The 57,396-nt window shown below is 65.5% G+C and carries 50 protein-coding genes (1 of these 50 only partly in view); 17 read left to right on the top strand and 33 right to left on the bottom strand.

The window, feature by feature from the left end:
• From ACRECX_RS11020 to ACRECX_RS11000, 5 genes are all read right to left on the bottom strand, one after another.
• Window positions 1–888, bottom strand: the 5' portion of a protein-coding gene (locus tag ACRECX_RS11020) for a type III PLP-dependent enzyme (protein ID WP_431558886.1). 303 nt of this gene lie to the left of the window's left edge; 888 of the gene's 1,191 nt are visible here — the first part of the coding sequence; the start codon lies at window positions 886–888; its stop codon lies beyond the left edge, outside the window.
• 124 nt (window positions 889–1,012) lie between these two features.
• On the bottom strand, window positions 1,013–2,782 hold the full coding sequence (locus ACRECX_RS11015; RefSeq protein WP_431558885.1) for a caspase family protein: 1,770 nt from the start codon (window positions 2,780–2,782) through the stop codon (window positions 1,013–1,015).
• A gap of 223 nt (window positions 2,783–3,005) precedes the next feature.
• Window positions 3,006–5,297, bottom strand: coding sequence for a DUF4384 domain-containing protein (locus ACRECX_RS11010; protein ID WP_431558884.1), 2,292 nt, complete (start codon window positions 5,295–5,297; stop codon window positions 3,006–3,008).
• 88 nt (window positions 5,298–5,385) lie between these two features.
• On the bottom strand, window positions 5,386–6,339 hold the full coding sequence (locus tag ACRECX_RS11005; protein WP_431558883.1) for a c-type cytochrome: 954 nt from the start codon (window positions 6,337–6,339) through the stop codon (window positions 5,386–5,388).
• 68 nt (window positions 6,340–6,407) lie between these two features.
• The gene (locus tag ACRECX_RS11000; RefSeq protein ID WP_431558927.1) at window positions 6,408–7,037 is read right to left on the bottom strand and encodes a glutathione S-transferase family protein; all 630 of its coding nucleotides are present in this window, start codon (window positions 7,035–7,037) and stop codon (window positions 6,408–6,410) included.
• A gap of 235 nt (window positions 7,038–7,272) precedes the next feature.
• On the opposite strand from ACRECX_RS11000, the gene ACRECX_RS10995 reads away from it, so the two are divergent.
• The 4 genes from ACRECX_RS10995 to ACRECX_RS10980 all read left to right on the top strand — a co-directional run bounded on the left by ACRECX_RS10995 (window position 7,273) and on the right by ACRECX_RS10980 (window position 10,191).
• Window positions 7,273–8,016: a DUF1045 domain-containing protein gene (locus ACRECX_RS10995; protein WP_431558882.1), complete on the top strand. Its 744-nt coding sequence runs from the start codon at window positions 7,273–7,275 to the stop codon at window positions 8,014–8,016.
• A 101-nt stretch (window positions 8,017–8,117) separates the two neighbouring features.
• Window positions 8,118–8,306, top strand: coding sequence for a hypothetical protein (locus ACRECX_RS10990; protein ID WP_431558881.1), 189 nt, complete (start codon window positions 8,118–8,120; stop codon window positions 8,304–8,306).
• 203 nt (window positions 8,307–8,509) lie between these two features.
• The gene (locus ACRECX_RS10985; protein ID WP_431558880.1) at window positions 8,510–9,211 is read left to right on the top strand and encodes a 2OG-Fe(II) oxygenase; all 702 of its coding nucleotides are present in this window, start codon (window positions 8,510–8,512) and stop codon (window positions 9,209–9,211) included.
• A 107-nt stretch (window positions 9,212–9,318) separates the two neighbouring features.
• The gene (locus tag ACRECX_RS10980; protein WP_431558879.1) at window positions 9,319–10,191 is read left to right on the top strand and encodes an NAD(P)-dependent oxidoreductase; all 873 of its coding nucleotides are present in this window, start codon (window positions 9,319–9,321) and stop codon (window positions 10,189–10,191) included.
• Window position 10,192: 1 nt separating this feature from the next.
• On the opposite strand, the gene ACRECX_RS10975 is transcribed toward ACRECX_RS10980, so the two are convergent.
• The 3 genes from ACRECX_RS10975 to ACRECX_RS10965 form a co-directional block, all read right to left on the bottom strand.
• Entirely contained in the window at window positions 10,193–10,672 is a 480-nt protein-coding gene (locus tag ACRECX_RS10975; RefSeq protein ID WP_431558878.1) for an Lrp/AsnC family transcriptional regulator, read from the bottom strand.
• Between the two features lie 112 nt (window positions 10,673–10,784).
• Window positions 10,785–11,396 (bottom strand): uracil-DNA glycosylase family protein, encoded by a 612-nt coding sequence (locus ACRECX_RS10970; RefSeq protein ID WP_431558877.1) that lies wholly within the window; start codon window positions 11,394–11,396, stop codon window positions 10,785–10,787.
• Window positions 11,397–11,404: 8 nt separating this feature from the next.
• Window positions 11,405–12,148, bottom strand: a complete 744-nt coding sequence (locus ACRECX_RS10965) for an MBL fold metallo-hydrolase (protein ID WP_431558876.1) — start codon at window positions 12,146–12,148, stop codon at window positions 11,405–11,407.
• Between the two features lie 239 nt (window positions 12,149–12,387).
• Between ACRECX_RS10965 and ACRECX_RS10960 the strand changes: the two genes are divergently transcribed.
• The 6 genes from ACRECX_RS10960 (at window position 12,388) to ACRECX_RS10935 (ending at window position 17,826) form a co-directional block, all read left to right on the top strand.
• On the top strand, window positions 12,388–13,941 hold the full coding sequence (locus tag ACRECX_RS10960) for a sensor histidine kinase (protein WP_431558875.1): 1,554 nt from the start codon (window positions 12,388–12,390) through the stop codon (window positions 13,939–13,941).
• A gap of 95 nt (window positions 13,942–14,036) precedes the next feature.
• Window positions 14,037–14,231, top strand: a complete 195-nt coding sequence (locus ACRECX_RS10955; RefSeq protein ID WP_431558874.1) for a DUF1289 domain-containing protein — start codon at window positions 14,037–14,039, stop codon at window positions 14,229–14,231.
• A complete protein-coding gene (locus ACRECX_RS10950; protein ID WP_431558873.1) occupies window positions 14,228–14,929 on the top strand; it encodes a retropepsin-like aspartic protease family protein in 702 nt (233 codons plus the stop codon). The genes ACRECX_RS10955 and ACRECX_RS10950 overlap by 4 nt, the downstream gene beginning before the upstream one ends.
• 36 nt (window positions 14,930–14,965) lie before the next feature.
• Window positions 14,966–15,517 carry a retropepsin-like aspartic protease family protein gene (locus ACRECX_RS10945; protein ID WP_431558872.1) on the top strand — a complete coding sequence of 184 codons (552 nt, stop codon included), beginning with the start codon at window positions 14,966–14,968 and terminating at the stop codon, window positions 15,515–15,517.
• Between the two features lie 95 nt (window positions 15,518–15,612).
• The gene (locus ACRECX_RS10940) at window positions 15,613–17,115 is read left to right on the top strand and encodes a phosphomannomutase/phosphoglucomutase (RefSeq protein WP_431558871.1); all 1,503 of its coding nucleotides are present in this window, start codon (window positions 15,613–15,615) and stop codon (window positions 17,113–17,115) included.
• A gap of 87 nt (window positions 17,116–17,202) precedes the next feature.
• On the top strand, window positions 17,203–17,826 hold the full coding sequence (locus ACRECX_RS10935; RefSeq protein ID WP_431558870.1) for a methyltransferase family protein: 624 nt from the start codon (window positions 17,203–17,205) through the stop codon (window positions 17,824–17,826).
• Between the two features lie 91 nt (window positions 17,827–17,917).
• Here ACRECX_RS10935 and dusA read toward each other — a convergent pair whose 3' ends face one another.
• Together dusA and ACRECX_RS10925 are read right to left on the bottom strand one after the other, a co-directional pair.
• Window positions 17,918–18,916, bottom strand: a complete 999-nt coding sequence (gene dusA, locus ACRECX_RS10930) for a tRNA dihydrouridine(20/20a) synthase DusA (protein WP_431558869.1) — start codon at window positions 18,914–18,916, stop codon at window positions 17,918–17,920.
• Between the two features lie 71 nt (window positions 18,917–18,987).
• The gene (locus ACRECX_RS10925; RefSeq protein ID WP_431558868.1) at window positions 18,988–19,305 is read right to left on the bottom strand and encodes a winged helix-turn-helix transcriptional regulator; all 318 of its coding nucleotides are present in this window, start codon (window positions 19,303–19,305) and stop codon (window positions 18,988–18,990) included.
• A gap of 109 nt (window positions 19,306–19,414) precedes the next feature.
• Here ACRECX_RS10925 and ACRECX_RS10920 point away from each other — a divergent pair, with 109 nt between their 5' ends.
• On the top strand, window positions 19,415–21,862 hold the full coding sequence (locus ACRECX_RS10920) for a 2Fe-2S iron-sulfur cluster-binding protein (RefSeq protein ID WP_431558867.1): 2,448 nt from the start codon (window positions 19,415–19,417) through the stop codon (window positions 21,860–21,862).
• A gap of 11 nt (window positions 21,863–21,873) precedes the next feature.
• The gene (locus ACRECX_RS10915; protein ID WP_431558866.1) at window positions 21,874–22,830 is read left to right on the top strand and encodes an alpha/beta fold hydrolase; all 957 of its coding nucleotides are present in this window, start codon (window positions 21,874–21,876) and stop codon (window positions 22,828–22,830) included.
• A 54-nt stretch (window positions 22,831–22,884) separates the two neighbouring features.
• Here the strand turns inward: ACRECX_RS10915 and ACRECX_RS10910 are convergent, their stop codons facing one another.
• Window positions 22,885–23,763 (bottom strand): c-type cytochrome, encoded by an 879-nt coding sequence (locus ACRECX_RS10910; protein ID WP_431558865.1) that lies wholly within the window; start codon window positions 23,761–23,763, stop codon window positions 22,885–22,887.
• A gap of 105 nt (window positions 23,764–23,868) precedes the next feature.
• On the opposite strand from ACRECX_RS10910, the gene ACRECX_RS10905 reads away from it, so the two are divergent.
• Window positions 23,869–26,196: a heavy metal translocating P-type ATPase gene (locus tag ACRECX_RS10905; protein ID WP_431558864.1), complete on the top strand. Its 2,328-nt coding sequence runs from the start codon at window positions 23,869–23,871 to the stop codon at window positions 26,194–26,196.
• A 10-nt stretch (window positions 26,197–26,206) separates the two neighbouring features.
• Here ACRECX_RS10905 and ACRECX_RS10900 read toward each other — a convergent pair whose 3' ends face one another.
• Entirely contained in the window at window positions 26,207–26,404 is a 198-nt protein-coding gene (locus ACRECX_RS10900) for a hypothetical protein (RefSeq protein ID WP_431558863.1), read from the bottom strand.
• Window positions 26,405–26,426: 22 nt separating this feature from the next.
• Window positions 26,427–26,594, bottom strand: coding sequence for a peptide ABC transporter permease (locus ACRECX_RS10895; protein WP_431558862.1), 168 nt, complete (start codon window positions 26,592–26,594; stop codon window positions 26,427–26,429).
• Window positions 26,595–26,727: 133 nt separating this feature from the next.
• Between ACRECX_RS10895 and pepN the strand changes: the two genes are divergently transcribed.
• The 3 genes from pepN to ACRECX_RS10880 all read left to right on the top strand — a co-directional run bounded on the left by pepN (window position 26,728) and on the right by ACRECX_RS10880 (window position 33,178).
• Window positions 26,728–29,382: an aminopeptidase N gene (pepN, locus tag ACRECX_RS10890; RefSeq protein ID WP_431558861.1), complete on the top strand. Its 2,655-nt coding sequence runs from the start codon at window positions 26,728–26,730 to the stop codon at window positions 29,380–29,382.
• A 147-nt stretch (window positions 29,383–29,529) separates the two neighbouring features.
• Window positions 29,530–31,818, top strand: a complete 2,289-nt coding sequence (locus ACRECX_RS10885) for an ATP-binding protein (protein WP_431558860.1) — start codon at window positions 29,530–29,532, stop codon at window positions 31,816–31,818.
• Window positions 31,819–31,966: 148 nt separating this feature from the next.
• Window positions 31,967–33,178, top strand: a complete 1,212-nt coding sequence (locus ACRECX_RS10880) for an EAL domain-containing protein (RefSeq protein ID WP_431558859.1) — start codon at window positions 31,967–31,969, stop codon at window positions 33,176–33,178.
• Window positions 33,179–33,198: 20 nt separating this feature from the next.
• On the opposite strand, the gene ACRECX_RS10875 is transcribed toward ACRECX_RS10880, so the two are convergent.
• The 19 genes from ACRECX_RS10875 to ACRECX_RS10785 all read right to left on the bottom strand — a co-directional run bounded on the left by ACRECX_RS10875 (window position 33,199) and on the right by ACRECX_RS10785 (window position 55,745).
• On the bottom strand, window positions 33,199–36,108 hold the full coding sequence (locus tag ACRECX_RS10875) for a bifunctional [glutamine synthetase] adenylyltransferase/[glutamine synthetase]-adenylyl-L-tyrosine phosphorylase (RefSeq protein WP_431558858.1): 2,910 nt from the start codon (window positions 36,106–36,108) through the stop codon (window positions 33,199–33,201).
• Window positions 36,105–37,565 carry a sensor histidine kinase gene (locus ACRECX_RS10870; protein WP_431558857.1) on the bottom strand — a complete coding sequence of 487 codons (1,461 nt, stop codon included), beginning with the start codon at window positions 37,563–37,565 and terminating at the stop codon, window positions 36,105–36,107. The genes ACRECX_RS10875 and ACRECX_RS10870 overlap by 4 nt, the downstream gene beginning before the upstream one ends.
• Window positions 37,549–38,229, bottom strand: a complete 681-nt coding sequence (locus ACRECX_RS10865) for a response regulator transcription factor (RefSeq protein WP_431558856.1) — start codon at window positions 38,227–38,229, stop codon at window positions 37,549–37,551. The genes ACRECX_RS10870 and ACRECX_RS10865 overlap by 17 nt, the downstream gene beginning before the upstream one ends.
• 104 nt (window positions 38,230–38,333) lie before the next feature.
• The gene (locus ACRECX_RS10860; protein WP_431558855.1) at window positions 38,334–39,902 is read right to left on the bottom strand and encodes a Do family serine endopeptidase; all 1,569 of its coding nucleotides are present in this window, start codon (window positions 39,900–39,902) and stop codon (window positions 38,334–38,336) included.
• A gap of 185 nt (window positions 39,903–40,087) precedes the next feature.
• Entirely contained in the window at window positions 40,088–40,573 is a 486-nt protein-coding gene (locus ACRECX_RS10855; protein WP_431558854.1) for a cytochrome c-type biogenesis protein, read from the bottom strand.
• Between the two features lie 2 nt (window positions 40,574–40,575).
• Entirely contained in the window at window positions 40,576–42,561 is a 1,986-nt protein-coding gene (locus tag ACRECX_RS10850; RefSeq protein ID WP_431558853.1) for a heme lyase CcmF/NrfE family subunit, read from the bottom strand.
• Window positions 42,561–43,028 carry a cytochrome c maturation protein CcmE gene (gene ccmE, locus ACRECX_RS10845; protein WP_431558852.1) on the bottom strand — a complete coding sequence of 156 codons (468 nt, stop codon included), beginning with the start codon at window positions 43,026–43,028 and terminating at the stop codon, window positions 42,561–42,563. Before ccmE ends, ACRECX_RS10850 begins: the two co-directional genes overlap by 1 nt.
• Window positions 43,025–44,167, bottom strand: a complete 1,143-nt coding sequence (ccmI, locus tag ACRECX_RS10840) for a c-type cytochrome biogenesis protein CcmI (RefSeq protein WP_431558851.1) — start codon at window positions 44,165–44,167, stop codon at window positions 43,025–43,027. Before ccmI ends, ccmE begins: the two co-directional genes overlap by 4 nt.
• A 119-nt stretch (window positions 44,168–44,286) precedes the next feature.
• Window positions 44,287–44,751 (bottom strand): RT0821/Lpp0805 family surface protein, encoded by a 465-nt coding sequence (locus ACRECX_RS10835; RefSeq protein WP_431558850.1) that lies wholly within the window; start codon window positions 44,749–44,751, stop codon window positions 44,287–44,289.
• 233 nt (window positions 44,752–44,984) lie between these two features.
• A complete protein-coding gene (locus ACRECX_RS10830; protein WP_431558849.1) occupies window positions 44,985–46,349 on the bottom strand; it encodes an ATP-binding protein in 1,365 nt (454 codons plus the stop codon).
• Window positions 46,339–47,010: a response regulator transcription factor gene (locus ACRECX_RS10825; protein ID WP_431558848.1), complete on the bottom strand. Its 672-nt coding sequence runs from the start codon at window positions 47,008–47,010 to the stop codon at window positions 46,339–46,341. Before ACRECX_RS10825 ends, ACRECX_RS10830 begins: the two co-directional genes overlap by 11 nt.
• A 40-nt stretch (window positions 47,011–47,050) precedes the next feature.
• A complete protein-coding gene (locus tag ACRECX_RS10820; RefSeq protein ID WP_431558847.1) occupies window positions 47,051–47,335 on the bottom strand; it encodes a PepSY domain-containing protein in 285 nt (94 codons plus the stop codon).
• A 94-nt stretch (window positions 47,336–47,429) separates the two neighbouring features.
• Window positions 47,430–47,630, bottom strand: a complete 201-nt coding sequence (locus ACRECX_RS10815) for a hypothetical protein (protein WP_431558846.1) — start codon at window positions 47,628–47,630, stop codon at window positions 47,430–47,432.
• Between the two features lie 100 nt (window positions 47,631–47,730).
• Window positions 47,731–48,180, bottom strand: a complete 450-nt coding sequence (locus ACRECX_RS10810) for a TIGR02594 family protein (RefSeq protein ID WP_431558845.1) — start codon at window positions 48,178–48,180, stop codon at window positions 47,731–47,733.
• Window positions 48,181–48,256: 76 nt separating this feature from the next.
• On the bottom strand, window positions 48,257–48,508 hold the full coding sequence (locus ACRECX_RS10805; protein WP_431558844.1) for a hypothetical protein: 252 nt from the start codon (window positions 48,506–48,508) through the stop codon (window positions 48,257–48,259).
• A gap of 64 nt (window positions 48,509–48,572) precedes the next feature.
• Window positions 48,573–49,055 carry a tail fiber assembly protein gene (locus ACRECX_RS10800; protein WP_431558843.1) on the bottom strand — a complete coding sequence of 161 codons (483 nt, stop codon included), beginning with the start codon at window positions 49,053–49,055 and terminating at the stop codon, window positions 48,573–48,575.
• Between the two features lie 21 nt (window positions 49,056–49,076).
• Window positions 49,077–50,804 carry a tail fiber protein gene (locus tag ACRECX_RS10795; RefSeq protein WP_431558842.1) on the bottom strand — a complete coding sequence of 576 codons (1,728 nt, stop codon included), beginning with the start codon at window positions 50,802–50,804 and terminating at the stop codon, window positions 49,077–49,079.
• Between the two features lie 259 nt (window positions 50,805–51,063).
• Entirely contained in the window at window positions 51,064–55,128 is a 4,065-nt protein-coding gene (locus tag ACRECX_RS10790; RefSeq protein ID WP_431558841.1) for a baseplate multidomain protein megatron, read from the bottom strand.
• Window positions 55,129–55,259: 131 nt separating this feature from the next.
• Window positions 55,260–55,745 (bottom strand): peptidase P60, encoded by a 486-nt coding sequence (locus tag ACRECX_RS10785; protein ID WP_431558840.1) that lies wholly within the window; start codon window positions 55,743–55,745, stop codon window positions 55,260–55,262.
• 58 nt (window positions 55,746–55,803) lie between these two features.
• Here ACRECX_RS10785 and ACRECX_RS10780 point away from each other — a divergent pair, with 58 nt between their 5' ends.
• On the top strand, window positions 55,804–56,430 hold the full coding sequence (locus tag ACRECX_RS10780; protein ID WP_431558839.1) for a cupin domain-containing protein: 627 nt from the start codon (window positions 55,804–55,806) through the stop codon (window positions 56,428–56,430).
• Window positions 56,431–56,432: 2 nt separating this feature from the next.
• Here the strand turns inward: ACRECX_RS10780 and ACRECX_RS10775 are convergent, their stop codons facing one another.
• Window positions 56,433–57,329, bottom strand: a complete 897-nt coding sequence (locus ACRECX_RS10775; RefSeq protein WP_431558838.1) for a DUF2163 domain-containing protein — start codon at window positions 57,327–57,329, stop codon at window positions 56,433–56,435.
• Window positions 57,330–57,396: the final 67 nt, after the last annotated feature.

The raw sequence follows: 57,396 nt of genomic DNA, 5'->3' as shown, positions 1-57,396 counted from the left end.
GCGGAAGCCCGAATAGCAGGCGTCGAAGAGCGTGCCGAACGCACCGTCATTGACGTAAAGCGCTTGCCCCCGCCGCGCATCGACCCTCACGATCACCGACTCGGCCTCGGCCACGAGCGCGCGCCCCGGCTCGCACAGAAGCTCGCAAGAATGCTTGACGGCAAGCTCGTCTGCTGCGCGCACCACTTCATCCATAAAGTCGGCAAGCTCGGGCGGGTCGGAATGCGGATAGCGGCTCGGAAAACCGCCGCCGATGTCGATGGCGTCGACCAGGACGCCTGAGGCTACGATCAGCTGCCCGACCTGGCGGAGCGCCTCGCCGAAGGCAGCGGGCACCACGGCCTGCGAGCCGACATGGAAGGTGATGCCGAGACGGGCAGCGCGCTGGCGGGCTTTCAGGAGCAGCGCCGGCGCCTCTTCTTGCGACGCGCCGAACTTGCCCTCGAGCGGTATGAGGCTGTGGGTGTTGGGGCAGGCGATCCTGAGATACAGGGTGAGGTCGTCGGCCCCGCCGGTCTCGTCGATGACCTTGTCCAACTCGTCGCTGGAATCGAAGGCGAAGCGCCGGACGCCATAGTCGCGGTAGGCGGTGGCAATTGCGCCGCGCGACTTTATGGGGTTCATGAAATAGAGCTCGGCGTCCTCGACTTGCGCCGTCCGCGCGATCTCCACCAGGGAAGCGACGTCGAACGCGCGGATGCCGGCCTTGACCAGCGCGTCGATTATCACAGGCGCGTCGTTGGCCTTGGCGGCGTAGAGCACCTTGCCCGGAAAGTTGGCCAGGAACCACTTCGCGGCGCGATGCGCGGCGTGCGGCCTCAAACCTAGGACCGGGCGCTCCGGACGATGATGACGGAGAAGCTCCGCGGCAGAAGTGAAAACGTCCATCCCATGTCTACTCCCACACGAGATTGCCGGTTGTCATGCTGCCCTTGAGCGAGTTCGCTTACCGAGCCGCGTGGTGCGTAAGAAAATCTCGGGTCGTTGTAAAGCGGTTTTCGCCCCTCGCCCATTAATTAGGCTTCGCGGCGACGGCGCCTGACAGCACGGGGGTGGCCCCGCTCGAATAGACCGGCTGCTGCAGCAACCCGAAGGTCTTGCGCGCGGCGAGCCTCACCATGGCGGCGGCGTAGACAAAGCTCTCGGCACTGTCGACCATGCCGTCGCCGTTGCCGACGGGATAGAGATCGGCGGCGCCGGCCAGTCCCTCGATGAGGTAGCGGGTGAACAGGCCGACGTCATAGCTCGTGTCGATCAGCTTGCGTTGCCCGCGGTCGGTGGCGGACAGGACCGTGACGTTAGTGTAGGGCGCTTGCGGCACTGCCGAGTTGGTGGTCTCCGGCAGGTTGGGCGGCAGCACATAGGCGCCGTGATCGCGCCCATACTCGCTCTCCAAGAGGACGAGCACTGATTTCGCCTTGAGAGCGGCGAGGTTGGCGTAGAGCGTCGATAGCGGATAGCCGCTAAGCTCCTCGCGGTAAGGCTCGGCGTCGGCCGGCAGGAGATATGTCTCGCTGTGGTCGCTGTTGGTCCCGCCGTGGCCGGAGTAGTAGACGATCACTTTGGCGTTGGGCTGCGCGCGAACGAGGCGGGCGAGCTCCCCGTCGGAACCGGGCACCGGCCCGAATAACCGCTCGAGGTCCGCCTTCCGCGCATTCCGCACGTCGATGATATTGTCCTGGCGGTGGCCGAGATGCTCCGTCAGGAAGAAGTACATCGCGCCGGCGTCGTTGGCCGCCGTCTCCGCCGGCGGCAGCTTGTCGTAAGTGCCGTTGCCGATGATGACAGCGATCAGCGCCTGATCCTCCGCGGCGGGCGTCTGCTCCCGGTACAGCTCGCGGATACGGGTGAAAGACTTCGCCACATTGCCGTTGCCGATCCCCGGACGGGGAAGATGGCGTGGCGGCATGGCGCAGAGCTCGAAATCGCCCGCGCCTTCGATGCGCCAAATATCGGGAAGCGACAGATGCCCCTCGATCTGCACGCAGTCTCGGCACCACGCCACGCCGAAGCGAGCTTGCAAATCGTCGAGCTGAGCCTGGCTGAGCCCCGCCGGCGACGGCAGGCAACCGGGCGTGCAGGCGCGCGCCCGCACGCTGTCGCCGTGCGCCGCGCGCAAATGGCCGATCAGGTCCTCCGGCAGGCAGTCGGTGTCGATCCGGGCGAGTGGCGGCGGCTCGACCGGCTCCTCCTCGGCGGCCGGTTGAGGCTCTGCCGCGGGGGCAAGCGCGACGGTCACCTGCTCTTCGTTCGTCTGCACATCGGGCTCTGCCATTGGCTCCGCTAGGGGCTCTGGCTCGGCCGCTTGCGTCTGAGGTTCGGTCGCTTGCAGAGGCTCGGGTGCGGCCGCGGGAGCAGGCTCGGACTCGGCCGCTTGTGCAGCCTCTGGCTCCGTCACAGGCTCAGGCTCGGTTGCTGGCTCAGGTTCAGCCGCAGACTCGGGTTCCGGCGCGGCCGCCACCTCCTCCTTGCACAACTCGCGCAGCTTCTTCTGGACTGCGTCGGCGAGAAAATCGCCGTAGGCCTTCAACCCGTGATCGTTCTTGAAGTACCAATGCGCGGTCCAGGTATCGTCGTTCGCCTTGCCGTCGATCGGACCCTTGTAATAGCCGAGCTGGGCGAAGCAGCGTTGCACCCGCGATATGGCCTCGGCGCGCGCAGTGGGGGCGGCTGGCGGCGCGCGTTCCGCTCCGGTCTCAGGCGTGACCACGGCAATGACGGGGCCGTTCAGGGGTCTTGCGGCTGGATCCAACGGCTCGGCCACGGGCGCGAAAGCTGTCACGCCTACAACCGCAAGGGCGAGCCCGAATGCGAGGCTCCGCCCGCCTCCCGATCTCCCCGCCATGGATATCCTCAACGCGAAACCTGTGCGCTGCCGAACGCACGCGCACCACTGCAACACAATGATCCCGATCCGGAGCAAGCGCTAGGCCAAACCGCACCCTCGTCAGATATCGGAAACGACGGTAGGGCCCGATGGCGGCAAGAGATTGGCGAAGCGCCAATCATCGGACGACCAGCTTGATCGCGGTCCGGGCTAAGACCTCATCATCCCCAGATGCGGCGGCATCTTTCGGTGTTTTCGGGTCGTCGGCGGCCGCCTTGTCCTTCTGACCCGCGGCGATCTTCGAGGCTCCCTCCACGACGATCTTCCGGGTCAGGAAATTGCGATAATTGCCCAGCGGCGTGAACTGCCGCGTCTTGAAATCGTGCTCGATCCCGTCGGCTGCGACCCCTGTCGCATTGCAGATGGCGATGACCGTCTCCGTGCCCGGGTCTTTTAGGCGGAACTTGAACGGCGCGTCGTCGCCGGGGAACTTCACCTCGGTGTTGGCCGGGATGAGACTGTCCTGCTGGAACGTGTTGGGAAAGATCACCGTGCCGTCGCCGTTCGCCTCTACATTGATCAGAGTGAGGTGACAGTCCTTGGCAGACGATATGGTGAAGATCGGAAGCTCGTTGACCCGGTACGTGCTCTTGTCGGAGGTGAGGGCGAGGTCGAAATCGTGGAATTCTTCCTCGGGATCTTCGCCGGGGCGCGCCACCGGCACCGGCCCGAGCGACGCGATCTCGATGGGCTTGTTGGGCGAGACCTTGGCGACCAGGTCCTTGAACTCTACTTCGAGAATTTCGCGCGGCAGGACGCCCTGCTCGAGCCGGCGCTTCATGCGCCCCGCTTCGCCGCCCGCCTTGGCGAGACCTTCCGCCAACGCCTCGGCCGTCAGGCCGTACTCGGCCGCGGCGATCCTCAAGTCGACCGATTTCTCATAGGCCTTCGACAGAACGTTGATGCTCTCGACGCCCACCGTCTCAGAATCGAGATCGGGATTGAGGCCGGCGCTGAGCATTGCCTCGCGGAAGCGCGCCGCATCGCGATCGAGCAGCGTCTTCATTTCCTCCGGCGGCGCGTAGAGCGCCGCCACCGCCTTGCGCACATGTTCGGGGAAGCTGTTGTCGTGCAGCACGTGCCGGCGAATGTCGTCGCTCGCCTGGCGAATGCCCTGGTTGTGGCAGCCGAAGCAGGAGATGGCATTGGTTACGGCGCGGTCGCGCTGACTGTCGTCGAGCACGATCTCGGTCGGGCCTTTGCTCAGCCGCTCACCGTCGGCGGTGTTGAGATAGTAGGCCTGGAAGCCGTTCGGCAGGCTGAACAGAGTCTCGCCGCCGTCGTGCTTGAAGGCGTCATCGCCGTAGGGCCCGAGCGGATGGACGAACAGGCTCTGCGCCGGCTTGTCGCCCTTGAAGTCATAAGATGTCCAGAAATAGCCGGTGGGAATCGAATGCCGCTCGATCAGCCGGTTGTGCTTCGACACGCCCGACTTCTGAAAGCCGGCGCGCCGGGCAAGGAACGCCTCGATATTGGCTTTGACGTCGACCCCCTCCTTCCGCTCGAGCGCGGCGAACGACTCCGGCAGCTTCAGCAGATCGTAATAGAGCGGCGCCCGCGACGCGGCGAAGGCGAGCCAGTCGCCGCGGACCCAAGGCAGCTTCGAGCCGGTGACCGCGGCGGCTGCGTTATAGGCCATGACGTCAGGCTGCATCCCGTAGGGATAACCGCCGACGATCCTCGCCCAATCGTCGCCGGTCCAGGCGAGATCGGCGAGATTGAAAGCGATGATCGTCTCCTGCGGATCGATCGTGCGCATCTTCAAGGCTTCGGGGTTACGGCTCAGACTGTTGAGCAGCTTCACCACCCCTTGCCGATAGCGCGCCATGTCGCCGTCCGCGGCGCACGCATTATAGAAGTGCGTTAGCGTGACGTAGCGCATGCCCTTGCGCCGGCGCTCTTCCTGCGCCCCAATGTCGCTCGAGATCGAGCTGACGATCGCCGCTTCGTCGATCGGCGCACGGTCCGCGCACGCGGCGGTAACCTGGTCGCCGAGATCCTTGATCCAATCATAGACCGCCTTGACGTCGGTCTCCGTGGGTTCGGCCTCGCAGTCGAATTCCTGATAGCAGTCGTACGGCATATCCTTCTTGGCGATCTGAATGAACAGACCGGAGCCGTCCGGATTGCCGGGCAGGATCAAGTCAGGATCGCGCGCGATCTCGTCGAGCTTCAGAATGTTGCCGAAATTCTTGGCCGGCTTCTGTCGCTTCAGATTCGGTCCGGCCTGGTGGCAGCGCGCGCAATGCTTGTCGAGCGCATCGAAGGCGGCGCGTGCCGCCGGGTCGGCTGGCGCTGTGACATTTGTCTGCGCGGAGGTCACCTCCTCGGCGTGTGCGCGGCCGAAACCAACCGCCATGCCGGGCAGCATGGCGAGCGCAAGAAGCGCCGGCGCCGAGCGCCACCTCATCAGGGCCTCCCTTGGCCTGAGACCGGACTCTTCCCGCCCTTTTTAGGCGATGACACCTGAACCTCCTATGAACGGACGTCCGCCACCGTCACTCGGACTTCTCGGCCTTCTTCTTAACCACGGCGTCAGGGCGCGGCGGCAACGACTTGAGGAAGGCGGCGATCGCCTTGCGGTCCTCGGGCGAGAGTTTCGCCATGTTCTCCTGCACGGGGACCATAGTCTCGCCGATCGTGTCGAAATCCGGCTTGTTGCCGGTCTCGAGTAGGTACGCAATGTCCTCTTCGCTCCATTCGCTGATCCCGTCATCGCTCGGCGTAATGTTGGGCACCGTGCCGTCGCCTTCAGGGTTCCTTGCGCCGGCAAATTCCTTCGATGACATGATCCCGCCAAGAACATTGCGGGGCGAGTGACATTCGCTGCAATGGCCCGCACCTCGCGCGAGATAGGCGCCTCGATTGATTTCGTCGCTCGCGTCCGGATCGGGACTGAAGTCTTCGCCGTCGACGTAGAGACGCTGGTACAGGCCAAGCCCCCGGCGAATGTTGTACGGAAAGCCGAGCTCGTGCGGAGGAGTCTGGTTGCTCACCGCCGGCAAGGTGTCGAGATAGGCCTTGAGGTCGATCAGGTCCTCATAGGTCATGCGCTGATAGGACGTGTAGGGAAATGCCGGATAGAGATGAACGTCGCCCGGCGCGACTCCCCGCTTCATCGCCGTGACGAAATCGAGCGTGCTCCACGTGCCGATGCCGGTCTTCTTGTCGGGGGAAATGTTGGGCACATGGAAAGTGCCGAACGGAGTCTTGAGACAGCGACCGCCCGCCAAGACCTCCTCGTCCTCAATATCGAGATCGTCGCAGGAGCCGGCCGGCGCGGCGTGACAGTCGGCGCAGCCGCCGGCCGTGAACATGTACTTCCCATTTTCGGCATCAGGTGTGTGATTGGGCAACGCCGAGGCCGGCACCGTCACGGGAATGGTCAAGAAGTAGAAGGCGATTGCAGCCGCGGCGGCCAGCGCAAGCAGCGCAAGAAGGGCTCTGCGCACGTTTCAGTCCTCTTCACATCCGACGCCGCGTCATCCTGCCATGCTCGCATACCACCTTCCACTCACGCTCACGGCATGGGCAGCTTGCGTCCCTCGCCGATCACGTCCCATCCCCGCTGCACGGCCGGCCGCTCGGCGATCGCCACGTACCAGCGCTTCACATGCGGGTAGTCGGCGAAGTCCACGGTCTGCCAGGCGAAGCGCGAGATCCACGGCCAGATCGCGATGTCGGCGATGGAGTAGTCGCCCGCGACATACTCGACCTCGCCGAGACGGCGGTCGAGCACGCGCCACAGCCGCTTCGCCTCCTTGGCGTAGCGCTCCTCGGCGTAGGCGCTCTTGCCGGGATTGAACTTTACGAAGTGATGGACCTGGCCGAGGAACGGCCCGATACCGCCCATCTGCCACATGAGCCACTCGACCACCCGCCACTTGGTGGGAAAGTCCTGCCCCCATAGCTTCCCGGTCTTCTCGGCGAGGTAGAGCAGGATCGCCCCGGACTCCATGAGGTGCAGCCCGTTGTCGGTATCGACGATGGCCGGGATCTTGTTGTTCGGCGACACCTTGAGGAAGGCCGGGTCGAACTGATGATCCCTGGTGATGTCGATCGGGTGGACGCGGTAGGGCAACCCCACCTCCTCCAGCATGATCGAGACCTTCTGCCCGTTCGGCGTCATCCAAGTATAGAGCTCGATCATCGTCCCCTCGTCGCCTTGCTGCGATGCAAACGTCTGCACGTGAACGGCCTCGCCGTCAAAAGTGCTGCACATGCACACAAACTTCCTTCGCACTTGCGGTAAATTTGATTCACCAAGTCTTCATTCCATGGCCTCCCTATCGCCAAGAACCTGTCGCGCCGCCGCCACAGGCTGCTGTTAGCCATGTTTAATGAGCGCCGCGTGATTCAATGCGCGCCTAAAGGGGAGGCCCCAGATGCTTAATTGTGCCCGTGTCGCCAGTGAACCGGGGGTCGCCCCGACTTGCCGAGCGGATTTCGCCCGTTATGCCATCTTCTACACGCCGCGGCCGGGAACGGCGCTGGCGGCATTCGGCCGCTCGTGGTTCGGCCGCGCGAACGACGGCGTGACCTTGCAGGCCTTCTCCGCCGCGGGGCTCTCGGGCTCGGGCTTCGCAAAGATTCCGCACGCACCGGGTCGCTACACGGGGCTCCACGCCACTGTCCGCGCGCCCTTCGCCTTGCGCGATGGCGTTGGCCTCGACGAGTTGAAGTCTCGGCTCATCGCCTTCGCCGCACGCCGCGAAGCCGTGGAGACCGGCCCCTTGACGCTCGCGCGTTCCGGCCGCTACCTCGTGTTGCGTCCCGTCGAGCCCCGGCCGGCGCTCGACTGGCTCGCCGCACAGTGCGTCAACGCCTTCGAGGACTTCCCCGTATCACCCGACGACGAGGACGGCGACGACGTTCGCCACCTCACCGATCACCAGCGTCTGCTCTTGAAGAGCTTCGGCCATCCCCACGTGATGAGCGAGTATCGCTTCTCCATCACTTTGACCGGGCCACTCGACAAAGCCCATATGGACCGCGTGTCTCAAGCGCTGTGGCCGGTCATCGAGGAGATTTGCGCATCGGGCGTCACCGTCGATGGCCTGTCGCTGTTCGGCGACGCTGGCGGGCGCACGCCTATGCGCATGATCGGCCGCTATCGTCTGGGCAGCTAGTTCGAACGCCATTGCGCCGATTCGGGGCACTTTGGCCCGAGCCTAAGTTTTGACACACCGCTCGCCCACCCTCGTTTCGCTGGGGAAATACGGGGGTTCCAATGCCCGATTATGGGGAGATCCTGGCGTTCCTCGCCGCCAATCCGCCGCAGGCCGAGGCCGAGCGAGAACTGCACGCCTCGCTGCTCGAACTCCTCGCTCAATGCCTGCGCGCCGAGCAGGTGGCCACCGGCGATGACGGCGAGGAGGATCTCGACCCAGGCGAAATCCGCTGGGTGAGCGTCAACTAACCGCCGGCGCGGAATTGACCCTTATCAAGGCGTGGGGCCCTGGCTGATCTAGGCCATTTCCGTGTGGATCCGGCCAATGAAGGCCAGCCCTTGGCATTTGCACGCAAGGGCACCGGGGTGCTATTTGAGCTTTGGTTGGGTCTGCCTGGGCGCTGGATCGGCCAGCATTTTTTTGCACCGTTTTGAGGGAGTTGACCTACGCCATGAGGGAAAGCGTCGCGGTACAGCAGCCACCTGCTGAAGCTGAGAAAAGCTCGGCGGAAGACATCATCCGGGCCTTCACGCAAAGCGTCGAGAACGGCAAACGCTCCGATCAGCCCTATCCCCATTGGATCGTGCGCGCATGTTTGCCCGCCGACACTGTGGACGACATCCTGGCCCTTCCCTTCGAGGCCCCGTCTCTCGAAGGTGTGTCGGGCAAGCGCGAGCTTCACAACAACACGCGCAAATATTTCGACGTCGAGAACCGGAAGGCCTTCCCTGTCTGCGAGGCGGTCGCGCAGGCCTTCCAGGACGAGCGCGTCATCAACCAGATCGAGAGCACCTTCGGCACCGATCTTACCGGAACCTATCTTCGCATGGAGTTCGCCCAGGACATTGACGGTTTCTGGCTCGAGCCGCACAGCGATTTGGGCGTCAAGCTGTTCACCATGTTGCTCTACCTATCGAAGGACCCGCGCCACGGCGATCTCGGCACGGACATTTACGATGGCGACAAGCGCCATGTGGGCCGCTCGCCCTTCGAGCCCAATGCCGCGATGATCTTCGTGCCCGCGGATAACACCTTCCATGGCTTCGAGAAGCGCCCGATCAAGGGCGTGCGCACATCGCTCATCATCAATTACGTGACCGACGAGTGGCGCGCCCGGGAGCAGCTCGCCTTTCCGGAGGCGCCGATCGCCTGATCGCGCCAATCGTCATACCGGCGAAAGCCGGTATCCAGTGCAGCCTCGTACATCGAAAGTTGGATTCCGGCTTGCGCCGGAATGACGGAGACGGGCAGACTTGGCGCATGAGCAAAGTCGCTTGGATTGGGCTCGGCGTCATGGGCTATCCCCTCGCCGGCCACCTCAAGACGCGCGGACACCATGACGTCGTCGTGTTCAATCGCACCAGGGCGAAGGCCGAGCGCTGGGTCGCTGAGTTTGGCGGGAGCCTTGCCGGCACGCCCGAAGAAGCCGCGACGGGCGCCGATTTCGTTTTCACCTGTGTCGGCAACGACGACGACCTGCGCGAGGTGACGCTCGGCCCGGGCGGCGCCTTTCAAGCGCTTGGCACACGGGCGGTCTTCGTCGACCACACGACCGCCTCGGCAACGATCGCCCGGGAATTGCACGCGGCAGCGCGAGTGCGCGGCGCCGGCGCGCTCGACGCGCCGGTGTCCGGCGGCCAGTCGGGCGCCGAAGGTGGCACGCTCTCTGTGATGGTGGGCGGCGACGAGAGCGACTTCGCCACGGCGCGGCCGCTGATCGACACCTATGCGCGCGCGGTCAATTTCATCGGGCCTTCGGGCGCGGGCCAGCTCACCAAGATGGTCAATCAGATCTGCATCGGCGGTTTGATCGAGGGCCTCGCCGAGGCACTCCACTTCGCCAGACGCGCCGGGCTCGATATCGAGAAGGTCATCGACACGATTTCCAAGGGCGCCGCCCAATCCTGGCAGATGGACAATCGCTGGCGCACGATGATCGACGGCAAGTTCGATTTCGGCTTCGCCGTCGATTGGGTACGCAAGGATTTCGCCATTTGCTTCGACGAGGCGCGCCGCAACGGCGCGAGCCTGCCGGTCACCGCGCTCGTCGATCAGTTCTATGCAGAGATCCAGGAGATCGGCGGGCACCGCTGGGACACGTCCAGCCTGATCGCGCGGCTGGAGCGCAAATAGCTCAGGCCCGCTTCTCCTCGGCGGCGTAGTCGAGCGGCAGGGCCGTGGTGAACTTGATCTGCTCCATGGCGAAGGCCGAGCTGACATCCGACAGCTCGATCTTGGCGATCAGCCGCTTGTAGAACTCGTCGTAGCGCTCGATGTCGGGCACCACCACCCGAAGCAGATAATCCACCTTCCCGCTCATGCGGTAGAACTCGACCACCTCCGGAAAGTCCTCGAGCACGGCGTGGAACCGCTCGAGCCAGTCTTGCGTGTGATGGCTGGTGGTGATGGAGACGAACACCGTCACCCCGGCATTGACCTTCTTGGGATCGAGCAGGGCCACGCGGCGCTCGATCACGCCCTGCTCCTCGAGCTTCTGGATGCGCCGCCAGCACGGCGTCGTGGAGAGCCCGATCTGCTTGCCGATCTCGGCCACCGGCAGGGTGCAATCCTTCTGCAAGATGTCCAGGATCTTGCGGTCCATGCGGTCCAGCATCGTAGTGCCTTAAAAAAATACCGGGAAATCGCGGTAAACCGCGAAACAGCGTTCCACAAACCCGGCCCTATCGCACGATTAATAGATTATTTTTCCAAGACCCGCAAGGGCGCTAAAGCAGCCGCCGCACTTCGCGCCGGAGCACGGGCAACAGCTCCGCCTCGAACCAGGGGTTCTTCTTGAGCCACCCGTTGTTGCGCCAGGAGGGATGCGGCAGCGGCAAGACGCGAGGTCGCCGCTTCGCTTTAAGATGAGTGCGCCAGGCGAGCATCGTTTCCTGCAGCGTCTTGGCCCGGTCGGCACCGAGATGGAAGTCTTGAGCGTAGGAACCGACCGCGAGCACCAGCTCGATCTGCGGTAGAGCCGCGAACAGCTCGCGGTGCCACAGCGCGGCGCACTCGCGCCGTGGCGGCAGATCGCCGCCGTGGGAGTCCTGCCCGGGAAAGCAGAACCCCATGGGCACGATGGCCACCCGCGCCTCGTCGTAGAACTCCTCCGGCGTGACCCCCATCCATGCGCGCAAGCGGTCGCCGGACGCGTCGGTAAACGGCGTGCCCGACAAATGCACGCGCGTGCCCGGGGCCTGGCTGCACACCGCAAGCCACGCCGTGGCGCTCGCCCGCAGCACGGGCCGCGGCTCATGCGGCAGAGGCTGTCCTTGTGGCGTCTCGACGCAGTGGCGGCAGGCGCGGATAGCGGCGAGCATCTGGTTTAGCTCAGCCATGGCGGCGATTATAGGTCGAGAACCATGCCGTCTTCAGCAACGAGATAGCGCGATCTGTCGACCGTCCCCACCTGAGCCAGCATGGCCTCTCCCATATGGGTCAGGAGCACCCGCTTGGCGCCGAGCTTCGCGTAATTGGCGTCGATCGTCTTGTAATCGAGGTGGATCGGCAGCGTCACATCGTATTGAAAGCATTCGCTGATGAGGAGGTCGGCGCCACGCGCCACGTCGCACAGCACATCGACCCAGCCCGTGTCGCCGGTAAACGCGAGCGCCTTCCCTTCGACGTCAAATCTCAGAGCATAGGGCGGCGCGCCGGAGGGGTGCTTCACCTCGAACGGCGTCACCGTCACGCCGCCGACCTCGAGCGGCTTCTGCTCCTCGTACTCGACGAAGCTGAGATCGAAGCCGCGCTCGACCGTGGTGGAGTTCGGATAGAGCGCCTCCGCCGCGGTGACGAACCGCCTCTCGATGCCCTTGGGGCCGGTGACCACTAAGGGCCGCGTGCGGTTGCTCACATATTTGGCGTCGATCAGGAGCCAGGGCAGGCCGCCGAAGTGATCGCCGTGCAGATGGCTGACGAACACCGTGTCGATGTCGTTGGGCCTGATCCCGAGCCGGCGCATGCCGATGAGCGACGTGACCCCGCAGTCGATGAGGAACGTCGAGGGCCCCGCACGCACATGGAATGAGGTTTGGAGGCGGCTGCCTGCTCCGAAGGCGTCGCCGCAGCCGATCACGGTTAGTCGCATGGAGGGTCCATCTTAACCAAAGCCCGCGCCGCTTCGCGAGCCTCTTCGTCGCGCCAGCCGCCGGCCATGGGAAAACCCTGCGTTTCAGCGCGGGGCGACAGTAAACGGGCCGTTAGGGATTTCCGCTGATAGTTCTCGTTAAGCCTAAATCGGGGGTCGGGCCCGGCGACGCCATAGCGTTATGCCATTGACCCTCAACGGCTTTTTGTCAGTGGGTCAGTCGCGGGTCTAAGTTGGTCATGTCAGGAGGCGCGTCAGCCGAGGCCCCGCGGGCCCAATCGGGACCGGCCAGCAACGTCAAGCGCCGCGCCTATCGCAGCGTCCAAGAAGCCCGGGAAAAGCTCACCTACAAATCAGGCTACAAGCCGGAGTTCGAATACGAGCTCCTGATGATGTTCGTGAAGAACGAGCTGTCGGCCGCCGTGACCACGCCGCTGCTCGCCGTCGTCGTCGCCATGGGTGCCATGTTCTGGGCGCCCCCGCGCGAACTCCTCCTGTGGCTCTGCGCCGTGTTCGTGTCGAAGGGCATTCTCATCGCCCTCTGCCGGCAATTCGCCAAAGCGCCGCGCGAGGATGCCGCGACGCCGACCTGGCGCGCCAAGATCACCGCCGCGGAGTTCCTTTACGGCGTGACCTGGGCGACCGTTGCCTTCATCAGCCCCGAGACCCAGGGCGAGGCGGCGCACACCTTCATCTTTGCCTCGCTCCTCGTCGTCATGTCGATGCGCATGCTGTTCGCCTCGACGATGATGCCGATCGTCTACGCCGGCACCTTGCCGATGACCGTCGCCATCGTCGTGCGCTTCGCATTGCTCGACAACCCGTTCTACTGGGCCATGGCGGCCATGGCGGTCGGCGTGCACATCTATTTCATCTGGCTGATGAATGGGTTCAACACGACCGTCATGGCCATGTTGGAGTACCGCGCCGAGAAGGATGCCTTGATTGCCGAGCTGGAACAGTCGAAGTCGATCTCCGACGAGGCGCGCCTGCGCGCCGAAGAAGCCAATCTCGCCAAGTCGCGCTTCCTCGCCACCATGAGCCACGAATTGCGCACCCCGCTCAACGCCATCCTCGGCTTCTCGGAGATCATGCGCGGCGAGATCCTGGGGCCGCACGCCAATCCGACTTACAAGGAATACGCCAACGACATCCACCAGAGCGGCCAGCACCTGCTTACGCTCATCAATGAGATTTTGGACATCAGCCGCATCGAGGCCGGGCGCTATGAGCTGCATGAAGCGCCCATCGCGCTCACCGACGTCGTCGAGGACTGTCACCGCCTGATGCGGGTGCGCGCCGAGAACAAGGGCCTCAAGATCGTCGAGTCGTTCGAAGCGAACCTGCCGCAGCTGTGGGCCGACGAGCGGGCGATGCGGCAGATCTGCCTCAACCTCCTGTCCAACGCCATCAAGTTCACGCCCTCCGGCGGCACGATCACCCTCAAGGTCGGCCGCACGCCGACCGGCGGCCAGTATTTGAGCGTGAAGGACACCGGCCCCGGCATCCCCGAGGGCGAAATCCCGCGCGTGCTGCGGAGTTTCGGCCAGGGCTCGCTTGCCCACCAGACGGCCGAAGGCGGAACCGGTCTCGGCCTTCCCATCACCAAGGGCCTGACCGAGTTGCACGACGGCACCTTCGAGCTCAAGAGCAAGCTCCGCTACGGCACGGAGGTCATCATCACGCTGCCGCGCAGCCGCGCCATGGAGGCCCTGCCGCGGGTACCGGAGCGCGGCGAGAAGCAGCCCGACAAGCCGCAAGTGCCCTGGCGCGCCTCCGGCGGCAAGCGCTAGCCCCCGCTTCCCCGGTCGGTTCCCCGCAGGGTATTTGCCCCGTGCGGCCTCATTCCCTACATAAGGTCCGAGGGAACAATCAGACCGGCGGCCCTTTGGAAACTCCCTGCGTCAATATCTGCCTGCTCGACGAGACGTCCGGGCTCTGCGCCGGCTGCGGCCGCACCATTGGCGAGATCGCGCGCTGGGCCGGCATGACGGCCGGCCAGCGGCGTGCCATCATGGCGGCCCTGCCTGAACGCCTGGACAAACTGGAGCGTGAGGCAGAACCGGAAGGGACCAGCGCGTGACCACCTGGCTCGCCCTTTTCATCCTGGCGCTCGCCGCCATGATGCTGGTCAGCAGCGATACCGGCATGATCGCCGGTATCGACGCCACGACCTTCGGCTACGTCGCGTTCTTTCTCGCCCTTCTCGTCTACGTGTCGGGCGGTTTGGTGACCCGCTATGCCGGCGGCGCCAGCGCCATGGTCCGCGACGCGGTAACCTGGCTCGCGCTCGGGCTCGGCCTCGTCACCATGTACGCCTACAAGGACGAGCTGGTGCCGATCGCGGCCCGCGTGGTCGGCGAGCTGATGCCCGGCACCGCCATGACCGTCGAGGAGAGCGCCAATGGGCTTACCGAGGTGCGCATCCGGCGGCGCCTCGACGGGCACTTCACCGCCACGGTGGACGTGAACGGCAATCCGATCTCCATGATCGTCGACACCGGCGCCTCGTCCATCGTGCTGCGCCCCGAGGATGCGCGCAAGGCGGGGATCGACCCCGACACGCTCACCTACCGGATTCCCGTGCTGACGGCCAACGGCCGGACCGTTGCGGCAAGGGTCCGGCTGAAGGAGGTCGCCATCGGCCCCCTCGACCGCACGGGCGTCGACGCGCTGGTGGCCAAACCGGGGGCTCTGACCCAGAGCCTGCTTGGTATGAGTTTTTTAAGCCGCCTCCGCTCCTATGAGTTTTCCGGCGATTTCCTGACCCTGCGCGGCTGAATTCCGCGGGCTAAGCCGGGTTCGGAGTGCGGTTTCTTGCGTTCGGCCACCAAACATATGCTCGTCGAAACCATGCAGTGGGGCGCCCTCGCCCTCGGCATTTTCGGCTTCGTCTATTTCTTCGACGACATCCGGGCGGTGTTCGGCCCGCAAGGGCACGACCTGCCTTCGATAGCCGAGCTCGCAGGCGGCAAACAAGAAAGCGCGGCAGTCTTCTCCGGCGAGGTTCGCCTCAAGGGAGACGGACGCGGCCACTTCATCTTTGAAGGCGCCGTCGATGACCGCCCGGTGACCTTCATGGCCGACACCGGCGCCACCATGGTGGCGCTCACTTACGAGGACGCCAAGCGCGCCGGCCTTTCGCCCCATAGTCTCGATTTTTCCGCCCGCGTCCAAACCGCGAACGGCGTCGCTCGCGTTGCTCCGGTCGTACTGGACCGCGTCCGCGTTGGGGACATCACCGTGCGCGATGTTCCCGCGGCCGTGGCCGAGAAGGGGGCGCTCGCCACCAACCTCCTCGGCATGAGTTTTCTAGGCCGGCTCAAGAGTTTCCAAGTCCAGAACGGCGAGTTGGTCCTCATCCAATAAGCTGATACCACCCATTCCGATGACCCGGGCCGGAACTCTGCTGCGGTTAGCGGCATTGGTCCTGCGCTGAGAAATCGTCTATTCCTGAGTAAGGCATGTTCCCGAAACCGCGCCAGGATCTCGTTCCCAATACCGTCGAATTCGAACGGCTGCCTTTGATCAAGGCGACCGGATTCCGCGAATACGACGCGCGCTGGCGCTATCCGCAAGAGATCAATCTGCTCGGCATGGAGGCGGTCGGACTTGGCCTCACCACCCTGATGCGCGAGCGCGGCGTGCCGGTGCGCATCGTCGTCGGCCACGATTTCCGCTCTTATTCGTCGGCCATCAAGGCGGCGCTCACCACGGGCCTCCTCGCCGGCGGCGCCGAGGTACACGATATCGGGCTTGCGCTCTCGCCCATGGCCTATTTCGCCCAGTTCGACCTCGGCGTCGAAGGCGTGGCCATGGTCACCGCGAGCCACAACGACAATGGCTGGACAGGCATCAAGATGGGCATGCAGCGGCCGCTGACCTTCTCGCCCGAGGACATGACGGCGCTCAAAGCCATCGTGATGAATGCGAAGTTCGCGCCCTATCACGATGGCGCTCGCTACATCTACGTGCCGGACATGGCCGAGCGCTACATGGCCGACCTGCTCGACCGGCCAAAGCTGCTGCGGCCGTTGAAGGTCGTCGTGTCCTGCGGCAACGGCACGGCCGGCGCCTTCGCGCCGCGCGTTCTCGCCGAGCTCGGCTGCACCGTCATTCCGCTCAACTGCGAGCTCGACTACACCTTCCCGGCGCACAACCCCAACCCGGAAGACCTCGGCATGTTGAACGCCACGCGCGATGCGGTGCTTCAGCACAAGGCCGATCTCGCGCTTGTGTTCGACGGCGACGGCGACCGCTGCGGCGTGGTCGACAACGAAGGCGAGGCGATCTTCGCCGACAAGGTCGGCGTGATGCTGGCGCGCGACATCTCCAAGCAGAATCCAGGTGCGACCTTCGTTGCCGACGTGAAGTCGACTGGCCTCTTCCTCACCGATCCGGTGTTACGCCAAAACGGCGCCAAGACATTGTTCTGGAAGACCGGCCACTCCTATATCAAGCGCTACAGCCATGAGACCGGCGCGCTGGTGGGCTTCGAGAAATCCGGTCATTTCTTCTTCAATCCACCCCTCGGCCGGGGGTATGATGACGGCTTGGTAGCTGCGCTCGCCGTGCTCGACATGCTCGACCGCAATCCCGACAAGAGCCTTGCCGACCTTAAAGCTGCCCTGCCGCGCACCTGGCAGTCGCCCACCATGTCGCCCCATTGCGACGACGAGGTGAAGTACGCGGTCGTCGACCGCGTGGTGAAGCACTTCGAGGACGTCGCCGCCAACGGCGGCATGCTCGCCGGACAGAAAATCCGCGAGCTGATCACCGTCAACGGCATCAGGATCGTGCTCGACGACGGCACCTGGGGCCTGGTGCGCGCCTCCTCCAATAAGCCCGAGCTCGTGGTAGTGGTGGAGAGCCCCACCTCGGAGGCGAACATGCGCGCCATCTTCGCCGAGATCGACGCCGAGCTCGCCAAGCAGCCCGAAGTCGGGGAGTATAACCAGAAGATCTAGGGAGGCTTAGATGCGCGTGAACGCAATGGAACCGTCAGATCTCTGTCGCAAATCTGCAATCCGAATCTGCTTCCTTGCGCGCTCGTCATGATCGAATTCGATTACACCAGCGTCGTGTTCGCAGCAGGCCTCCTTATCGGCATGGCGCTCGACCTTCTGCTGCTTCGCACGCTTCTCGCTCCGCCCTTCCGCATCTGGCCGACGCCCGAGCCGGGAAGCTGGCAGAGCCTCACCTTCTGGGGACTGTTTCGCGGCGGCATGGTGCTCACCTTCGTTGTCGCCGTACTGGATTGGAACGCCACCCCGCTGCTCGATTGGACGCGGTTTATTGTCGGTGTACCGCTCGGTCTCGGCGGCCTGTTCATCACCGTGTGCGGCTATTTCAATCTCGGTCTCGGCAACACGTATTGCGGCTCGGACGGTCTCGTGAGCCACGGCCTCTATCGCTTCAGCCGCAACCCGCAATACACCGCTTCGATCATCGGCCTGATCGGCCTGTCGATCGGCGCCAACTCGATCCTCACGATCGTGCTCTCCTGCGTAATGATCGGCGCCTATGTCCTCATGTCCTTGGTCGAGGAAGATTGGCTGAAGCAGGAATACGGTGCGACCTATCGCGAATATTGCGAGCGCACCGCCCGCTTCCTCGACGTTCAGGGGCTCGTCCTCGCCCTGACCGATCGCAAGAAAACGTCCCGCCAGACCGGCTGAGCGGACCAACGGAATTCGTCATGGCCGGGCAAGGCTCGGGTCGACACTAAAGGCCCGGCGTGCCCGGCCTGACGAGATGGGAAGTGCGTCTCTACTCCGCGGCGACGGCGCGATAGGCCTCACCGGCGACGATTGCCCGCGCCTGCTCCAGCACCTCGATACCGGCACCGTCCAGATGGGCGTTCTCGGCGAGATGGCGGCGGAACACCCGCGCGCGGGGCTGGCCATGGAATAGCCCAAGCACGTGCCGGGTCATGGCGTTGAGCCGGACCCCGCGCGCTAACTCGCGCTCCACATAGGCCATGAACCGGTCGAGCACGTCGAGCCGCGTCGGCGGCTGTGCGTTCGCGCCGTAGAGCGCCCGATCCACCTCGGCCAGAAGATGGGGATCGGCATAGGCGGCGCGACCGAGCATCACGCCGTCGAGATGGCGGAGATGCGGGGCCGCCTCTTCGAGCGAAGCGATCCCGCCATTGATGACGATTTCGAGCTGAGGCCGGCGAGCTTTCAAGCGATGCACGCGGCCATGATCGAGCGGCGGCACGTCGCGGTTCTCCTTGGGGCTCAAGCCATCGAGCCAGGCTTTCCGCGCGTGGACGAGGAAGGTCGAGCAGCCGGCCTCCGCCACCGTGTCGACGAAACGGTCGAGGCTCTTCTCCGCGTCCTGGTCGTCGATGCCGATGCGGCATTTGACGGTGACGGGCACGGCCGCGGCCTCGCCCATGGCGCTCACACATTCGGCGACGAGTTCCGGGTCGGCCATGAGGCACGCGCCGAACCGGCCCGACTGCACGCGGTCCGACGGGCAGCCGATATTGAGGTTGATCTCGTCGTACCCCCAATCGGCGCCGATGCGCGCAGCGGCCGCAAGCTTCTCAGGATTGCAGCCGCCGAGCTGTAGTCCGACCGGGTGCTCCGCCGCATCGAAGCCGAGCACGCGCTCCTTATCGCCAAAGAGCACCGCCTCCGCCGTCACCATCTCGGTATAGAGGAACGCGCGAGCGGAGATCAGCCGCAGGAAATAGCGGCAGTGGCGGTCGGTCCACTCCATCATCGGCGCAACGCAAAAGCGGTGGGAGTCCAGTTTCAACGGCTTACGCTCTCGGTGAGAATTCAGGTCTGAACATGGCGCGACGCGAAGGCGGGTGCAAGCCATCCCCGTTACCGGTAACGCTCGCCCCAGGCATAGAGCGCCTTCATCACCGGGCCGAGCGCCCTGCCCTTGTCGGTGAGGTAGTACTCGTAACGCGGCGGGTGCTCCTCGTAGAGCCGCGTGGCGATCACCCCTTGTGCCTCCAGCGACTTGAGCCGCGCCGACAAGGTATTCGGCGCGATGCCCGGCAGCCCCGCCTCGAAGGCCTGGAAGCGCAACGGTCCCTTGCGGAACAGGTCGCGCAGGATGCGCAGCGACCATTTCTCGCCGATCACGTCGAGCGCCCGCGCCACCGGGCAATCTTCCTGACCGTAACCCTTTGCCATGCCAGTGAGTTATCCCTCCGCTCATGAAATGCAAGTGACTACGTCTTGACAAGTTACTATCATAATCATAGTTAGTGGCCAAGGCAACCCGCCCACGGAGGTTTCGCGGATGAACCTCGATGACCACCCCACCGTCAGGCGCCTGGCCAGTTCGGCGCCGGCGGCAGCGGTCTCGACGCCGCTCGGCGCCGCAGAGCTCCGCCAGTTGGTCCTCGACTGCGGCGCCGCCGATGCCGGTTTGGTGGAGATCGCGCGCCCTGCCCTCGATGCGCAGCGCGACCGGATTCTCAGCAACTATCCTTGGACCAAGACCCTCATCAGCTTCGTCGTGCGCATGGCGCGCGAGCCCGTGCGCGGCGCGCCGCGGTCCGTCGCCAATCTCGAGTTCCACCGCGCCGGTCACGAGCTCGACGAGATTGCCGCCGCGATCGTCGCCAAGCTCGAAGAACGCGGCATTCGCGCCATCAATCCGTCCATGGGCTTCCCCATGGAAATGAACGACTCGGTGCCTTGGCTCGTCTCGCACAAACCGATCGCGGTGGAAGCGGGGCTCGGCCACATGGGCATCCACCGCAATCTCATCCATCCGAAGTTCGGCAATTTCGTTCTCCTGGGGACGGTGCTGATCGACGCCGAAGCCGACTCATACGATCGCCCCGTCGAGTACAACCCCTGTCTCGAATGCAAGCTGTGCGTCGCCGCCTGCCCGGTCGGCGCTATTGGGCCGGACGGAACGTTCAATTTTTCCGCCTGCTTCACCCACAACTACCGTGAGTTCCTCGGCGGTTTCTCCGACTGGACCGAGCAGGTCGCCGACTCGCGCGACGCATTCGACTACCGCCGCCGCGTCAATGAAATCGAGACGACGTCGCTCTGGCAAAGTCTGAGCTACGGCCCGAATTACAAATCCGCCTATTGTCTCGCCGTGTGTCCCGCCGGCGAAGACGTCATCGGCCCGTATCTGACCGACAGGCAACGCCATCTCAAAGAGGTGGTGAGGCCTCTGCAAGAGAGGCCCGAGCCGGTCTATGTCGTCGAGGGTTCCGACGCCGAGGCCATCGCCCGTCGGAAATTCAAGAACAAGACGGTGAAGCCGGTCGCGAGCGGACTTCGGCCGCGCACGATTGCCGCCCTTCTGCAATTCATGCCCTACGTCTTTCAGCCGAACCAATCGCGCGGGCTGAACGCCATTTTCCACTTTAGCTTTGTCGGCGCCGAGGAGCGCCAGGCGACGGTCACGATCAAGAATCGCACCATCGACGTCAAAGACGGCTTTCACGGCACACCCAATCTCCGCGTCACCGCCGATGCCAAGACATGGCTCGGCTTCCTTGCCGGCGAGAAGAGCCTGCCGCTTGCGCTCGTGCGGCGCAGGATCAAGGTCAAGGGCGACCCGCGGCTCCTGCTCGCCTTCGGCAAATGCTTCCCCGCCGCCCCGGTGCGCCGCCGGCCCGTCGAGGTCCTGCCGCAGACCTCGGGCTTCAAGTACGAACCGGCACGCTACGCGAAGAACGATCCCGCCACCGGGAAGATCAGGTGGCGCGGCACGCTGATCCTCGCCGAGACCGCCGACGTCACACACAATGTGAAGACCTTCCGCTTCACGCCTATGGGCGGCGGCGAAGTTCCATTCGATTATTTGCCGGGCCAGTTCCTCACTTTGCACATCACGCCGGGCGGCGTTCCCACCAAGCGCTCCTACACCATCGCCTCCACCCCCACCTGGCGCGACCGCATCGAGATCACCGTCAAGCGCGAGGACCACGGCGTCGTTTCCCGCTGGCTGCATGACGAGCTGAAGCCGGGCAACGCGGTCGAGATCGAGGCGCCGAGCGGCACCCTCTTTTTTACCGGCGCCGAAGCTGACAGCGTGCTCCTGATCGGTGGAGGCGTGGGCATCACGCCGATGATGAGCGCCGCGCGCTATCTGACCGAAACGAACTGGCCGGGCATAGTGCATCTCCTTCTCGGCTTTCGCACCCCTGCCGACTTCATCTTTCGCGACGAGCTCGCCGCACTTCAGAAGCGCAACCCCGATCTCCACATGACGGTAGCGATGAGCCAATCCGACCGGTCTTGGGAGGGAACAAAAGGTCACGTCGACGCGCAGCTCCTCGCCGCGTCCGTCCCCAACATCGCCTCCCATCGCGCTCATGTGTGCGGACCACCTGCCATGATGGACGCGGTGAAGGCTGCGCTGATCGGTCTCGGTCTGCCGGAAGAGCAGATCCACACGGAGGCGTTCGGTACGGCGAAACGCGATCCGACCGCGAAAGGCGCAGCATCTACCGAAGTTGCCGGGAAGGTTTTCTTCCAAACGTCGAACACCACCGCGCCCGTCTATGTTGGGGCCACCATACTCGACGCCGCCGACGAGGCTGGAGTCTTCATCGACAATGCCTGCCGTTCGGGAACCTGCGCCTCGTGCCGTGTGAAGCTCGCCTCGGGCAGCGTGCACATGCCGGTACAGGACGCACTGACCGAGGAAGACAAGGCGGACGGTTATATCCTGGCGTGCCAGGCCGAGATCAGCGGCGATGTCGCCGTCGATGCCTAGGAGGAGAGACAATGGATACGGTTCTGTGGGCTTTGATCATCTTCGTTGCGGCCGGCGTCGGCACTTGGCTCGTGTCGTTCATCGTCGAGGCGCTGCGGCCAAAGCCTAAGCCGCCTGCCAAGCTGCGTTGGGCACCTGACATCCCGATCCAGGCCATCGAGATCGACGGCACCAGGCTGCGCTACATCAAGACCGGCAAGGGCCCCGCGCTTGTCCTCCTGCACACTTTGCGCACGCAACTCGATCTGTTCGAGAAGGTCGTGCCCGAGCTCGCCAAGCACTTCACGGTGTACGCGCTGGACTATCCGGGCCACGGCTACTCCGACATTCCCGAGGCGCGTTATGATGCCGACTTCTTCGTCCGCGTGGTCGAGGGCTTTCTTGATAAGCTCGACCTGCGCGATGTCACCCTTGCCGGCGTCTCGATCGGGGGGCCGATCGCCCTCATTCTCGCCGCGCGGCGCAATCCTCGCGTCGCACGGGTGGTCGCCATCAATTCTTACGACTATGCCAAAGGCCGTGGCATGGCGCGCAGCGGGCCGTTCGGCTGGGTCGTGACCTACGCATCGCTCGTCCCCTTCGTCGGCGAGACGGTGATGCGGCTGCGGAATTACCTGATCATGCGCGCGGTGCTGCAAGGCGGTGTCGCCGATCCCCGCAGCATCCCGCCTGCGCTATTGAAGGAAATGTATAAGGTTGGGAGCCGCCCGGGCCATTACCGTGCCTTCCTCAGCCTCCTCCGCAATGCCGAAAGCTGGCAAGACGCCGCCAAGAGTTACGGCCGCATCGAGATTCCCGTGCTGCTCATCTGGGGCGAGCAAGATTGGGCGAAGCCGGCCGAGCGCGAGCATGACCGCACGCTCATACCGAATGTGCAGATGGAGACGGTCGCACACGGTGGACACTTCCTGCCCCTCGACAGACCGCAGGAGGTCAGCGAGGCAATCATCGGCTTTGCGAAAACATGAGCGGTCCCCGCAGCACTTGGCCGCGCCGCGCGGCAGAGCTGCAGACTTGCGCGCTTAGTTCCCTGGCTCCGCATCCGCCTCGCCGGCGACATCGTCGGCCGTCGGCCGCGTTGGTACAGGCTCCGGCGGCGCCGGCGGGTGCGGCTTCGAGATGATATAGGCGGCCACGTCCCAAGCCTCTTGCACAGAAAGCACCGGCTCCCGATAGTCGATGCCCATCGGCATGTTGGAGCGGATGTAGGACGCGGCATAGGCCGTCTTGGCCATGCCCGCCGCGGCGTTGAAGGTCGCGTCGCCCCACAGCGGCGGAATGGAGTAGCCCACCGCCGGGGCGAGCTTCGGTTCCCCTTGTCCATCGTCCTTATGGCAAGTCGAGCAGTGCTTGGCGTAGACGCCCTGCCCACGCCGCGCGTCCGGCGGCGAGGCCGGCATGGCGATCGGCATCAGCCCCATGCCCGGCACGCGCACGCCCTCCGGCGTCCCCTTGCCGAGGAATTGCATGTAGGCGGTGAGCGCCTCCATCTCGCGGCTGTCGTCCGGCAGTTCCTTACCGTTCATGCTTCGCGTCATGCAGCCGTTGATGCGCTCGGTGAGGGTGTGCACCTGGTCGCCGACCATCATGGGGAAGGAGGCGACGGTGGAAACGAACGGCGCGGCGAAAGGCTGTAGCCCCGCGTTCAAATGGCAGTTCTGGCAGGCGAGGTCGTTGCCGGCGTAGCGCAGGTCGGGGTTCTCGGCGCTCTTGCCGATATAGCGCGGCGTATCGACGATCAGCGCCTTGCCGTAGCGGATGAGGTCGTTCTCAGGCCCCGGCCCGAGCTTCGAGATGTCGGCCTTGTACCAATCGACCGGCTGGTCCCACAGCAGCCAGCCGATACCGAGGCCGGCCGCGGCCGCCAGCGCGACCAACACATCGGTCATGACAGTGCGCATCGCTACCCCTCCCAACAGGCGCCGCTCTTTACATTATGCTAGGTGCGGGTGTGCGAAGCAGCATGAATCACTATATGAGCCGGGAACCCCCACGGTCCTGAAATCATGACAGAAGCCGTCCGCACCCAAATCCATCTCGCCACTGACCCGGTGTGCGGCATGAAGGTCGATCCCCATGCCGGCAAGCCGAGCCACGCCTATCAAGGGCACACTTATCATTTCTGCTCGGCGGGCTGTCAGGCCAAATTCGCCAAGGAGCCCGAGCGCTACCTGAACAAGCAGGACGAGCCCAAGCCCGCGCCGCCCGGCACGCTCTACACCTGCCCCATGCACCCGGAGATCGTGCAGGAAGGACCTGGCCACTGCCCGATCTGCGGCATGGCGCTCGAACCCATGGGCGTACCTCCAGAGCACGAGCATGGCGGCCACCCCGAGCTGATCGACTTCACCCGGCGGCTCATGGTCGCCGTGCCGCTGTCGCTCGCCCTCGTCATCCTCGACATGAGCGCCCACGTCTTCGGCCTCGACCTCCTGCCCTTCCTGTCGCCGCGGGCGGAACAATGGCTCGCGCTGTTGGTCGCCACGCCTGCGGTTCTGTGGTGCGGCTGGCCGTTCTTCGTACGTGGCTTCGAGTCGCTCCGCTCGGGCTGGCTCAATATGTTCACCCTCATCGCCCTCGGCACCGGCGCCGCCTATCTCTACAGCCTCGTCGCCACCATGGCGCCGGGCCTGTTCCCGGACTCCATGCGCGATCCTCATGGCCTCGTCCCCGTTTATTTCGAGGCGGCGGCCGTCATCGTCGCGCTCGTGCTACTCGGGCAGGTGCTCGAGCTCCGCGCCCGCGAGAAGACCGGCGGTGCCATTCGCGCTTTGCTCGACCTCGCGCCCAAGACGGCGCTGCGCGTGCTGAAGGAAGGCAAGACCGAGACTGTGCCGCTCGCCGAAGTCAAGGTCGGCGACGTGCTTCGCGTGCGGCCCGGAGACAAGGTGCCCATCGACGGTACCGTGATCGAAGGCCGCAGCGCCGTGGATGAGGCGATGCTCACCGGCGAGCCGGTGCCGGTGGAGAAGACGGCGGGCGACCGCGTCACCGGCGGCACGCTCAACGGCACGGGCTCGTTCGACATGCGGGTCGACCGCACCGGCGCCGAGACCACGCTTGCCCAGGTGGTGAACATGGTCGCCGAGGCGCAGCGCTCCCGCGCGCCCATCCAGCGTCTGGCCGACGTCGTCGCCGGCTATTTCGTGCCGGCTGTGGTCGTCATCGCCGTGATCGCCTTCATCGTCTGGCTCGTGATCGGGCCGGCGCCGCAGCTCACCTATGCGTTGGTGGCGGCCGTGGCTGTGCTCATTATCGCCTGTCCCTGCGCCCTTGGGCTCGCCACGCCGATCTCGATCATGGTCGCCACCGGACGCGGCGCGCAAGGAGGGGTGCTCGTGCGCAACGCCGCGGCGCTCGAGCGCCTCGCCGCGGTGGACACCCTCGTGGTCGACAAGACCGGAACTCTAACCGAGGGCAAGCCCAAGCTGACCGGGGTCGAGGCGGCTTCAGGCTTCGACAAGGACGAGGTGCTGCGCCTTGCCGCGGCGCTCGAAGCCGGCAGCGAGCACCCGCTCGCCGAGGCCATTCTCAAGGGCGCCGAGGCAAAAGGCTTGAAGCCTGAGAAGGTGCAAGGCTTCGCCGCCGTCACCGGCCAAGGCGTCAAGGGCCGCGTCGGAACGCAAGAGGCGCTGCTCGGCAATGCTCGCCTCATGGAAGCGTCGGGCATCGACACGGCGCCTCTCGCCGGCGCCGCCGAAACGCGGCGCCAGGGCGGCGAGACCGTGATGTTCCTGGGCGCCGGCGGCAAGCTCGCCGGCATCGTCGCCGTGGCGGACCCCATCAAGTCGACCGCCGCCGAGGCCGTGGCCAAGCTTCATGCCCTCGGCCTTCGCATCGTCATGGCCACCGGCGACAACGCGACCACCGCCAAGGCCGTCGCTGCCAGACTCGGCATTGACGAGGTGCATGCCGGCTTGCGGCCCGAGGAGAAGCTCACCCTGATCGAAGGCCTGCAAAAGAAAGGCGCGGTCGTCGCCATGGCCGGCGACGGCATCAACGATGCTCCGGCGCTCGCCAAGGCCGATGTCGGCATCGCCATGGGCACCGGCGCCGACGTCGCCATGGAGAGCGCCGGACTTACGCTCCTCAAGGGCGACCTTCGCGGCGTGGTGCGCGGGGTCAAGCTCGCCCGCGCCACCATGCGCAACATCAAGCAGAATCTGTTCTTCGCTTTCGTCTACAACGCGCTCGGGGTGCCGATCGCCGCCGGTGTGCTGTATCCCGTGTTCGGCATCCTGTTGTCGCCGATCATCGCCGCGGCCGCCATGAGCCTGTCCTCGGTCTCGGTGGTTGGCAACGCGCTCCGGTTGCGCACCGTCGATCTCGACTAGCGCACGGCTGCTAGCGCATGACGTCGATGAGCATCACAATCACGACGATGAGCACGAAGGCGCCGAACAACCCGCCATAGAACACGGCGCGTCGCGGCTCCTTGTCCAGATAGAGCTCGATCCGCCTCGCCCACTCGCCGGGATAGTCCTCAGCGGTGAGTTCGTGCCGGGCGCATGTGGAGGAATATTCCGTCTCGGTCGCAATCATGGCGCTCTCCGATCTCAGGTCGCTACGACCAGAAGGACACAATCCCACCGAACAGCCCCGTGAAGAAGATCGCTCGCGCCAATTTCGTCTTGAGGATGATCTCGCCCTGACGCGCCTTTTCGGCCGGGCAGTCCTGCGGCGCGTCGTAGCTAGAGGCCTGCGACCCTTCTGCCGTTCTTTTGGCGATCATGGAGGACCTCATTCATGGATGACCTCATAATTTGACTGAAGGGGACTAAACGCCCCGCACAGCCCTAGGTTTCAATCGTGGGGTCCCCAGCTTCAGGCTTGGCATGGCGCGCTCCGCCCTCTAAGAGCGAGCCATGAACGACTCCAGCCGTCAAACGAAACTCCTCAAAGATTACACGCCGCCCGATTACCTCATCGAGGAGGTCGCGCTCGACGTGAGCCTGGCGCCCAAGGCTGCCAAGGTTGCCTCCAGGCTGAGGCTTCGCCCAAATCCCAAGGTGGCGACTGGCGGCCGACCGCTCGTGCTCGACGGCGAGGACCTGGTGCTGGAGCAGATCGCGCTCGACGGCAAGGAACTCGCCCCCGGCGATTACACGCTGTCCGAGGGCAAGCTCACCATCGCGAACGTGCCGGCACATCCCTTTTCCCTCGAGGTGGTCACCCTCTGCGACCCCGAGGCCAATACCGAGTTGTCAGGCCTCTACCGCTCCCGCGGCACCTACTGCACCCAGTGCGAGCCGGAAGGCTTCCGCCGCATCACGTATTTCATCGACCGGCCCGACGTGCTCGCCGTCTATACGGTGCGCATCGAGGCCGATCGCGCCACGACGCCGGTGCTGCTCTCGAACGGCAACCCCATTGAGCAGGGCGACATCCCCGGCACCGGGCGTCACTTCGCCGTGTGGCACGACCCCTTCCCCAAGCCGTCTTATCTGTTTGCGCTGGTCGGCGGCGATCTTGCAGCGGTGCGCGACAGCTTCACCACGGCTTCGGGGCGTGAGGTTGCGCTCGCCATCTATGTCGAGCCCGGCAAGGAGGACCGCTGCGCCTGGGCCATGGAGTCACTCAAGCGCGCCATGCGCTGGGACGAGGAGCGCTTCGGCCTCGAATACGATCTCGACGTGTTCAACATCGTCGCCGTCAGCGACTTCAACATGGGGGCGATGGAGAACAAGGGGCTCAACATCTTCAACGACAAGCTGGTACTGGCCCGTCCCGACACCGCCAGCGATGCCGACTATGCCTCGATCGAGAGCGTGATCGCCCACGAATATTTCCACAACTGGACCGGCGACCGCGTCACGTGCCGCGACTGGTTTCAGCTCTGCCTGAAGGAGGGCCTGACCGTCTTCCGCGACCAGGAGTTCACCGGCGACATCCGTTCCGGCCCCGTCGAGCGCATCGTTGATGCCCGCAACTTGAAGACCCATCAGTTTCCGGAGGACGCCGGCCCCCTCGCCCACCCGGTGCGCCCCGGCTCCTATATCGAGATCAACAACTTCTATACGTCGACGGTCTACGAGAAGGGCGCCGAGGTCTGCCGCATGCTTCAGACTTTGCTCGGCCGCGACGGCTTCCGCCAAGGCATCGAGCTCTATTTCCAGCGCCATGACGGCGAGGCGGTGACGGTCGAGGACTTCGTCGACGCCATGGCCGACGTGTCGGGCCGCGACCTCTCGCAATTCATGCTGTGGTACACGCAAAGCGGCACGCCTGAGCTTGCCTGCTCGCTCGACTACGACCCGCACGCCAAGATCGCGCGGCTGCATGTCAGCCAGGTGGTGCCGCCGACCCCGGGCCAGACCAGCAAGGAGCCGATGCTGATCCCCTTCAAGGTGGGCCTCATCGGCGCCAACGGCGACGAACTGCCGCTCAAGCTCAACGGCACGCACGTTCCAGGTGGGCTTCTCGAAATAACCGAACGCGAGCAGGTCTTCGAGTTCCACGACGTCCCCGCCCCGCCGACACCGTCCTTGCTGCGCGACTTCTCGGCGCCGGTGCGCCTCACCACGAGCCTCGATCCCGGCCAGATCGAGTTTCTCATGTTGCACGACTCCGACCCGTTCAATCGCTGGCAAGCCGCCCAGACCTATGCCACGGATCTGCTCACCGCCGCTTCACGGAAAGGCATGCATCTCGGCCGCGTGACCGGCAAGGAGGCGGCACGCCTCGCCCAGTCCCTCGCCGCCGCCATAAGCGACGCGACGTTACGGCCGGCCTATCGCGCCGAGACCCTTAAGCTGCCGAGCGAGTCCGATATCGCGCGCGAACTGGCGCGCAACGTCGATACTGACGCCGTCCACACCGCGCGCGACGCCCTGCGCGCCAAGATCGGCGGCACGATCGCCGACGCGTTGGCGGAGATCTATGCAGCGGGCGCAACCACGGGACCATTCTCGCCTGACCCGGAAAGCGCCGGGCTTCGTGCCTTGCACATCGCGGCGCTCGATCTCCTGACGGCGACAGAAGCCCCGGAGGAGATCGCCCGCGCCGACCGCCACTACCGCGAGGCATCCAACATGACCGACGCCATCATGGCGCTCTCCATCCTGTCGCATCTCGCCTCGCCTCTCCGCGATTCGGCACTCGCCCATTTCTATGCGCGCTGGGAGGACGAGCCGCTCGTGCTCGACAAATGGTTCGCCGTGCAGGCCCGCGCCGCGCGCCCCGACTCGGTGGAGACGGTGCGTGCCTTGCTCGGCCACCCGAAATTTTCGCTAAAGAACCCCAATCGCGTGCGCGCGCTGATCGGCAGCTTCGCCCACGCCAACCCGTCCGGCTTCAACCGCGCCGACGGCGAGGGCTATCGTCTGCTGGCCGGCCAGGCGCTCGAGATCGACCGCTTCAACCCGCACGTGGCCGCCCGCCTGCTCGGCGCCTTCGAGAGCTGGCGCACCTTGGAGCCCGAACGTCAGGCCCTCGCCAAGGCCACGCTCGAGGATCTCGCCGGTCAGGAATTGTCGACCGACAGCTATGAGATCGTCACCAAGACCCTCGGCGCCACCTGAGTCTTAACCTCTGTCAACGGGTTCTTAACCGAATTTCCACAGGTTTCCTCTGGACGACGCCGCCGTCATCGCCTCCAATGGTCGGAAGCGATTCGGAGATGCGGCAAGTTCTCCGGCTCGAAGCAGGAGAACTAGAAGGGGGACCGAATGGCGCGGGCGCGTTCTGCGCGTGGTGAGGGAGTCTTTTCTGTCGCGGGGCCGCCATGGCAGGACCTGCGGGCGGTTATCGACTGTCACCTCCCCTCATCCGACGTCCTCCGCCATCTCGTTCCCATCCTGCTCATCGGCTTCTGCGCCGTGGCCATTGCCGGCTTCGCCTACCAGATCGGCAACGGCAAGAAAGCGGCCTTCGACGCCGCCCAGCGGCAGCTCGCCCTCATCGCCGACGTCGCCGCGCTGAACCTCAAGGACGAGACCCTGAGCTCGAGCGCCGACTGGCAGGGAAAGCTCGCCGCGAGCCTGCCGAAGGGCGCGACTCGCAATCGCCGCACCGCCCTCCTCGCCGATGCCGAAGGCACGATCCAGGCCCGCGCCCCCATCGACAGCCCGTATAAGGGCACGCTCCTCACCATTCTCGGCCCGCAGCAGCCCCTCACCATCATGGGCGCCGATGCCGGCGTGCTGCGCATCACCCTCCTCGACGGCACCGACGCCCTCGTCACCGTCCGCAACATCCCGCAAACCGACGCGCAGATCACCTTGCTCCAGCCGATCAGCGGCGCGCTCGGAGACTGGCGGCAGGACGCCTTGATCGAGATCACGCTGCTCGCCTGCGCCGGGCTCGTCCTCGCATTACTCGCCGGCGGGCTTTGGTATCTCGTCCCTGCCCCCGCCCGCGCGGACGACAACGCCCTGGCCCAAGAGCTGACCGAGGCGCTGCCAGGCTGTGGCGTGTGGCGCTGGAACCTCGCGCGCGGTCATATGCACTGGTCTGCTCCCATGTACCGCCTGCTTGGACTCGAGCCCAGTGCGGAACCGCTCGCATTCGGCATCGTGGCCAAAGCGCTCCATCCCGACGACGACCTCCGCGCTGAGGTCGACCGCCACCTCCGAGAGGCCATTTCCCTATTCGATCAGTGCTTCCGCCTGCGCCATGCCGAAGGGCACTGGGTCTCCTTACGCCTGCGCGGTCACATCACCCGGGGTCACGCTGGCTCGGAGCCCTATCTCACCGGCATGGCGGTCCTCGCCGACCACGATGCCGCGCCTGGCTCCGCCGACGCCAATGCGCGGCTCCGCGACGCGGTGGAGACGATCTCGGAAGCCTTCGTGCTGTGGGACAACCAGAACCGGCTGGTGATGTGCAACAGCAAGTACCAGCAGTTCCATGGCCTCGCCGACGACATGGTGCAGCCCGGCGCTTCCTATGACGAGGTCATCGCCGCCGCCTCCGAGCCTATCGTGTCCAAGCGTATCGCCGTTACCGGCAAGGACGCCGACGATTCCCGCACGTACGAGGCGCAGATCGAAGACGGCCGCTGGCTGCACATCAACGAGCGCCGCACGCGTGACGGCGGCTATGTCAGCGTCGGCACCGACATCTCCGTGCTGAAAGAGAGCCAGCACCGCCTCGCCGAGAGCGAGCAGCAGCTGCGCGCCAGCGTGGCCGAGCTCAGGCTTTCGCGCCGCGAGCTGGAGCACCAGAAGCAGCAGCTGGTGGATCTCGCCGAGAAATATGCGCTTGAGAAGAACCGGGCCGAGGCCGCCAACCGCGCCAAATCCGAGTTCCTCGCCAATATCAGCCACGAGCTGCGCACGCCGCTCAACGCGGTGATCGGTTTCTCCGAGGTCATGCAGCAGGCGCTGTTCGGCCCGCTCGGTCACCCCAAATATGACGAGTACGCGCGCGACATCTACGCAAGCGGCGCCTTTCTGCTCGAGGTCATCAACGACATCCTCGACATGTCGAAGATCGAGGCCGGGCGGATGAGCCTCGACGTGGGCAACGTGGACGTGGCCGATATTATCGACGACAGCATGAAGGTGGTGAGCAAGGCGGCCGCCGACCGCGATATTACCCTTGAGCGCCACGGGCCCGCCCATCTCGCCATCGAGGCAGACCGCCGGGCGCTGAAGCAGGTCTTCCTCAATCTGCTGTCGAATGCCGTCAAGTTCACCCGCGACGGCGGCAGCGTCGACGTGCACCTGTCCCGGATCCGCGGCCAGGTGAAGATCGCCATCAAGGACACCGGCATCGGCATTCCCGACACCGACATCGCCAAACTCGGCAAGCCCTTCGAGCAGGTCGAGAACCAGTTCTCCAAGAGCCATCAGGGCAGCGGACTAGGGCTTGCCATCTCCCGCGCCCTCGTGGAGCTGCATGGCGGCACGCTCCTTATCAAGAGCCGCGAGGGCCAAGGCACGACGGTAACCTGCACGCTGCCCTCTCGCGCCATGACCCCGAGCGACGAAGCGCCGCTCGCCAAGAGCGCCTAGTCAGGCCAAAAGAAAATTTCACTCGAATTTTCTCTAATCCTTCGAGATTAAGCCTGACAGCGAATGCCTTTTCTTCGGCCCAATGTGGTCCTCATTCAGGTTGATTTCGTGTGCGCAAGTGGCGGTCTTAAGAGCGTGGGGGGGAACCATGCAAGACCACCGTTTTGGCGCGTCGCCGATCGTCTGCATTTTCGACCAGAAGCCACATATTCGAAGATTTGTTCGAGAAGCTTTGGGGGAGTTCGGTTTCAGTGTCTATGAATGCCGCGAGCCGCGCGACTTTAGGGGTGCGGTAAACGCACGATCGGCCGAACTTCTGATTCTCTCTCTGAGCGGCGGCGCCGGTACGGCACGTGAAGTCCTGTGCGAGCTTGCCGTGGCCAAGTTTCAAGGCCGCGTGCTCCCGCTTGCTTCGCGCGATTTGGACCGAACACAAGAAGCCAAAGACGTCGCGGAGAAGCTGGGCCTGACGGTGCTTCCCCCTCTTTTCGCGCCGTTCAACAAGGAGCGTTTGCTCGAGATCGTCGCGCCGCTCTTCCCCGGGAGATCTGCGCCCAGTCATCCTGACTTGTCGGAAGCACTGCGCGAGGATTGGCTGGAGCTTTGGTATCAGCCGAAGATCGACACGCGCAGGCTCGTCATGCGCGGCGCCGAGGCGTTGCTGCGCGTGCGGCACCCCATTTGGGGCGTGGTGCCGTCTTCTTTCTTGATTCCCGATGACGGCGACCCGCGCCTTCTCCCCGTATCTGAAGCGGTAATCAGCCGCGCGGTCGAAGACTGGCGGCACTTTTTCTTCGCGCGAGGCCCCGTCGAAATCGCTATCAACTTGCCGATCGCCTTCCTGGAGCATCCGGAGTCGATGGACTATCTGCGGCAGGCCTTGCCGCGCGACGCAGCTTTCGAGGGCTTGCTCATCGAAAGCAATGGAACGGACATCGCCCGCAATCTCTCCCTGATACGCGACATTGCCAAGGAGCTTCGGCCGCATAAGGTTGCGCTGTCGATTGACGATCTCGGCGCGGAATGGCTCTCGTTCATTGGCCTTCATGACTTTCCTTTCGTGGAGGTCAAGGTCGACCGAAAGTTGGTCGCCGGGTGTGCCAAGGATCGGCTGAAGCAGTCGCTATGTCGCAACATCCTGGCACTCGCCAATGGCTACGGCGCCCGTACGGTTGCCGAGGGCGTCGAAACTTGGGCGGATTTTCTCACAGTGCGGGAGTTGGGCTTCGACTTGGTCCAAGGATTTCTGTTTGCCAAGCCGATGAGCCCGCAGAAGTTCTCCCGAGCGTGTTGGACGCATGTGCGGGTCGACGCGAAGCCGGTGTATTCGACCAGCTTTGACGTGGCGAGTTCCTCGTAGCGATGCCTTGGTGGTCCCGCTCAGGCCACGATGCGGTCGAACGCCGCGTGCACGGACTGGAGCGTGTCCTTGAGCGCCGCCTCGAGCGTGTCGAAGTCCGGCATGTCGGAGGCGCGCGCGAGCAGATCCCTGAGCGCGAGTGGCGCGTCCGCCGCGGCGAACGGCTTGTCGAGACAAAGCCGCAGGACTTGCGTGAGCGTGTGATAAAGGCGCGCCGCCGGCACCAAGATCTCGGCATCGCCCGGGGACAGCACGCCTGTGGCCGAGAGCTTGGTCAGCGCCATCTCCGTGTTCTGGTCGAGCGCCTCTGGATCGCGCTCCGCGCTCACGATCTGCAGGAATTGGGTGAGGAATTCGAGGTCGATCAGTCCGCCGCGGACCTGCTTCAGGTCCCAGATGTCGGTCGTGCCCTTCTCGTTCGCGATCTTGGCCCGCATGGCTTTGACCTCTTCGGCCACCATGGCCCGCTCGCGCGGAACGCAGAGCACCGCCTTGATCGTCTCGTTGATCTTGCGGCGGAGTGCCACGGGACCGGCAACCACGCGGGCGCGGGTCAGCGCCAGATGCTCCCAGGTCCACGCCGAACTCATCTGATAGTCGATGAAGCGCGACAGCTTGGTCGCCACCGGCCCTTGGCTCCCTGACGGCCTCAGTCGCATGTCCACCTGGTAGAGCGATCCTTCCGCGGTCTGCGCCGAAAGCGCGGCGATCAGGCGCTGAGTGAAGCGGGAATAAAACTGCGTGCCCGGCAGGCTTCTGGCGCCGTCGGAGTGCCCGTCGTCGCCCGCGAAATCGTAGACGATGATGAGATCGAGATCGGAGGCGGCGGTCATCTCGCTGCCGCCGAGCTTGCCCATGGCCACGACTGCCGTCTCGCCCCCTGGCAAGTGCCCATGCTGGCGCGCGAGTTCCGCCCCGACCCGGTCGCTGAGCGCCTCGATCAGCGTCTCGGCCAGCGCCGCATAGGCCGCGCCCGCCTGCCGCGCCGAGATGGTGCCGGAGATCACCCTGACGCCGATGAGAAACCCTTGCTCGCGGCCGACGATGCGCGCGCGGTCGAGCGCGTCTTGATAGTCGCCTGCCTGGGCGATGGCGTTGCCGACCAGTTCCTTCAGCTTGGCCGCCGACGGTACCGCCCCGAAGAACCCCGGGTCGAGCACCGCGTCCAACAGCCTGGGGCGCCGGCCGATGATATTGGCAAGGCGTGGCGCCGTGCCCATGATGTCGGCGACGAGGCGCAGCAGGCTCGGATTAGCGGCAAGCAACGAGAACAGCTGCAGCCCCGCCGGCATGCTGGCGATCACCTTGTCGAAGGTCGCCAGCGCGAGATCCGGCTCGGCGGTGCGGCCAAACGCGTCGAGCAAAAGCGGCAGGAACTCCGTGAGCCGCTCGCGCGCCTTCAAGCTTCGCGTCGCCGCATAGCGGCCCGACTGCCACGCGCGGATGGCGGCCACCGCCACGGCCGGATTGGTGAAGCCGAGGCGCTCGAGGCCGGCGAGCGCGGCCGGATCGCCCTCGTCAGCGACGACGATGCTCGGCGCCGATGTGGGCGGCTCGGGAATCTTCTCGAACAGCGCTTCGTAATGCGTCTCGACCAGTTTCAGCTGGTCGAGCAGCGCCTCGCCGAACGCATCCGTGTCGTCGAAGCCCGATAACCTGGCGATGCGGTCAAGTTCCTGCCGGTCGTCCGGGATGATGTGGGTCTGCTGATCGCCCACCATTTGCAGCCGGTTCTCGATGCGGCGCAAGAACAGATAGGCGCTGGTGAGCTCGTTTGCCGTGGTTTTTTCGATCCACTCGCCGTCGGCCAGCCGGTCCAAGGTCTCGATGGTCCCGCGCGTTCTGAGCTCCGGGTGGCGCCCGCCGGCGATCAACTGCTGCGTCTGGACGAAGAACTCGATGTCGCGGATGCCGCCTCGGCCGAGCTTGATGTCGTGACCCTCCACGGCAATCGCGCCATGACCCTTGAAGGCGTGCACCCGCCGCTTCATGGCGTGGATATCGGCGACCGCGGCGAAGTCGAGATATTTGCGCCAGACGAAGGGCGAGAGCTGACCCAGGAACTCTTCGCCCAACGCGACGTCGCCGGCCACCACCCGCGCCTTGATCAGCGCCGCCCGCTCCCAGTTTTGGCCGAAGCTCTCGTAGTAGGTGAGCCCTGCGTCGGTGGAGAGCGCGATCTGGGTCGCCCCCGGATCGGGACGTAGCCGCAAATCGGTGCGGTAGGAGTAACCGTCCGCCGTGAACTCCTGCAACAGGCGCACGAGATCGCGCGTCAGCCGGACGAAGAAGGATGATGGTTCGATGCCGGAAGCAAGCCCGGCGCTCTCGGGGTCGTAAAAGACCATAAAGTCGATGTCGCTCGAATAGTTGAGCTCCGTGGCGCCGAGCTTGCCCATGGCGATGACGAAATAGCCGGGCGTGCCCTCCGGCGAGATGATTTGCCCTGCCTCGCGCCCCTTGCGGAACAGAAACGCCACCGCTGCTTGCAGCGAGGCCTCTGCCGCCTCGCTTAGCGCCTTGAGCGTTGCTTGCGTCGGCCACACGCCGCCAAGATCGGCAAGCCCGGTGAGCAACGCGCTCCGTTGCTTGAACTGGCGCAGGAGGGTCATGACCTCTTTTGTGCCCGGCGCTTGCGCCACGTCACGGGCGAGCGCCGCGCGCGCCTCGGCCAGATGCGCGCCGGGATCGCGCGTGAGACAATCGGCGAGAAGCTGGGGGGAGCGTTGGGCGAGCGCGGCGAGATAGGGCGCGCCGGAGAACGTGGCTTCGAGCAGCGCCGCGGATTTTGGCGCAGCAGCAACCTCGGCCGCCACGGCAAGCTCAGGCCGGCTGCCCATCGCAGACAGCACGCCACCAAGGACGTCGGCGCCGCGCGCCGCGTCATAGACTTTCGGAAGTTCGGTGATGCGCTCGGCGAACGCCGTCACGTGGGTCTCAGCTCTGCTCCCGGGGGTGGCATGGCTACCGCCCCGTTGCCCAGCGCGTCGGCCTCGATTGGCAGGACGAGGACGACGCGGAGGCCGGGTTCGTTATCCTCCAGCCTCAGGCTGCCACCATGCAACCTCGCTACCGCCGCGACAAGGCTCAAGCCGAGGCCGCTGCCGGGCTCCGACCGGCTCGCCTCCAGCCGAATGAAGCGCCCGAGGACGCGCTCGCGTTCCGGCCCTGGCACGCCGGGACCCCGGTCGGTGACGATGATTTCCGCCACCCCCTCCCCGGCTTCCGCGCGCACCTCGACCTCCGGCTGCCAGCCATTGCCGCCTTCGGCCGTGGCCGGGGCGCCGTATTTCAGGGCATTGTCGATGAGATTGGCGATCGCTTGGCCAAGCAGCTGGCGGTCGGCGTGGATGACGATCGGCACCGCGGTCTCGGCGTGCAAGGCGATGCCGCGCTCCTCGGCCACCGGCTCGTAGAGCTCGGCCACGTCGCGCACGAGTTCCGAAAGGTCGAGCCTCTCCCGGTTCTCGCCGCCGGCGCCGGCCTCGAGCCGCGCGATGGAAAGCAGCGCGTTGAACGTCTTGATCAGACCGTCGGCCTCCTCGATGGTCCGCTGCAGAGCCTCGCGGTAGGCGCCCTCGTCGCAGGATTCGCGCAGCGCCTCCTCGACCCGGTTGCGCAGTCGGTTCAGAGGCGTCTTGAGGTCGTGGGCGATGTTGTCGGAGACCTCGCGCAAGCCCGCCATGAGCTGCTCGATACGCGCCAGCATGAGATTGACGCTTTGCGACAGGCGGTCAAGCTCGTCGTCCGAGCCGCTCACCGGCAGCCGTCCAGCGAGGTCGCCTTCCATGATCGTGCGCGTCGTAGCGGCAAGGTCGTCGATGCGCGTTAGCAGCTTGCGGCTCACCCAGAAGCCGCCGCCGATGCCGACCAGAGCCATCACCCCGAGCCCCCACAGCATCGTGGTGCGGATCAGCCGCGCCAAGTCCCGCCGGTCCTCGATATCGCGGCCGACGATCAGGCGGTAGCCGCCCGGCAGGCGGAACACGTTGGCGAAGGCGAGCCGCCGCTCGACGCCACCGGGAGCTGGCCGGCTATAGACGAACTCGACGGGCCCTAGGCTGTTCCACAGCGCGGGCGATACCGCGCTGAGATTGCCCGCGAGCTGCTTCCCTTCGTTGTCCGCCACGAGGTAGAGGCTGTTGCCGGGCGTCTGGCTGCGCTCGGCGACGGTGCGGACCAGCTGGTCGAGACCGCCCGCCCGGTACTGCTCGGCGAGGCCCTTCAGCTCCGCATCGATCGTCTGGTTGAGCTGCCGCGTCAGCAGCACCGTCGTGTTCCAGTAGATATAGAAGATGGCCACGATGGCGGCCACGCTGAACAGCGCAAGGTAAGTCAGTGACAGGCGAAAGGTGGTGGTCCGGAAGAGCTTAGTGAGCGCTGTCACGGATGGTGTAGCCGGCGCCGCGGACCGTGTGCAGGAGGGGGTCGCCGAAGTTCTTGTCGATCTTGGACCTGAGCCGCGAGATGTGGACGTCGATGACATTGGTCTGCGGGTCGAAATGATAGTCCCAGACGTTCTCGAGCAACATTGTGCGGGTCACGACCTGGCCCGCGTGCTTCATCAAATATTCGAGCAGCCGGAACTCGCGCGGCTGCAACATAATGGCTTCGCCCGCCCGCGTCACCTTGTGCGACAGGCGGTCGAGCACGAGGTCGCCCACGACGAAGCGGGTGCTGCCCTCTTCGGGCGAGGTGCGCCGGGCCAGAGCTTCGATCCGGGCCAATAATTCGCTGAAGGCATAGGGCTTCGTCAGGTAGTCGTCGCCGCCGGCGCGCAGGCCCTTGACCCGGTCGTCCACCTCGCCGAGGGCTGAGAGAATCAAGGCCGGCGTCCTGATCTCTTCGCTCCGCAGCGCTTTGATGACACCGAGCCCATCGCATTTCGGCAGCATGCGGTCGACGATCAGGACGTCGTAGGCATTGGTCCTGGCTAGGTCGAGCCCGGTCTGGCCGTCGGGCGCGTATTCGGCCACATGGCCGGACTCTTTCAGCGCCCGTTTGAGAAAGGCCGCCGTCTCCTGATCATCCTCGATCACCAGAACGCGCATATCGGCGGGTCTCCCTGACAAAGCTGCCTCGGCCTCGGTTGGAGAAAGGGGCGGGCGGCGCGGTGGGGGGAAACCGCGCCGCCCTCCGGCGTAGAAAGCCTAACTCAGGCCTTCTTCAGTGAAAGCGCCACGAAGCGCGTCTGATCGCCGGTTTTCACTTGCATCAGCACCTTGACGGTATCCTTGTCAGCCTTGGCGCCGGCCATGGCCTTCTGGACGCCGGCCGCGACGTCGTCCGGATTGGACACGTTCACGCCCGCGACCTGAAGGATGACGTCGCCGGGCTTCAAGCCCTTGTCGGCGGCGTCGCTTGAAGGATCGACCTCGGTGATGACCACACCCTCGTCACCGGCGCCGGGAAATTTCGCCGCCGGAGCGAGCGACAGTCCGAGGTCCTTCATCTGCTTGCCGGTATCGGCGGGCTCGTCCTGCTCGAGCGCGGCAAGCTTCTTGGCGCTGGGGAAGGCGCCGAGCTTCATGTCGACCTCATGCTTGTCGCCATAGCGGACGATCGACAGCTTGACCTTGGTGTCGGGTTCGAGGTCGGCGATCTTGCGGGCAAGGTCACGCGAGTCTTCGATCGCCTCGCCGTTGACTTCGACGATGACGTCGCCGGCCTTGATGTCTTCCTGAGCGGCGGGGCCGTCCTCGGTCACCTTGGTGATCATGGCGCCCTTCGGCTCGGGCAAACCGATCGAATCGGCGATGTCGTCGTTGACGTTCTGAATGACGACGCCAAGCCAGCCGCGGTCGACGCTGCCGTGGCTCTTCAGCTCGCTCACCACCTGCTTCACGAGCGCCGCCGGCACGGCGAAGGCGATGCCGACATTGCCGCCGGAGGGCGAGAAAATGGCGGTGTTGACGCCGATGACCCTGCCGTCGAGACCGAAGCTCGGACCGCCCGAATTGCCGCGGTTCACCGCCGCGTCGATCTGGAGATAGTCGTACGGCCCGGAGCCGATGTCGCGGTTATGCGCCGAGATAATGCCAGCCGTCACCGTGCCGCCGAGGCCGAACGGGTTGCCTACTGCAAGCACCCAATCGCCCACGCGGGGATCCTTGTCGGAGAACTCGACATAGGGAAAGTCTGACTTCTCCTCTGTCACCTTGAGCAGCGCGAGATCGGTGCGCGCATCGCTGCCGACGAGCTTGGCCGAGTATTTCTTGCCGTCTTCCATCGTCACCGAAATGTCCTCGGCGTCCTCGACGACGTGGTTGTTCGTCACCACGAAGCCGTCCTCCGACACGAAGAAGCCGGAGCCTTGCGCGAGGCTCGGGCTCGGCTTGGTCGGCGGCGTCGGCATGCCCTTACGGAACTGCTTGAAGAAATCGTAGAGCGGGTTGTCCTCCGGGATGTCGGGCATGCCGGGGATCTGCATGTCGTTGTCGGCGACCTTGACGTCGCCCTTGACGTTGATACTGACCACGGCCGGACTGACCTTCTCCACAAGGTCGGCGAAGGACAGCGGCGCGCGCCCGTACGGCGTGTCGATGGTCTCCACCGCCTTCGCCTGCTGCGGCGTCTCGGCAATGGCGAACGGCATGTTCGTGCCGAACGCGAGCCCCAATGCGCCCGTGGCGATCAGGGCGGCAGCGGCGAGGAGCGCGGGCTTGCGGGTCAGCGTCCGCGACCGCGGGCTCTCGTTCGCAGCGTTGCTCTGGTCAGATTTCATTGGTTACCTCTCCTGAGAAGGACAATCCCGTTGATCGTATCGCGCCCCCGACGGGCGGACATCCAGGCTCCAAGATATAGGGGCTCGCCGATTACCCCGCGGTTTCGCCGGGATTAAATTTCAGTAAGGTTCAACGGCTCAAACGCCGGCTTTCCTGAGTTGTTCCGCCCACTTAGCGGGACACTCTAAGGCTCGAGGTCGCCCACGAGCCGCTTCAGGTGGCGCTTCTCGTTGGCCGACAAGGGCTTGGGCCCCTCGGCTGATAACCTGCGCCGGCGATGCGCAAACAAGATCGCCGTAAGCCCTGCGGCAAGGACCAGCGGCGTCGCCAGCCACAGCAGCCAATTGTGCGGCGAGAAACGTGGCTTGAGCAGCACGAACTCGCCGTAGCGCGCCACCACGAAGTCGATGATCTCCTGATCGCTGTCCCCCGCCGTCAGCCGCTCGCGCACCAGAACGCGCAAGTCCTTGGCGAGCGGCGCGTCCGAATCGTCGATCGACTGATTCTGGCAGACGAGGCAGCGCAAGCCTGCGGACAGATCGCGTGCCCGTGCCTCGAGGGCTGGATCCTGCAAGACCTCGTCGGGCTGAACCGCATTCAGAGGGCCGGTCGCGGAAATGCCCGCCAGCAGGGACAAAACCAAGGCGAGGACGGACTGGCGCAGCAACATCGTCACTCCCCCGCCGCGACCGGCGCCGGCTTCGTTTGCGCGCGCTTCGGCGCGCCGACCCGCAAACGCCGGTCCGACAGCGACACGGCGCCGCCGAAGAACATCACCAGTGCCCCGATCCAGATCAGCCGCACCAGCGGATTGAAATAGACCCTGACCGTGTAGGCGCCGTCCTTCAGCGGATCGCCGAGCACGACATAGAGGTCACCCCGCCAGCTGTTGTGGATGCCGGCTTCCGTGGTCGTGTTCCGCTCCACGGTGAATTCGCGCTTCGACGGCGCAAGCTCGGTGACCAGGCGGCCGCCGCGCGTGACTTCGAACACGCCGACCCGCTCCTGATAGTTCGCACCTTGCCGCGGCGCGGTCCCCTGGAACACGAGCCGGTAGCCGGCGATGTCCACAGCCTCGCCCGGCGCCAACGCCTCGATGCGCTCCGAGCGCCACGCCGAGGTGGCGACGATGCCGACGACCACGAGGCCGAGCCCCGCATGCGCGAGCGCCGAGCCGTAGGCGGCGCGCGGCAGATTGCGCAAGCGCCGCCATGCCTCGGCGCGTGACGAACCGAACAGCTTGACCCGCGTGGCGATCTCGGTCGCCGCACCCATGATCAGCCAGACGCCGAGGCCGACGCCGAGCGGGGCAAGCCAAGGTCCCTTCTGGTTGATGGCGAGCACGATGACAATGACCGCAAGGCTGACGATCGCCGCCGCCATGAGCCTTTGCGCCGCCGCCAGGAGATCGCCGCGCTTCCACGCGAGCAGCGGCCCGAACGGCACGGCGATGAGGAGCGGCACGATGAGCGGCACGAAGGTCAAGTTGAAGAACGGCGCCCCGACCGAGATCTTGTCTCCCGTCAGCGCCTCGAGCGCGAGCGGATAGAGCGTGCCGACCAGCACCGCGGCGCACGCCACCGTCAGCAGAAGATTATTGAGAACGAGGGCGCCTTCCCGGCTGATCGGCGCGAACAGGCCACCTTGCGACAGCAGCGGCGCGCGCCACGCGAACAGGATCAGCGCCCCGCCGATGAACACCGCCATGATGCCGAGGATGAACACGCCGCGCGCCGGATCGACGGCAAACGCATGCACCGAGGTGAGCACGCCCGAGCGCACCAGGAACGTGCCCATCAGGCTCAAGGAGAAGGTGATGATGGCCAGCAGGATGGTCCACACTTTGAGCGCGTCGCGCTTCTCCATCACCAGCGCCGAATGGAGCAGCGCCGTGCCGGCGAGCCACGGCATGAACGAGGCGTTCTCCACCGGGTCCCAGAACCAGAACCCGCCCCAACCAAGCTCGTAATAGGCCCACCACGAGCCCAAGGCGATGCCGAGGGTGAGGCACATCCAGGCCGCGAGCGTCCATGGCCTGACCCAGCGCGCCCAGGCGGCATCGATGCGGCCGTCGATCAGCGCGGCGACGGCGAAGGAAAACGCCATCGAAAACCCGACATAGCCCGCGTAGAGGAACGGCGGGTGGAAGGCGAGCGCGGGATCCTGGAGCACGGGATTGAGGCCCTGCCCGTCGAACGGCGCCGGGTCGAGCCGGGTGAAAGGATTGGACGTCGTGACGATGAACAGGAGAAACGCCACGGCGATCGCGCCTTGCACGGCGAGCACATTGGCCTGGAGCTGGCGCGGCAGATTTGCGCCCCACGTAGCGACCGCCGCACCGAACAGCGCGAGGATCAGCACCCACAAGACCATGGAGCCTTCGTGGTTCCCCCACACGCCGGAGATCTTGTAGAGCATCGGCTTCGCCGAATGCGAGTTCTGCCAGACATTCGCCACCGAGAAGTCCGACGTCACGTACGCTGTCGTCAGCGCCATGAAGGCGACGAGGATCAAAATGAACTGCGCCTGCGCGGCGGGAATGGCGACGGCGGCAAGTTGCGCGTCGCGCGTGCGCGCGCCGAGGAGCGGCAGTGCCATCTGCACGATGGCGACCCCGAGCGCCAGGATCAGCGCGTAATGTCCCGTCTCAGCGATCATTAGTTCACCTTGCCGTCTTCCGCAGCGTCTGCCCCGTCGCCCTGCCACACACCTTGTTCCTTCAGCTTGGCGGCGACTTCAGGCGGCATGTAGTTCTCGTCGTGCTTGGCGAGCACGCTGTCGGCGTGAAACACCCCGTCCGGCTCGAGCACACCCTCTGTGACCACGCCCTGTCCCTCGCGGAAGAGGTCCGGCAAGACACCCGTGTACGTCACGGGCAAGGTTTTCTTCTGGTCGGTGACGACGAAGCGCACGGTGGTCCCCTCGCCTCGCTCGACGCTTCCCATCTCGACCAAGCCGCCGAGCCGGAACCGCTGACCCGGCGCCACTTTCATCTCGGCCACGTCGCTCGGGCCATAGAAGAACACGATCGAATCCCGCATGGCGTAGAGCACGAGCCCGACGGCGAGCCCGAGCACCGCAAGGCACGTGCCGATCAGAACCCCTCTTCGCTGCTTGCGCGTCATGACTGCAATCCAAGCTCCGCCGCGAGCGCGTCGAGCTGCTCGATGGCTTGCGCCTTGCCGGCGAACTGGCTCTTGGCGCGCGCCAGCGCCTTCAGGGCGTCGTCCTTGCGGTCGAGCACCGTATAGGCGCGCACCAGCTGGAGCCAGCCGCCGAGGTCGTCGCCCTGCTGCTCGAGCCGTGCGGCAAGGCGCTGCACCATCTGCTCGGCCATCGCCGCGCGGTCGGCCGGGCTCATGTTTTGCGCCGCGGCGATGTCCGCTGCGCTCGGACCGCGCACGTCCTGCGCCTCGTCGATAGGCTTGCCGGACATCTGCGCCTCGGCCGCTTCGATGCGCTTCTGCACCATCGCGCGCCACCGCTCGTCGGCGCCTTCCCGCTCGAGCAGCCCGCGCCAATCGTCGATGGCCGCGGCAAACTCTCCGTCCTGCTCCTTGGCGATGGCGAGCAGGATGCGCGGCTCGACCAGGCTCGCGTCAAGCGCGAGCGCGCCTTCGAGCGACTTTCGCGCTTCCTCCGTCACCACCCCGCCGGTCTCAAGCACGAGCGCCTGGCCATGGCCGGAGAGACGCTTGGCCGACGGCCCGAGCAGCCTGATCGCCTGCGCATAGGCATCGGCCGCGTCGCCATAGCGGCGCCAGCCCATATAGACCGGCGCGATGACGTCCCAGCCTTCACCTTCTTCGGGATGTTCGCGTAAGCGCGCCTCGACTCTGGCGACGAGCGCGGCGAGATTCTGATCGTTGGCGGGATCTTGCAGCCGCGCGGCGAGCGGCTGATCGGGTAGGCGGGGGGAGCCGTAGGTGAGATAGAGGCCGAGCGCTGCGAGCGGCAGCGCGAGCGCAACGCCGATCAAGGCAGCGCGGGGAAGCGTGCCGGACCGGCGTGCGCCATTCGCTACCTGCGTGTTGGCATCGGCCGCGAGCAGGCGACGCGAAACTTCGAGGCGCGCAGCCTCGGCCTCGGCCTCGCCGAGCAACCCGCGCGCGCGGTCGCTCTCGATCTCCTCGAGCTGGTCGCGATACACGGCCGCGTCGAAAGCCCCGCGTCCGGGCTCGCCGGCGCCGCCGCTCACGAGCGGCCGCAACAGAACGAAGAGAACGATCGCCGTGAGGCCGGCGAGAATGACCCAAAGCAGCACGTGAGGTGCCAACCTCCAGAAGCCAACAGAAGGTTAGGCATAGGGAAACGGGCTGAGCGGGGCAAGGTCCGCCCGGACCTCGCGGAGATTAATTCGCCGCAATCTGAATGGACAGGCCGCTAGCCGACCACGTTCCAGGTGCCATCGGGTCCACGGCAGGCCGTGCCGCGGGCCGTCTGCGGCTGCCCGCTGACATAGATCGTGTGCGTGTACGGGCGGCAAAAAGAGCTGCCCTGCTGATAGGGCTTGCCCGGCACGATCTGGCCGCGGTGCTGATTGGACGGATTGTTCCACGGCGTGACCTGGCCGGCCTGACCATATTCCAGCGCCTGGTATTGCGCCTGCGCCGCCAATTGGCGGTCGCGCTCGTCGAGGTCCGCGCCGATCAGATTGCCGAGAATGCCTCCGGTCACCGCGCCGATCGCCAATCCGGCCGCCCGGTTATCCTTGCCGCCAATCGCGGCGCCCGCGGCGCCGCCGGCGACCGCGCCGAGGATGGTCCCCGTGCCTTGCTTGTTGCCCGGCCCGCATGCCGTGAGAAACAACGGCACCAGGGCGATTGCGATGAATGGTGTTAGTCTCATGGCTTCCCCCTACGCCTAGAGTTAACCAACCCGGCCCCCGGCGAGAGACTGAATAGCGAGAGTTTATCCTGTCCTACGATCCTTAAGAATAACAAATCTGGCCAAAATAGGTTGAGACAAGGCAAATCCCTGGAAATCAAGCCGCCGGCAGCTTGTAGCCTGGATGGAGCGTAGCGAAATCCGGGTTTCTCACACTCAATCCCGGGTTACGCTTCGCGTCACCCGGGCTACGATCAAGCCGCCGGCAGGGTCAGCCTGGCCCGCAAGCCCCCTTCCGGCGAGGGTTCCAGCTCGAACCGCCCCTTATATAGATGAGCCAGGTCGGCCACGATGGAGAGGCCGAGGCCTGAGCCTGGCTTGGTCTCGTCGAGGCGCTGCCCCCGCTTCACCACCTTCTCCCGCTCGGCCTCCGTCAGCCCGGGGCCGTCGTCGTCGACGATGACCGCGAAGCTTGCGTTGTCGCCCAGGCGCTCGGCGTTGACCGCCACCCGCCCCCTCGCCCATTTGCAGGCGTTGTCCAGGAGATTCCCGACCATCTCCTCGAAGTCCTGCTTTTCGCCTTGAAACTTCAACCCGGGCGATGCCTTGACTGCCAGTTCGATCCCGCGCTCGCCGTAGATGCGGTCGAGCGTGCGCTTCAGCGCGTCGAGCACCGGCGGCACGTCGGTCAGATCGCCGATCACGCTCGACCGGGCGGCGACCCGCGCGCGGTCGAGGTGATGGGTGATCTGCGTGCGCATGATCTCCGCCTGCTCCACCACCTTGTCGGAGAGCGCGCCTTTGTGGGTGCGCGCCTCGTTGCTGATGACGCTGAGCGGCGTCTTGAGCGCATGCGCGAGATTGCCGACATGGGTGCGCGCCCGGTCGACGATCTCGCGATTCGATTGAATGAGGGCGTTCAGCTCCTGCTGAAGCGGCTTGATCTCGTCGGGAAGCTCGCCTTCGAGCTTCTCGGCCTCGCCGGAGCGGATCGCCGTGAGGTCGTGGCGTATCGCGCGCAAAGGCAGGAGCCCGAAGCGCACCTGGAAGAACGTCGCCGCCACGAGGCCGAGCCCGAGCAGCGCCAACGCGAGAATGAGCATGGTGGTGAACTCGGCGAGATCGGCGTCGATCTCGGCGGCATTGCCCGCCACGGCATAGGAGTAGGGAATGGAGAGCTCCCCGCCCGGCCTGATCTCGCGCTCGACGATACGCAGGCTCTGATTGTCAGGGCCCGGCGCATAGCTCCGCCGCGTCAAGGTCTCGTCCGGCTTAACGCCGTCGCGGCTCGGCAGGTCGAGTTGCTGATCGAGCAGCGAGTCGGAGATGTAGAGGGGACGCTCGGCGCCTCTAAGCGGCTTGATTTGCCAGTACCAGCCGGAGAACGGGATGGTGAAGATCGGATCGCCGAGATTGGCGGGGTCTTTGGGGGAAGTGCCACCCTCTTCCGTGGTCGAGGCGACCAGGCTCGTCAGGTAGACGTTGAGGCGCGCGTCGAAATTGCGTTCGACGGCTTGGCGATAGAGGGAGACGAGGAGAATGGCGGCGGCGGGGATGACCACGAGGGTCCATGCCGCGGCCGAGGCGAATAGCCTGAAGGCGAGAGACTTAGGCCCCATCTTCGTTGTCCGTGAGGCGGTAGCCTAGCCCCCGGACGGTCTTGATGAGATCGATGGGCAGCTTCTTGCGCAGGCGCCCGATGAACACCTCGACCGTGTTGGAGTCGCGGTCGAAGTCCTGCTCGTAAAGATGCTCGACGAGCTCGGTGCGGGAGACGACGCGCTCGCGGTGCATCATAAGGTAGGCGAGCACGCGGTATTCGTGGGAGGTGAGCTTGATGCTCTGGCCGTTCACCGTGACCCGCGCCGTCCTGGTGTCGAGACGGAGCGGCCCGCATTCCATCTCGTTGCGGGCGTGACCGGCCGAGCGCCTGAGCAGCGCCCGCAGGCGTGCCAGCACCTCTTCCATGTGGAACGGCTTGGCGACGTAATCGTCGGCGCCGGCGTCCATGCCGGCCACCTTGTCGCTCCACCGTTCGCGCGCGGTGAGGATCAGGACCGGCATCTTGCGGTCGTCGCGCCGCCACTGCTCGAGCACGGAGATCCCATCCTTCTTCGGCAGGCCGAGATCGAGCACCACGGCGTCGTAGGGCTCGGTATCGCCGAGAAAGTGCCCCTCCTCGCCGTCGAACGCAGTGTCGACGGCGTAGCCCGCCTCGCCGAGCGCGGTGACGAGCTGACGGTTGAGATCTGGATCGTCCTCGACGACGAGAAGCCGCAAAGCCCTACCTCCTCAAGCTTAGGACGCTCCCCGCGCCCTCCTAAAACTGCCCGGTGCGAGCGTCAACGTTGAGATTGGTGACCTCGCCTTTCTTGCCCAGGACCACGATCTTATAGACGAAATTGCCGCCGCTCTCGCACAAGGTGGCGGAGATCACCTTCCCGCCGGTCTTCGACTGCACCATCTTGTAGATAACATTGCCTGGGATGAGTGAGTTCTGCGAGATGAGCGCGCCGGCCGATTTCCACGGAAGGCAGCCGGCCTCGGCCGGCGCCGCGCCCGCGGTCAGCAGGACCGCGGCAAGCGCCCCAATGGCCATTCGCATCGTCGCTCGGCTCGTCATCTCAGTCCCCAAATATCCCTACTTGAGAGTAACCCTAAGGGAGGGCCAATGAACGGTGCATGAACGGGGCCCTCGCCTACTTCACCTTGGAGGGCTTGCCCGCCTCGGGCTTTGCCGCGGCATCGTCCACCTTGGCGCCGAGCGCCGCAAGACCGAGCCGCGTCATGTCGCCCGCCGCCCAATAGCCGACCGCCGAGAGCGCCGTAGTCACGCCGAGGATCTGCGTGCGGTAACCTTTGGCGAAGCCGCCAGTGATGAGCCATGAAAGCGTGTTCATTCTCAACGTCCTTTCCTTGTTGTGGGAACAGTCGTAGCCCGGATGGAGCGAAGCGAAATCCGGGACCTAGCAACCCGCATTCCGCTTCGCTTCATGCGGGCTACAGGAGCTGATTTCTGATTCCTGACCCCTGGCCCGGCCAGCGGTAGCCGAGCACGAGGCTCTTGCGATAGGCGGCGAAACAGACTTTGTCGGACTGGTTGCCGCCGAGACAGACGAGGCGCCCGTTTTCCTCGCGATCGAAGAACGTGACGTGGCCCTGCCAACCCTTGCCGCGCTTCAGCACCACGATGCAGCCTTGGCGCGGGGTGGACAGCTTCTCGCCCCAGGCAAGATAGGAGCGCGCCGCGAGCGAGCCCGACGGCTTGAGCCCGGCGCGCGCCAGCATGGCGCCGGCGAACGCGGCGCACCACGGCACGCTGTCATGCTTCACGTCCGCGTGCCCGGCATCCCGGTAGTAGCCCTGCACCACCGGGTTGTTCGCGGCGCCCGGCGCTTCCTTCACGCCGCGTTCGGCGAGCGCGAGCGCGTACCAGCGAGGGATCGCCATGCTCCCCTCCAACAAAAAAGAGGGGCGCCTCAACCGCGCCCCATCCGATTTCTGATTTCTGATTACTGATTGCTGATTACTGATACGGCTTCGCCTTCATGGCGCGGTACTGCTGCACGATCTTGAGCGCCACGAGCACGAGGGAGGCGAGGCCCGTCAGGCTGCCGATCCCCAGCGTGAGGAGGTGCAGCCACGGCGACAGCGTACTCGGGTCGATCATCGCCGCGGTCAGCGAGATGCCAGTTCCCGCGCCGCCGAGTGTCGCTGCCTTTGCTGTGCTCATGTGCTCGACCGAGCGATAGATGGCGTTCAGCAACATCGTGCCCATCGGCCTCTCCTCGCAGGGGCCCCGTCTCGCTTAAAGGCTCAATCGCGCAGGCGTGCTTCGCCGCTTAGAGCGCGGGCTCGCGCAAGCCCACCGCCACAGCGAGATCCTCGGCGGAGATCTCGCCGGAAGGCGAGGTCGCGACCCGCTCGGCGGCTGCCGCCCGCGCCGCCTCGATCAGTGCCTGGCGCTCTGACGTCGCTCGCCGCTCGGCGTCCTCGGCCCACGCGCCGCGCCGCTCGTCCCATGTGTCGTGCACACCTGGCTTCGCGGCCGTCACGTCATCGGGCAACGCGCCAAGGTCTTTTATCTCACGCTCCGTACCGTCTGCGGTAGCGTAGACCGTCTCGCCGCGATGGTCCTCGACTTGCACCCAAACGCCGTCCTTGCGGCAGACAACGTGTCCAGGCGCAAATTCGGGCGGCGCATCGAGCGTGCGCGAGGCGTGATGTGGTCCTGGCAAAAGTTCGGTGCCGAACCGGTCGCGCTTCGCCTGCATGCTCCCCGCAAATTCGCCGGTCTCGGGATCGAAGAGGTAGATGGTCGTCATGGCTGATCCTTAGGCTGATCCCTAGAACACGATGCACGGCAGCAAAGCGATGTTGTTGGGGCGAACCTCGGCAGCCGCGCCATAGATGGCATTGCTATCCGAGGCGTCGAAAGCCAAATCGCTGTTGGCGGAACCGGTGCCCGTATTTGAGCCTGTAGTGGTGCTGCCATCGTCTGAGAAAGCACCCGAACCAGACATGCGGACAGTGGGGTTCGCATTGATGGAGCCCGTGATGTTCGGCAGGCCGCTCGACTGCGTCGTCCCCACCGTGATCGCGGAGCCATCGGCGGCGCGGATGAAGCGGTTGTCGGTGATAAGGTCGGGCAGGTCGAAAGTCGTCGAGCCATCGCCGGGACCGAAGGTCGTGCCGATCTCGGCAAAGAGACCGGCATACGTGGTCCGCGACACTGCCGATCCGTCGCATTCCAAGGCAAACGCGGGCGGCGACGTGCCGGCGTGCCAGAAAACCAACCCGATGAACCCGCTGGCGCCGCCCCCGCCGCCGCCCGGCAGATTGCCCACGTCGAATTTGCGAATTTCTCCCGAGCCAAGGAAGCCGACCAGGAAGTCGCCCGCGGCGGGTGACGCCTCCTCCGTGAGATCGGCAAGCGCCACGTCGGACGGATCGCCGGAGGAGCCCGCGTTGCGGAGCTTGAAGCTCCACGCCGCCATGTCGGCCGCCTTGGCGTTCGTCACCGCGTTGTTGGCGATTGTGGTGGAGTTCGACCCGGCGCTCGCCGTCACGTCGCCGGTGAGCGCCGCGCGCCGCAGCTGGCCGGCGCTCATCGACAGAGTGGTGTTGAGCGTGATGTTCTCGGGATCGCCGGTGCCGGCGGTGTCGCGGCCGATCAGAGAGTCGGTGGCGATGTCCTGCATCTTGGCGAAGGTGATCGCGTCGTTGTCGACGGTCCACGTAGCGCCGCCACCTGAGACAGTGATGTCGCCCTTGTCGCCGTCGGTGAGCGAGGCGCTCGTGATGAACTCGAGCCCGTCCTCCGTCGCCGTCACCGCCACGAGTTTCGACGCCTGGCCCGAATAGCTCGCCGGCACGTCGCCTAGATCGATAAAGTCGGCCGCCCCGCCCCCGCCGCCGCCCGGCAGATTGCCCACGTCGAATTTGCGGATCTCGCCCGTGCCTAGGAAGCCGACCAGGAAGTCGCCCGACGCGGGCGAGCCCTCTTCCGTCAGGCTGGCGAGCGCCGCGTCCGAGGGATCGCCGGACGAGCCGGCGTTGCGCAGCTTGATGGTCCACGCCGCCATGTCAGCAGTCTTGGCGTTGGTCACGGCGTTGTTGGCGATGGTGGTCGAATTGGAGCCGGCGGAGGCCGTCACGTCGCCGGTCAAGGCCGAGCGTCTGATGCCGCCCGAGCCGGTGAACTCGACGCCGCCCGAGACGGTAATCTCCTCCGGGTCGCCACTGGACGCGGTGTCGCGGCCGATCAGCCGGTCGCTCGTGACGTTTTGCATCTTGGCGAAGGTGACCGCGTCGTTGTCGACGGTCCACGTACCGCCGCCGCCGGAGACGGTGATGTCGCCCTTGTCGCCGTCCGAGACCCCGCCGCCGCCACCCCCCGAATAGAGGTTCCAGTCCGCGCCGTCGAACACATAGAACGCGGCCTCGTCGATCACCCAGGCGCGCCAGCCCTGCCCGCCGCCGGCGCCGGGCAGATAGGAGCGCCACTCGCCGTCGATGAAACGGGCGATGCGCTTGTCCCAGCCGAGCCACTCGCCGGTCGCGGATCCCGCCACGATATAGGTGTCGCCCTCGGTCGGGCGGTGCGGCCAGGTCCTTGTCGAGCACGGCAAGCTGCACCAAGGTGTCGAGCAGGGTCATGCCCTCGTTATGGGTGACGTGCTTCTGCGCCTGCGCCGCGGCGATGTAGGGGATGCGCAGCTTCGCGGATTCTTCAGCCATTGGGCTCGTTCCTCGCCAGAAGCCAGAAATCAGAAACCAGAGACCGGAAGCGCGCCGGACTCCTTCTGGTTTCTGGTTTCTGACTTCTGATTTCTAGTGTTGGTAGTCGTAAGTCAGCTGCTCGGCGGCGGCGCCCGCGCCGTAGACCGGCGAGATTTGTGAGACCCGAATCGGCACGTTCCATTGTGGCGCCCCGAAATCCGCCGTCTGCATCGCCGCGGTGTAGAGGAATATCGGCGCCGTCACCTCGACGGCGCGGAGCACGTCGCCGCCCGGCGCGTCGAGGATCTCCAGCCGATAGCGCTCCGCCTCCTCGGCCAACGGCACCTCGACGCTCTGCCAGCTATCGCCGCCGATGCGCGTGCGCCGCACCCACAGCAACATCCAGTCGCCGGTCGAGGGCTCACGCTTGCCTTGCAGATGCACCGGCGATAGGGGCCGCAGGCCCAATCCCTGAAAGGCGTGCGCCGCGGTGCCGTATGACTCCGCATCGAGGCTCTCGCTCGCCGGGCCATATTTGTAGTTCAGCGCAAGTCCGACCTCCGGCCGCAAGCCAACCGGCGTCACCGCGCTGTTGACCAGAATGAAGCGCGCGCCAGCAGCGACGGGATTGCGCATGGCGCCTTCCGTGCCGTTCATGCCGCGCAGCAGCACCGACAGGTCGTAGGTTGCCGCGTCGGCCAGCGCCGCCGTCTGGAACTGGATCAGCTCCCAGTCGCCGTCTTCGTTCTGGATCGCCGCGAAGTTGGCGCCGTTGAGCAGCGCCTCCTCGGTCACCGACTCCAATTCACCGAAGTTAAGCTTGACGCGCAGCACATTGCTCTTGTCGAAGCGGTGGAGCGGTCCCGAATAGAAATCGAACACCGTCTCGCCGCCGGTCGCCCGCGCGCCGACGATGGTGTTGAGCTCGTAGCCGCTCGTCGACGGCGAGCGATATACGGCGACCGCGCCCGGCCAGGGATCGGCGTTGGCGGCGATGTAGCCAATATGCGGCGCCTCGTCCCCGCGCAGCAGCGGCAGATCGAGAAACGTCGCCGAAGTCGGCCCGTACACCGTGACGACGTCGAACTCCCGTTCGCGTTCCGGCACCGGCAATGCGTCGAGATTGAACGGCTCGACCGAGCGCGCCTCGATCGCCTTGAAGGCGCCGTCCCGCGTCTCGGTGAGACGGAGCGCATAGCTCCGCCCCGCCGATTGCAGCGTGATCACGTCGCCCGGCTCGAGCGCGAGCCGGCTCGGCGGCAGCGCGAGGCTGCCGCGCTCCCGTGCCGCCCAGGCGTCGCGCAGCCAGCGCTCGGCGATGGCGAGCGCCCTGCCCTGATTGATGACGATGGGCAGCTCCGCCGCCGACACCCGGTCGCTGCGCACGCCAAGGCGCCGCGCCTCCACCGCGCCTTGCGCGTAGTCGTGACTGCCGTCGATGAACGTGACCTTGGCCGAGAGCGGCAGTTCGGTCTCCTGGCCGCGGGTCAAGGTGTAGAGCGGCGCCGCGGCATCGGTCTCGACGAGATCGTCCGGCGCGACCGCCGCCACCGGCCCGATCAGCCCGCGATGGGCGAACTGAATGAGGCCGCCGGATTCGTAGGCGTCGAACAGAAAAGCGAGCCCGAGCGGCTGAAGCGCCTCGCGTGCACTCATGATTCGGTCGATGACGAAGCCGTCGAGGAAGCCGTAGAGCCGGCTCACCTCGTAGCGGGTGAAGCCGTAATCCTCGAGGATTTGCCGCACGATTGCCGACAACGCACCGCCGCCGACGCGCCCCGTGAGCCAGTGCCCAAGCTCCCAATTGCCGCCGTCCGCCCACACCGACAACGCGTAGGGAAAGGCAGGGAATGGCCGCGCGTCCCAAGTGTAGACGAACATGCGGTTGGGATCGACCATGCGGCCGCCGTACGCGCCGGACACCGGGTTCGAGCCGGCCACGTAATCTTCGTGGCTCGGGTCGAAGAAGCTCAGCATCGCCTCGATGTAGCGGCGCTGCATCAAATCGTCCCTGACGCTATTCGAGAAGTACGGCGCGAAACTCTCCGAGCTCTTCGGGTCGATGAACACGTTGGGCTGGTTGGCGCCCTTGTCGACCGCCGGGCAGCCAACCTCCGTGAACCAGATCGGTTTCGATTCCGGTTCCCACGCGGTCGGGCTGCCGGCTTCCGCCCCGCCAGGACGATTGAAGTGCTGGTTCTGCCACCACTCCTTGATCGCCTTCGGCTTGTAGACCCACGGCTTGCCGTGGGCGCCGTCGGTGATCGGCAAGCGCTGTTGCGCGCTGCGCTCCGGCGACGCCTCGTTGCCCGTGGCGCCGGCCGCCGGGTAGTACCAGTCGAAGCCCTCCCCGCCCCTGATATTGCTGCGGAGATAATCGAGGTCGTAGATCGACCGCCAGCCGGCCAGATGATCGAGATGCGCCTCGCCGTCCCGCCAATCGCTCAGCGGCCAATAGACGTCGATGCCGACCGCGTCGATGTCGGCGCTCGCCCATAGCGGGTCGAGATGGAAGAACACGTCGCCCGTGCCGTCCTGCGGCTGGTGCCCACGATGCTCCGTCCAGTCCGCGCCGTAGGTGATCTTCGTGCTCGGCCGCAATACCGCGCGCACGTCGGCTGCCAGGTCCACCAACGCACCGACGAAGGGATAGGCGGATGGGCTCGACCGCAAATTGGTGGCGCCGCGCATCTCCGAGCCGATGAGGAAGGCATCGACCCCGCCCGCCGCCTCGCACAGATGCGCGTAGTGCAGAATGAACCGGCGGAACGACCATTCCGCCGGCCCCGCATAGAGCACCGTATTGCCGGAGATGGTGAAGTCGGAGGCTTCCGCCGCGCCCACGAACGACGCGACCTGGGTCGCGCACGACGCCGTCTTGTCCACCGTGCCAGGCGCGTCAGGCGCGGGATCGCAGGTGATGCGCCCGCGCCACGGGTAAGGCGGCTGCCCCGTCTCCCCCGTGTACGGGTCGGGCAGCGCATTGCCGTCCGCCACGTCCATGGAGATGAACGGATAGAACGTCACCTTGTAGCCGCGCGCCTTCAGGTCCTCGATCGCCGACACCACCGCCCGGTCCGACGGCGTGCCGCCATAGGCCGGACGCCCGTCGACTTGCGACACGACGTAGGCCGCATCGCGCGTGAGCCCGCCCACCGACCAGGCGTAAGGCTGCGTCTCCTTGGTGGCGACCTCGACCCCGGGCTTCACCTCGCAGGAACCGATGCGGAGATCCGTACCGAACCAGCTCACCACGATCGACACGTGCCCGACATTCGGCAGCTGATCCTCGAGCTGGTCGATGGCGGCCTTCCAGTCGGTGCCGCCGAGCGCCGTGTGCAGGTTCTCGGCGATGGTCACGCCGTTCTCGACTCGGATCACCCGCGCCTTTTCGTAGACGAACTCGCCCGCCGACGGGATCAGGTTGACCGCGTTGACTTGCTTCTCGAAATCGTCGACCGCGCGGAACACCTCGAAATTGAGCTGCGGCAGGCGGTTGCCGAAGCGCTCGAGCGCCATGTTCTCGAACACGACATAGGCCGTGCCGCGATAGGCCGGGGCCTTGTCGTCGCCGCCTTCCTTCGAGGAGATCAGCCCGTCGGCGTCGTCGTTCTCGTCGCCGCGATGGATTCGAATTGTAAAGTCCGACTGCTTCAGCTCCTTGCCGTCCGCCCAGATGCGCCCGACCCGCGTGATCGGCCCTTCGCAGATCGCGTAGGCGGCGTTGGCGAAATATCTGTAGGTGACGGTCTTCACCGTCTGCGTCGGCGATTGCGCCGCCGGCGCGCTCGGCGCGTCGAAAATGTCCTTGCCGCCCTTCGCCGGCGCGCCGCCGCCGGTCGTCTGCGTGGTGACGGTCACCTCCTCCTTGAACCGCGTGGCCCAGATCAGCTGGCCCGGCAGCCGCACCCGCCCATAGATGCGCGGGATGGGCGCGCCCTCGCTGGAGGCGCCGAGCTTGAGGTCGGCAAGGCGCGGTCCCTGCTCCAGCCGCGTCTGTCCCGACGATGCGGCGAGCGGCGAGAACAACGCCTGATCGATGAACGCGCCGGCCACCGAGCCGACCGCGCCGCCGATGGTGGCGCCGGAGATCGCCGTGCCGAAGATGCTGACGCCACCCGGAATGAGCGCGCCGCCCACCGCCGACCCCACCGCGCCAAGAACCAATGTCGCCATTACGTCGCCACCCGTGATGCAAACCCCCTCTCCCCTGTGGGGAGAGAGTCGGGGTGAGGGGGAGCCAGAGTCTGAGCCCCCTCACCCGACGCGCTTAGCGCGCCGACCTCTCCCCAACGGGGAGAGGTGAGTCATTCGATGCCTGGAAACCGGAACGCCGCGACGGCGCGGCGCAACCACCACCGCCCAAGCGGAATTTCGACAACGCCAAGCCCCTCTTGCGCGTGAATGAGCCGCGGCCCCTCCCCCGCGTCATTCCGGCGCAAGCCGGAATCCAGGGCAGCAGGCTCGGCGAAAACCAAAATCCCCGCATGCTTCGCCACGCCCTGGTCGCGCATTCGGAACACGAGCACGTCGCCCGGTCCCGCCTCGCCGACATCGGCGAGCTTGACGAGGTGCCGGCATCCGGCCTCCATCAAGGTCTCCGAGCCCGTGGCGTTGCCCCAGTCGCGCGTATAGGCCGGCATCGCCTCGGGCTCCGGCCCGCAAAGCTCGCGCCACAGCCCCCGGATCAAACCGAGGCAGTCGCAGCCCACGCCCTTCACGCTCGCCTGATGGTGATAGGGCGTGCCGATCCAGCCCCGCGCCCCCGCAACGATCGCCTCGCGTGTCGTCATCGGTCTGCCCGCTGGTCTCATGATCGTCTAGGATCGGCTTGAATGGAGGACGACAGCCATGACCGACGCCAAGGACAAGACATCCATCGGCCGCCGTGATTTGATGAAGGGTGCGGGTCTTGCCGGCGCGACGGCGCTCGCGTCTCCTCTCGCAAAGGCCGAGCCGATGCCCAACGACGTGACCGCCGATCAAATCCGCGAAGCCCTCAAGCTCGAGCCGAACCAGACTTGCGGCTTCGTGCGCAACACCTACAAGAGCGCGTTGTCGATCGCGCCGGGCGGCCTGCCCGCGCCGTTCGCCGCAGGGCGCCCGCTCGGCACCGCGCTCTACTTCATGATGACGCCAGAGGCGCCGGTGAAGCTCCACCGCATCATGAACGACCAGCTCTATCACTATTATCTCGGCGACCCGATCGAGCTGCGTCTGCTCTATACGAGCGGCGCCACCGAGCGGGTCGTGATCGGGCCGGACGTGCTCGGCGGCCAGCACGTGCAGTTCTTCATTCCCGGCGGCACGTTCCACACCGCGCGCATCTCAGGTGCGCGCCGCTGGTTCCTCGGCGGCTCGACCGAATGGCCCGGCGTCGATGTCACGAAAGATGTCGAGCTTGGCGACGCCGAAGCCCTCGCCGCGAAATACCCGGCCGCCGCCGCCGACCTCCGCGCCTTCCCGCAGCCGGCGTAGGCCTACCTGCTCAGCTTCTTGCCGTCGTTCTTGCCGCCGCGGGTCGCCACCGACAGCATAAAGTCGTTGCCCGGCACGTGCGGGAAGCCGCGGAAATTCGGCAAATTGTCGAACTTGACCCTGCAAGTCTTGAACTGCTTGTCGCATCCCGCGACGATCTTGAACGTATCGCCCGGCGCGATCGGCTCGGCTGGCCTCTGCCACAGCTCGATATGCACCTCGCCGCTGCGCTTGGCGTGCAGCTTCACCTCCGACGGCCGGCCTGCGTTGGCGCCGGAGAGCCAGGTGATCAGCCCGCGCGTGAACCAGTCGTTGGCGAAGGGATTGATGCCCGAGGCGCGGAACCTGCGCGGCGAGGCGCCAAGCTCCGCCACCACGCCGTCATTGGAGCGGAACGCCGCCTGGTCGAGATCGACCTTGCAGCGCGCATCGCCGAGCTCCGCGTCGCAGCCATATTGGACGATGCGCCCCTTCGGCTGCTGCAGCTCGTGCGCGAGCCCACGCACCTCGCAGGTGAAATGAGTTGCCCCGCGCGACACCTCGCCGAGATTGCCATAGCGCATCAGCACGCGCTCGGCCAGCGCCGCCCAGTTCACCCGGTAGATCTCGATCAGCGCGTTGTCGAACAGGCCGGCGGCGAGGTCCGCCTCGTTGAGCCGCTCCGACTTGAGCGCGCCCTCGACGTCGAGCGTATCGACATTGAGGCCGACGGCGCCGGCGATCTCCGTGCCGGTGAAGCCGCTCGCCGCCTCGAAGCTCGTGCCGTCGAAGGCAAGATCGCGGTCGTGATCGGTGAAGCCGAAGCGCGTCCCGTCGTTCCGCGTGATGCGCCAGCACCAGCACAAACTCGTGGCACCGCTATCGAGATGATCCTGCAACCCCGCCGACAAGACTCTCATGACAATGCCTAGCCGTATCCCTTTTCACCTCTCCCCTGTGGGGAGAGGTCGTGCCGAAGCTTGCTTC

The sequence above is a fragment of the Methyloceanibacter sp. genome (genome assembly GCF_050726195.1).
In the GTDB taxonomy this organism is placed as follows: domain Bacteria; phylum Pseudomonadota; class Alphaproteobacteria; order Rhizobiales; family Methyloligellaceae; genus Methyloceanibacter.
This window is presented reverse-complemented; position numbering and strand designations above follow the sequence as displayed.

Bases quoted from the DNA above. Each gene is read 5' to 3' on its own strand.
- ACRECX_RS10850 (WP_431558853.1), bottom strand. From the start codon at position 42,561: ATGATCGCTGAGACGGGACATTACGCGCTGATCCTGGCGCTCGGGGTC.
- ACRECX_RS10830 (WP_431558849.1), bottom strand. From the start codon at position 46,349: ATGGGGCCTAAGTCTCTCGCCTTCAGGCTATTCGCCTCGGCCGCGGCA.
- ACRECX_RS10835 (WP_431558850.1), bottom strand. From the start codon at position 44,751: ATGAGACTAACACCATTCATCGCAATCGCCCTGGTGCCGTTGTTTCTC.
- ACRECX_RS10975 (WP_431558878.1), bottom strand. From the start codon at position 10,672: ATGCTGGACCGCATGGACCGCAAGATCCTGGACATCTTGCAGAAGGAT.
- ACRECX_RS10810 (WP_431558845.1), bottom strand. From the start codon at position 48,180: ATGGCGATCCCTCGCTGGTACGCGCTCGCGCTCGCCGAACGCGGCGTG.
- ACRECX_RS10815 (WP_431558846.1), bottom strand. From the start codon at position 47,630: ATGAACACGCTTTCATGGCTCATCACTGGCGGCTTCGCCAAAGGTTAC.
- ACRECX_RS10980 (WP_431558879.1), top strand. From the start codon at position 9,319: ATGAGCAAAGTCGCTTGGATTGGGCTCGGCGTCATGGGCTATCCCCTC.
- ACRECX_RS11000 (WP_431558927.1), bottom strand. From the start codon at position 7,037: ATGATCGAGCTCTATACTTGGATGACGCCGAACGGGCAGAAGGTCTCG.
- ACRECX_RS10960 (WP_431558875.1), top strand. From the start codon at position 12,388: ATGTCAGGAGGCGCGTCAGCCGAGGCCCCGCGGGCCCAATCGGGACCG.
- ACRECX_RS10790 (WP_431558841.1), bottom strand. From the start codon at position 55,128: ATGGCGACATTGGTTCTTGGCGCGGTGGGGTCGGCGGTGGGCGGCGCG.
- ACRECX_RS10880 (WP_431558859.1), top strand. From the start codon at position 31,967: ATGCAAGACCACCGTTTTGGCGCGTCGCCGATCGTCTGCATTTTCGAC.
- ACRECX_RS10860 (WP_431558855.1), bottom strand. From the start codon at position 39,902: ATGAAATCTGACCAGAGCAACGCTGCGAACGAGAGCCCGCGGTCGCGG.
- ACRECX_RS10900 (WP_431558863.1), bottom strand. From the start codon at position 26,404: ATGATTGCGACCGAGACGGAATATTCCTCCACATGCGCCCGGCACGAA.
- ACRECX_RS10775 (WP_431558838.1), bottom strand. From the start codon at position 57,329: ATGAGAGTCTTGTCGGCGGGGTTGCAGGATCATCTCGATAGCGGTGCC.
- ACRECX_RS10805 (WP_431558844.1), bottom strand. From the start codon at position 48,508: ATGGGCACGATGTTGCTGAACGCCATCTATCGCTCGGTCGAGCACATG.
- ACRECX_RS10895 (WP_431558862.1), bottom strand. From the start codon at position 26,594: ATGATCGCCAAAAGAACGGCAGAAGGGTCGCAGGCCTCTAGCTACGAC.
- ACRECX_RS10965 (WP_431558876.1), bottom strand. From the start codon at position 12,148: ATGCGACTAACCGTGATCGGCTGCGGCGACGCCTTCGGAGCAGGCAGC.
- ACRECX_RS10820 (WP_431558847.1), bottom strand. From the start codon at position 47,335: ATGCGAATGGCCATTGGGGCGCTTGCCGCGGTCCTGCTGACCGCGGGC.
- ACRECX_RS10995 (WP_431558882.1), top strand. From the start codon at position 7,273: ATGCTTAATTGTGCCCGTGTCGCCAGTGAACCGGGGGTCGCCCCGACT.
- ACRECX_RS10865 (WP_431558856.1), bottom strand. From the start codon at position 38,229: ATGCGCGTTCTGGTGATCGAGGATGATCAGGAGACGGCGGCCTTTCTC.
- ACRECX_RS10915 (WP_431558866.1), top strand. From the start codon at position 21,874: ATGGATACGGTTCTGTGGGCTTTGATCATCTTCGTTGCGGCCGGCGTC.
- ACRECX_RS10800 (WP_431558843.1), bottom strand. From the start codon at position 49,055: ATGACGACCATCTACCTCTTCGATCCCGAGACCGGCGAATTTGCGGGG.
- ACRECX_RS10780 (WP_431558839.1), top strand. From the start codon at position 55,804: ATGACCGACGCCAAGGACAAGACATCCATCGGCCGCCGTGATTTGATG.
- pepN (WP_431558861.1), top strand. From the start codon at position 26,728: ATGAACGACTCCAGCCGTCAAACGAAACTCCTCAAAGATTACACGCCG.
- ACRECX_RS10905 (WP_431558864.1), top strand. From the start codon at position 23,869: ATGACAGAAGCCGTCCGCACCCAAATCCATCTCGCCACTGACCCGGTG.
- ACRECX_RS11010 (WP_431558884.1), bottom strand. From the start codon at position 5,297: ATGAGGTGGCGCTCGGCGCCGGCGCTTCTTGCGCTCGCCATGCTGCCC.
- ACRECX_RS10985 (WP_431558880.1), top strand. From the start codon at position 8,510: ATGAGGGAAAGCGTCGCGGTACAGCAGCCACCTGCTGAAGCTGAGAAA.
- ACRECX_RS10920 (WP_431558867.1), top strand. From the start codon at position 19,415: ATGAACCTCGATGACCACCCCACCGTCAGGCGCCTGGCCAGTTCGGCG.
- ACRECX_RS10885 (WP_431558860.1), top strand. From the start codon at position 29,530: ATGGCGCGGGCGCGTTCTGCGCGTGGTGAGGGAGTCTTTTCTGTCGCG.
- ACRECX_RS10925 (WP_431558868.1), bottom strand. From the start codon at position 19,305: ATGGCAAAGGGTTACGGTCAGGAAGATTGCCCGGTGGCGCGGGCGCTC.
- ACRECX_RS10785 (WP_431558840.1), bottom strand. From the start codon at position 55,745: ATGACGACACGCGAGGCGATCGTTGCGGGGGCGCGGGGCTGGATCGGC.
- ACRECX_RS10910 (WP_431558865.1), bottom strand. From the start codon at position 23,763: ATGCGCACTGTCATGACCGATGTGTTGGTCGCGCTGGCGGCCGCGGCC.
- ACRECX_RS10990 (WP_431558881.1), top strand. From the start codon at position 8,118: ATGCCCGATTATGGGGAGATCCTGGCGTTCCTCGCCGCCAATCCGCCG.
- ACRECX_RS10935 (WP_431558870.1), top strand. From the start codon at position 17,203: ATGATCGAATTCGATTACACCAGCGTCGTGTTCGCAGCAGGCCTCCTT.
- ACRECX_RS10940 (WP_431558871.1), top strand. From the start codon at position 15,613: ATGTTCCCGAAACCGCGCCAGGATCTCGTTCCCAATACCGTCGAATTC.
- ACRECX_RS10855 (WP_431558854.1), bottom strand. From the start codon at position 40,573: ATGTTGCTGCGCCAGTCCGTCCTCGCCTTGGTTTTGTCCCTGCTGGCG.
- ccmE (WP_431558852.1), bottom strand. From the start codon at position 43,028: ATGACGCGCAAGCAGCGAAGAGGGGTTCTGATCGGCACGTGCCTTGCG.
- ACRECX_RS10970 (WP_431558877.1), bottom strand. From the start codon at position 11,396: ATGGCTGAGCTAAACCAGATGCTCGCCGCTATCCGCGCCTGCCGCCAC.